The 50,122-nt window shown below is 39.5% G+C and carries 45 protein-coding genes, 3 tRNA genes, 1 rRNA gene, 3 pseudogenes and 2 riboswitches; of the genes and pseudogenes, 19 read left to right on the top strand and 33 right to left on the bottom strand.

Annotated features, from left to right (window positions below; genetic code table 11):
• A 16S ribosomal RNA gene (locus tag KHB02_RS03630) occupies positions 1–345 on the bottom strand; the annotation flags it as partial.
• A 543-nt stretch (positions 346–888) separates the two neighbouring features.
• On the opposite strand from KHB02_RS03630, the gene KHB02_RS03625 reads away from it, so the two are divergent.
• Both KHB02_RS03625 and KHB02_RS03620 read left to right on the top strand, forming a co-directional pair.
• Positions 889–1,173 (top strand): DUF3219 family protein, encoded by a 285-nt coding sequence (locus KHB02_RS03625; protein ID WP_213146025.1) that lies wholly within the window; start codon positions 889–891, stop codon positions 1,171–1,173.
• A gap of 18 nt (positions 1,174–1,191) precedes the next feature.
• Positions 1,192–2,187 (top strand): LLM class flavin-dependent oxidoreductase, encoded by a 996-nt coding sequence (locus KHB02_RS03620; protein ID WP_213146024.1) that lies wholly within the window; start codon positions 1,192–1,194, stop codon positions 2,185–2,187.
• Between the two features lie 77 nt (positions 2,188–2,264).
• On the opposite strand, the gene KHB02_RS03615 is transcribed toward KHB02_RS03620, so the two are convergent.
• The 4 genes from KHB02_RS03615 to KHB02_RS03600 all read right to left on the bottom strand — a co-directional run bounded on the left by KHB02_RS03615 (position 2,265) and on the right by KHB02_RS03600 (position 4,741).
• Complete coding sequence (locus KHB02_RS03615) at positions 2,265–2,459, bottom strand: SE1832 family protein (RefSeq protein ID WP_213146023.1); 195 nt, start codon at positions 2,457–2,459, stop codon at positions 2,265–2,267.
• A gap of 135 nt (positions 2,460–2,594) precedes the next feature.
• A complete protein-coding gene (locus KHB02_RS03610; RefSeq protein WP_213146022.1) occupies positions 2,595–3,554 on the bottom strand; it encodes an aldolase catalytic domain-containing protein in 960 nt (319 codons plus the stop codon).
• A 154-nt stretch (positions 3,555–3,708) separates the two neighbouring features.
• Positions 3,709–3,912 (bottom strand): hypothetical protein, encoded by a 204-nt coding sequence (locus tag KHB02_RS03605; RefSeq protein WP_213146021.1) that lies wholly within the window; start codon positions 3,910–3,912, stop codon positions 3,709–3,711.
• Positions 3,913–4,123: 211 nt separating this feature from the next.
• Entirely contained in the window at positions 4,124–4,741 is a 618-nt protein-coding gene (locus tag KHB02_RS03600) for a peroxiredoxin (protein ID WP_277398154.1), read from the bottom strand.
• A 212-nt stretch (positions 4,742–4,953) separates the two neighbouring features.
• A riboswitch (SAM riboswitch) is annotated at positions 4,954–5,052 on the top strand.
• An 81-nt stretch (positions 5,053–5,133) separates the two neighbouring features.
• On the opposite strand from KHB02_RS03600, the gene KHB02_RS03595 reads away from it, so the two are divergent.
• Together KHB02_RS03595 and KHB02_RS03590 are read left to right on the top strand one after the other, a co-directional pair.
• Positions 5,134–6,261, top strand: coding sequence for a 5-methyltetrahydropteroyltriglutamate--homocysteine S-methyltransferase (locus KHB02_RS03595; RefSeq protein ID WP_213146018.1), 1,128 nt, complete (start codon positions 5,134–5,136; stop codon positions 6,259–6,261).
• 449 nt (positions 6,262–6,710) lie between these two features.
• Positions 6,711–7,949 (top strand): multidrug effflux MFS transporter, encoded by a 1,239-nt coding sequence (locus KHB02_RS03590; protein WP_213146017.1) that lies wholly within the window; start codon positions 6,711–6,713, stop codon positions 7,947–7,949.
• A gap of 53 nt (positions 7,950–8,002) precedes the next feature.
• Here the strand turns inward: KHB02_RS03590 and KHB02_RS03585 are convergent.
• Positions 8,003–8,873: pseudogene (locus KHB02_RS03585) on the bottom strand (phosphotriesterase family protein).
• A gap of 442 nt (positions 8,874–9,315) precedes the next feature.
• On the opposite strand from KHB02_RS03585, the gene KHB02_RS03580 reads away from it, so the two are divergent.
• Positions 9,316–10,980, top strand: a complete 1,665-nt coding sequence (locus KHB02_RS03580) for a long-chain fatty acid--CoA ligase (protein WP_213146016.1) — start codon at positions 9,316–9,318, stop codon at positions 10,978–10,980.
• Positions 10,981–11,086: 106 nt separating this feature from the next.
• Here KHB02_RS03580 and KHB02_RS03575 read toward each other — a convergent pair.
• The 9 genes from KHB02_RS03575 to KHB02_RS03535 form a co-directional block, all read right to left on the bottom strand.
• A protein-coding gene (locus KHB02_RS03575) for an IS3 family transposase (protein WP_213146015.1) occupies positions 11,087–12,654 on the bottom strand; the annotation gives its coding sequence in 2 pieces (ribosomal slippage) (positions 11,087–12,003 and positions 12,003–12,654; 1,569 coding nt in all).
• A 98-nt stretch (positions 12,655–12,752) separates the two neighbouring features.
• Positions 12,753–13,964, bottom strand: coding sequence for an MFS transporter (locus KHB02_RS03570; RefSeq protein ID WP_213146014.1), 1,212 nt, complete (start codon positions 13,962–13,964; stop codon positions 12,753–12,755).
• A 33-nt stretch (positions 13,965–13,997) separates the two neighbouring features.
• Positions 13,998–15,032, bottom strand: coding sequence for an ROK family protein (locus KHB02_RS03565; protein WP_213146013.1), 1,035 nt, complete (start codon positions 15,030–15,032; stop codon positions 13,998–14,000).
• A gap of 214 nt (positions 15,033–15,246) precedes the next feature.
• Entirely contained in the window at positions 15,247–15,582 is a 336-nt protein-coding gene (locus KHB02_RS03560) for an IDEAL domain-containing protein (RefSeq protein WP_213146012.1), read from the bottom strand.
• 112 nt (positions 15,583–15,694) lie between these two features.
• Positions 15,695–16,120, bottom strand: coding sequence for an RrF2 family transcriptional regulator (locus KHB02_RS03555; RefSeq protein WP_213146011.1), 426 nt, complete (start codon positions 16,118–16,120; stop codon positions 15,695–15,697).
• A gap of 103 nt (positions 16,121–16,223) precedes the next feature.
• Positions 16,224–16,358: a BA3454 family stress response protein gene (locus KHB02_RS03550; protein WP_213146010.1), complete on the bottom strand. Its 135-nt coding sequence runs from the start codon at positions 16,356–16,358 to the stop codon at positions 16,224–16,226.
• Positions 16,359–16,375: 17 nt separating this feature from the next.
• Positions 16,376–16,774, bottom strand: coding sequence for a transcriptional regulator SpxA (spxA, locus tag KHB02_RS03545; RefSeq protein WP_213146009.1), 399 nt, complete (start codon positions 16,772–16,774; stop codon positions 16,376–16,378).
• Between the two features lie 197 nt (positions 16,775–16,971).
• A complete protein-coding gene (locus tag KHB02_RS03540) occupies positions 16,972–17,742 on the bottom strand; it encodes a TatD family hydrolase (RefSeq protein ID WP_213146008.1) in 771 nt (256 codons plus the stop codon).
• 34 nt (positions 17,743–17,776) lie between these two features.
• Entirely contained in the window at positions 17,777–18,541 is a 765-nt protein-coding gene (locus KHB02_RS03535) for an NAD-dependent protein deacylase (RefSeq protein WP_213146007.1), read from the bottom strand.
• Between the two features lie 490 nt (positions 18,542–19,031).
• Between KHB02_RS03535 and KHB02_RS03530 the strand changes: the two genes are divergently transcribed.
• From KHB02_RS03530 to KHB02_RS03520, 3 genes are all read left to right on the top strand, one after another.
• Positions 19,032–20,861, top strand: coding sequence for a glycosyl hydrolase family 28 protein (locus tag KHB02_RS03530; protein ID WP_213146006.1), 1,830 nt, complete (start codon positions 19,032–19,034; stop codon positions 20,859–20,861).
• A 349-nt stretch (positions 20,862–21,210) separates the two neighbouring features.
• Positions 21,211–21,897 (top strand): cell wall hydrolase, encoded by a 687-nt coding sequence (locus KHB02_RS03525; RefSeq protein WP_213146005.1) that lies wholly within the window; start codon positions 21,211–21,213, stop codon positions 21,895–21,897.
• 395 nt (positions 21,898–22,292) lie between these two features.
• Positions 22,293–22,847 (top strand): MerR family transcriptional regulator, encoded by a 555-nt coding sequence (locus KHB02_RS03520; RefSeq protein ID WP_213146004.1) that lies wholly within the window; start codon positions 22,293–22,295, stop codon positions 22,845–22,847.
• A gap of 125 nt (positions 22,848–22,972) precedes the next feature.
• On the opposite strand, the gene KHB02_RS03515 is transcribed toward KHB02_RS03520, so the two are convergent.
• From KHB02_RS03515 to KHB02_RS03490, 6 genes are all read right to left on the bottom strand, one after another.
• Positions 22,973–23,044, bottom strand: a tRNA-Asn gene (locus KHB02_RS03515).
• Between the two features lie 10 nt (positions 23,045–23,054).
• Positions 23,055–23,139: transfer RNA gene (locus KHB02_RS03510), tRNA-Leu, on the bottom strand.
• A gap of 27 nt (positions 23,140–23,166) precedes the next feature.
• Positions 23,167–23,257 (bottom strand) — tRNA-Ser (locus tag KHB02_RS03505).
• A gap of 166 nt (positions 23,258–23,423) precedes the next feature.
• Entirely contained in the window at positions 23,424–24,251 is an 828-nt protein-coding gene (locus tag KHB02_RS03500; protein ID WP_213146003.1) for an alpha/beta fold hydrolase, read from the bottom strand.
• A gap of 171 nt (positions 24,252–24,422) precedes the next feature.
• A complete protein-coding gene (locus tag KHB02_RS29720) occupies positions 24,423–25,586 on the bottom strand; it encodes a YecA family protein (protein WP_213146002.1) in 1,164 nt (387 codons plus the stop codon).
• 50 nt (positions 25,587–25,636) lie between these two features.
• Complete coding sequence (locus KHB02_RS03490) at positions 25,637–25,966, bottom strand: DUF1904 family protein (protein ID WP_213146001.1); 330 nt, start codon at positions 25,964–25,966, stop codon at positions 25,637–25,639.
• Between the two features lie 146 nt (positions 25,967–26,112).
• On the opposite strand from KHB02_RS03490, the gene KHB02_RS03485 reads away from it, so the two are divergent.
• Positions 26,113–26,733: a DUF3298 and DUF4163 domain-containing protein gene (locus KHB02_RS03485; RefSeq protein WP_213146000.1), complete on the top strand. Its 621-nt coding sequence runs from the start codon at positions 26,113–26,115 to the stop codon at positions 26,731–26,733.
• Positions 26,734–26,806: 73 nt separating this feature from the next.
• Here KHB02_RS03485 and KHB02_RS03480 read toward each other — a convergent pair whose 3' ends face one another.
• Positions 26,807–27,466: a DUF429 domain-containing protein gene (locus tag KHB02_RS03480; RefSeq protein WP_213145999.1), complete on the bottom strand. Its 660-nt coding sequence runs from the start codon at positions 27,464–27,466 to the stop codon at positions 26,807–26,809.
• 175 nt (positions 27,467–27,641) lie between these two features.
• Here KHB02_RS03480 and KHB02_RS03475 point away from each other — a divergent pair, with 175 nt between their 5' ends.
• Positions 27,642–27,899: an HPr family phosphocarrier protein gene (locus KHB02_RS03475; RefSeq protein WP_241113694.1), complete on the top strand. Its 258-nt coding sequence runs from the start codon at positions 27,642–27,644 to the stop codon at positions 27,897–27,899.
• A gap of 114 nt (positions 27,900–28,013) precedes the next feature.
• Here KHB02_RS03475 and KHB02_RS03470 read toward each other — a convergent pair whose 3' ends face one another.
• The gene (locus KHB02_RS03470; RefSeq protein ID WP_213145998.1) at positions 28,014–29,282 is read right to left on the bottom strand and encodes an MFS transporter; all 1,269 of its coding nucleotides are present in this window, start codon (positions 29,280–29,282) and stop codon (positions 28,014–28,016) included.
• 479 nt (positions 29,283–29,761) lie between these two features.
• On the opposite strand from KHB02_RS03470, the gene KHB02_RS03465 reads away from it, so the two are divergent.
• Positions 29,762–30,787 (top strand): BMP family protein, encoded by a 1,026-nt coding sequence (locus KHB02_RS03465; RefSeq protein ID WP_213145997.1) that lies wholly within the window; start codon positions 29,762–29,764, stop codon positions 30,785–30,787.
• 108 nt (positions 30,788–30,895) lie between these two features.
• Here KHB02_RS03465 and KHB02_RS03460 read toward each other — a convergent pair whose 3' ends face one another.
• Complete coding sequence (locus KHB02_RS03460) at positions 30,896–31,699, bottom strand: hypothetical protein (RefSeq protein ID WP_213145996.1); 804 nt, start codon at positions 31,697–31,699, stop codon at positions 30,896–30,898.
• A gap of 32 nt (positions 31,700–31,731) precedes the next feature.
• On the bottom strand, positions 31,732–32,913 hold the full coding sequence (locus tag KHB02_RS03455) for a methyltransferase domain-containing protein (protein ID WP_213145995.1): 1,182 nt from the start codon (positions 32,911–32,913) through the stop codon (positions 31,732–31,734).
• A 200-nt stretch (positions 32,914–33,113) separates the two neighbouring features.
• Here KHB02_RS03455 and KHB02_RS03450 point away from each other — a divergent pair, with 200 nt between their 5' ends.
• Positions 33,114–34,007, top strand: coding sequence for a permease (locus KHB02_RS03450; protein WP_420848061.1), 894 nt, complete (start codon positions 33,114–33,116; stop codon positions 34,005–34,007).
• A 13-nt stretch (positions 34,008–34,020) separates the two neighbouring features.
• Positions 34,021–34,887, top strand: coding sequence for a TIGR03943 family putative permease subunit (locus KHB02_RS03445; protein WP_213145993.1), 867 nt, complete (start codon positions 34,021–34,023; stop codon positions 34,885–34,887).
• A gap of 70 nt (positions 34,888–34,957) precedes the next feature.
• Here KHB02_RS03445 and KHB02_RS03440 read toward each other — a convergent pair whose 3' ends face one another.
• The 4 genes and pseudogenes from KHB02_RS03440 to KHB02_RS29985 all read right to left on the bottom strand — a co-directional run.
• Positions 34,958–35,173, bottom strand: coding sequence for a hypothetical protein (locus KHB02_RS03440; protein ID WP_213145992.1), 216 nt, complete (start codon positions 35,171–35,173; stop codon positions 34,958–34,960).
• A gap of 27 nt (positions 35,174–35,200) precedes the next feature.
• Positions 35,201–35,288: riboswitch (cyclic di-GMP riboswitch) on the bottom strand.
• Between the two features lie 240 nt (positions 35,289–35,528).
• Complete coding sequence (locus KHB02_RS03435) at positions 35,529–36,746, bottom strand: metallophosphoesterase family protein (protein WP_213145991.1); 1,218 nt, start codon at positions 36,744–36,746, stop codon at positions 35,529–35,531.
• A gap of 338 nt (positions 36,747–37,084) precedes the next feature.
• On the bottom strand, positions 37,085–37,960 hold the full coding sequence (locus KHB02_RS29990; protein ID WP_213146076.1) for an alpha/beta hydrolase: 876 nt from the start codon (positions 37,958–37,960) through the stop codon (positions 37,085–37,087).
• A gap of 1,092 nt (positions 37,961–39,052) precedes the next feature.
• Positions 39,053–39,688: pseudogene (locus tag KHB02_RS29985) on the bottom strand (flavin-containing monooxygenase); the annotation flags it as partial.
• A gap of 340 nt (positions 39,689–40,028) precedes the next feature.
• Here KHB02_RS29985 and KHB02_RS03425 point away from each other — a divergent pair.
• The gene (locus tag KHB02_RS03425; RefSeq protein WP_213145990.1) at positions 40,029–40,808 is read left to right on the top strand and encodes an alpha/beta fold hydrolase; all 780 of its coding nucleotides are present in this window, start codon (positions 40,029–40,031) and stop codon (positions 40,806–40,808) included.
• Positions 40,809–40,971: 163 nt separating this feature from the next.
• Here the strand turns inward: KHB02_RS03425 and KHB02_RS03420 are convergent, their stop codons facing one another.
• A complete protein-coding gene (locus tag KHB02_RS03420) occupies positions 40,972–42,675 on the bottom strand; it encodes an NAD-dependent malic enzyme (protein WP_213145989.1) in 1,704 nt (567 codons plus the stop codon).
• A 248-nt stretch (positions 42,676–42,923) separates the two neighbouring features.
• Between KHB02_RS03420 and KHB02_RS03415 the strand changes: the two genes are divergently transcribed.
• The 3 genes and pseudogenes from KHB02_RS03415 (at position 42,924) to KHB02_RS03405 (ending at position 45,138) form a co-directional block, all read left to right on the top strand.
• Positions 42,924–43,229, top strand: coding sequence for a DUF4257 domain-containing protein (locus KHB02_RS03415; protein WP_213145988.1), 306 nt, complete (start codon positions 42,924–42,926; stop codon positions 43,227–43,229).
• 174 nt (positions 43,230–43,403) lie between these two features.
• Positions 43,404–44,144 (top strand): annotated as a pseudogene (locus tag KHB02_RS03410) (alpha/beta hydrolase); the annotation flags it as partial.
• 190 nt (positions 44,145–44,334) lie between these two features.
• A complete protein-coding gene (locus KHB02_RS03405; protein ID WP_213145986.1) occupies positions 44,335–45,138 on the top strand; it encodes a metallophosphoesterase in 804 nt (267 codons plus the stop codon).
• 31 nt (positions 45,139–45,169) lie between these two features.
• Here KHB02_RS03405 and KHB02_RS03400 read toward each other — a convergent pair whose 3' ends face one another.
• The gene (locus KHB02_RS03400; RefSeq protein WP_213145985.1) at positions 45,170–45,880 is read right to left on the bottom strand and encodes a hypothetical protein; all 711 of its coding nucleotides are present in this window, start codon (positions 45,878–45,880) and stop codon (positions 45,170–45,172) included.
• A 125-nt stretch (positions 45,881–46,005) separates the two neighbouring features.
• Here KHB02_RS03400 and KHB02_RS03395 point away from each other — a divergent pair, with 125 nt between their 5' ends.
• Entirely contained in the window at positions 46,006–46,770 is a 765-nt protein-coding gene (locus KHB02_RS03395; protein ID WP_213145984.1) for a DUF3891 family protein, read from the top strand.
• Between the two features lie 110 nt (positions 46,771–46,880).
• On the opposite strand, the gene KHB02_RS03390 is transcribed toward KHB02_RS03395, so the two are convergent.
• Positions 46,881–48,425 (bottom strand): ATP-binding protein, encoded by a 1,545-nt coding sequence (locus tag KHB02_RS03390; protein ID WP_213145983.1) that lies wholly within the window; start codon positions 48,423–48,425, stop codon positions 46,881–46,883.
• A 173-nt stretch (positions 48,426–48,598) separates the two neighbouring features.
• Here KHB02_RS03390 and KHB02_RS03385 point away from each other — a divergent pair, with 173 nt between their 5' ends.
• Positions 48,599–48,778, top strand: a complete 180-nt coding sequence (locus KHB02_RS03385) for a small, acid-soluble spore protein, H family (protein ID WP_213146075.1) — start codon at positions 48,599–48,601, stop codon at positions 48,776–48,778.
• Between the two features lie 410 nt (positions 48,779–49,188).
• On the opposite strand, the gene KHB02_RS03380 is transcribed toward KHB02_RS03385, so the two are convergent.
• Entirely contained in the window at positions 49,189–49,755 is a 567-nt protein-coding gene (locus tag KHB02_RS03380) for a hypothetical protein (RefSeq protein WP_213145982.1), read from the bottom strand.
• Between the last annotated feature and the right edge of the window lie 367 nt (positions 49,756–50,122).

Below are 50,122 nucleotides of genomic sequence, written 5' to 3'. Positions count from 1 at the left end.
GTCTGGGCCGTGTCTCAGTCCCAGTGTGGCCGATCACCCTCTCAGGTCGGCTACGCATCGTCGCCTTGGTGAGCCGTTACCTCACCAACTAGCTAATGCGCCGCGGGCCCATCTGTAAGTGTCAGCCGAAACCGACTTTCAACCTTCCCTCATGCGAGGGAAGAAATTATCCGGTATTAGCTCCGGTTTCCCGAAGTTATCCCAGTCTTACAGGCAGGTTGCCCACGTGTTACTCACCCGTCCGCCGCTAACCACCGGGAGCAAGCTCCCAGTGATTCGCTCGACTTGCATGTATTAGGCACGCCGCCAGCGTTCGTCCTGAGCCAGGATCAAACTCTCCAATAAAGTTGAGTTGATTAGCTCAAAAATGTTACGTTGGCTCATGTTTTCTATATTATATAGAAGAAACATGATTATTATTGTTTGTTGACGTTTTTGTTTGTTTAGTTTTCAAAGAACTATCTTTGTCACTTGTTTAAGCGACAAGAATTAAATTATATCGCATTTCTACTAATCTATCAACCATCATTTTCTTCCAATTTACGAAGTTAATGATTTATTCCAAAAGCGACATTTATTATATTAACACATACATTTTCACATCGCAAGAAAAAGTTTTTAATTTCTTGAAACTATCTAAAAATGTATCATGTCTTCTGTCACTCGTGTAAGTGACGGATTTATAATATATCGCGATTTTCATTTATCATCAACCTGAAATTTTTACCAAATAATAAACGATGTATGTGCTAAGAAATTTAGAAATGAAATGGGCTTATGTTATATAAGAAGACTGTTGTTATTTTTAAACTGACAGTCCAATTCATTTGCTCCCCTATTGGCCCAGTGCTATTATTTTTTCATAATAACAAAAAAGGTGTGGTGTCATTGGTTAATGAAATCATCTTAAATAATACTTCCATTCGTATAGACAAATACAAACAAGAGCTTGAGAACGGTTTACATAAAATTGTTATTGAATTTAAAGTGACGAGTGAGGAGTATCACGACACTGCAGTGTTGCTGTATGAAGGGTCCTTTGATGTAAAAGTTCCTGAAACTGGTTTAGCGTTTAGAGGTACCATTCAACAATATTCCACTTCTGTCACGAACTTATATGAAAAAGGACAAGTAGGAATTTTTACATTGACTTTGCTCGAAGTGAAGAATTAAGAAAGAAGGCATGGTGCAGTGAAATTAAGCATATTAGATTTATCTCCCATCTCCTCCAACCAAACAGCAAAAGAGGCATTGGATGAATCATTGAAGCTAGCCCAAGCAGGAGATGAGTTAGGTTACACACGGTATTGGATTTCCGAACATCATGATTTGCCAGGTCTGGCCTGCTCGGCACCTGAAGTGATGATCAGTTATATTGGCGCCAACACCAAACGGATTCGCCTCGGTTCTGGGGCTGTATTATTACCGCATTATAAACCATATAAAGTGGCCGAGGTTTATAATATGCTGGCTACCCTATATCCAAATCGGATTGATATCGGCATTGGGCGTGCACCTGGCGGGTCAGCGGAGGCAACGAATGCTTTATCCGATAATTTTTTACAACAGGTTTGGAAATTGCCTGACTTAGTAAAAGAACTGCTTCACTTTTTAAAAAATGATTTTCCTGAAGATCACGAGTTTTCAAAACTAAAGGCCTCTCCCCTGCCGGAAGTGCCGCCGATGCCGTGGATTCTTGGTACAAGTAAAAAAAGTGCCCACCTTGCTGCTGAACATGGCTTGGCATATGCATTCGGCCAGTTCATGAGCGACAAAGACGGAGCAGACATCATCCAACAATATCTTGATGCCTTTCAACCTAACAAACATGGTCAATCCCCTCAGGTATTGTTAACTGTTTCAGTGGTTTGTGCGGAAACGGCCGAAAAAGCTGAAGAAATCGCATTAAGTAATCTAATCTGGGCATTACAGAAGGAAAAAGGCGAAGGGCAATTTGTGCCCTCTATCCAGGAAGCAAAGCAATACGAACTCAATGAAAAAGAACTAGAAAAATTAGCAGCGATGAAAAAGAGAATGATCATTGGCAATCCACTGGAGGTAAAAAAGAAACTTGAGCAGTTACAAGCTTCATATAATGCGGATGAAATTATGATTTTAACGATTACACATTCTCCGAAGGATCGCATTGAATCCTATAGACTTATCGCTGAAAAGGTGCTTTTATAACTATTTAATACGCATCTATTAAAACTTTGATTCAAGAAAAGAGACCATCAATTCTGTGGTCTCTTGAACTTAAGTTACTATTTTTGTGTTTGCCCTGCTATTTTTCGTAATAATTGATTAAGAGAATTCAATTCCTCTTCAATTTCAGATAGTCGTTTTTCCAACGGGGCTATGTTTCCTTTTACATACTCTAATTTTTCAAGATTATGTTGCAGCTGTAAGTATTCGTCTTTCAACTCTAGAATTTTATACTCAATCTGTTTTTTATCCATTATTGGTTTCACTCTCCATAAGTCTTAAATCTTCTTTCTATGATTACAAATCCGATGTGTTTTCGCTACTATTCTGCCCAGTTGCTTTCATCCCCAAAAAAAGAACCGCCCGCAGGCGGCTGTACATGTAATAAACTACCTAGAAGTTGTAGCTAAAGTTGCTTCAGGTGTTGTTACCTTGTCATAGAAGTCAACGAATTGGTCACGCTCGTCACTATTTCGATAAGCCATTGCCACCCGTGGATGCTCATTAAGGACACCAGAGATCATATAAGGAATGATATAGCCCCATTCCCACTTTTCTCTCATTTCTAACATATGCTTTTCGATTACACCAAGTAACGGTTTAAGTTCATAGCTTGGTTTTTTTATGTAGCTGACAAGAAGCTCTGTATTGCAGTTCCCTGCCGCCCGTCCCATGCCGTAAACAGATGAATCCAGGAAGGTAACTCCATTTTGATGTGCTGTCAAGGTATTAGCAAATGCTAACTGCAAATTGTTATGCGTATGAATACCAAGCTGCTTGTTAGGAAGCATCGCTTGAAACTTTTTCACTTGATGTGCAATATCAGCCGGATCTAAGCTTCCAAAAGAATCCACGATATACACAACATCGACTGGACTTTCTTTGACCATTTCCATTGCTTCAATAAGCTTCTGTTCAGGCACACTGGATAAAGCCATAATATTGAGAGATGTCTCATATCCTAAATCATGGAACATTTGGACAAGCTCCAGCCCCTTGTCCACTTCACGGATATAGCAGGCTACCCGGATCATATCCAACACACTTTGCTCGCGAGGCAGGATATCGTTGGGATCGACACGGCCAATATCTACTAATGCAGATAGCTTCGTAAATTTTTTCTCAGGAATGATTTCTTTCAGAAAATGATCATCTAGAAATCTCCATGGATTAGGTTCAGTTGCGTTCAGAAGCTTTGCGGAGTTTTTGTAGCCAATCTCCATATACTCAACGCCAGCCGCACTTAGTCCATTATACAAGTCCTGGACAAATTCGACACTGAAATCCCAATTGTTAACTAATCCCCCATCACGGATCGTACAATCTAAAATTTTGCTGCGATGTTCCATAATTTTAAATTCCCCCTGTGGTTATGCTCATTCGTCATAATTTGAATATATATACCATGATTCTTTTAAAGGTGTCAAACTTACATGGCAACCGTTTTGAAAATATTTGATATAATTGGTTAAAGTATTTCTATATTAATATACTATCATTTTATCACTTGGCTCCAATACTTTGACGCCGTATTTGTCTATTTCTTTGTAATTCACTTTGTTTCCAAATGTATTTTTGCATATATAACCTAAGCACGTCATTCATTGACTTTCCATTTTTTTCAACAGCATCTCTAAAACTTTGGATTATGTTTTCTGGTATTTCAAAATTTACTTCTACATTTTTGTTTCTGTGTTCCTGGCACATTTTATACCTCCTGACAGACCGATCTATCCATTTTTCCTGGGTAGTCACAAAGGGATGAATATTTAGAATATTTGTATAGAAACTATCATATCAGGTGAAAACGCGTACATTTTTATTAACTTTTCGACAAATTACGACATAATTAATGAATCAATGATGTGTGTAGACGATCTTAAAAGCCTAAACGAGGCATGAGAACCGTCCCCATGCCTCAAATTCTTCCGATATACTTTGGGTCTCTAATGATTCCTGGGTTACCGGGAACCCAGTTAGCTGGGACTCCTTCTCCGGTGCTTCTTCCGTATTGTACCCCTTGTATGATCCTTAGTATTTCGTAAACATTTCGGCCAACTTCTAATGGGTATACCAATTTGGATACAATTATTCCATCTGGATCGATAATGACGGTTGCTCTTAAGGCTGCCCCAACTTTTTCGTTTAGGACTCTGTATGCTTTACTGATTTGGTGTGTTCGGTCACTTAGAAGTGGAAATGATACCTGAGAGGCATTAGGAGATACCTCAGCGAAAACTTTATGGGCATACACACTGTCCGTGCTTATAGCAAGGACATTTGTATTAAGTGTCTTTAGTTGATCTTTAATAACAGCGACCGCTGCCAATTCTGTCGGTCAAACAAAGGTAAAATCACTTGCATAAAAAAATAAAATAACCCAGCTTCCACGATAGCTTTCTAGACGAAGCTTTTTTATTTTCTTTTCTGCATGATCATAAGCTTCTGCTTCAAATAGGGGCGCCATATCCGTTGTCTGTGCACAAAATGGCTGCAAAGACCCATCAAAATGACCCTCTCGCCAGTTAAATTCCATTTTTTCACCTCAGATCATCACTTGAATCTTAATTCCTTGCTGCAGTTCATTTTTTAATAGCGTTACCATAAATAATATATGTTTAGGTATTTGTCCCATTGAGCCTATTTTGGATAGCTTTTCCATTCCACCACAACAATAGTGTTGTAGATTTTTGTTGACAGGAAATCAGAACAGGTGTATCTTAACTGTTAATTAAATATTTTTGAATATTCTTATCAAGAGAGGTGGAGGGACTGGCCCTTTGAAGCCTCGGCAGCAGACACGTTCGTACTGTGCCAATTCCAGAAGCGAGTGCTTAAAGATAAGAAGAGATTTAGTAATGGCTATTACCCCTCTTCTTATTTTTGAGAAGAGGGTTTTTTATTACACCGAGAAAGAAGGAATAATTAATGACAGCAACTCTAGTAAAAACTCCATTCAAAGCTGACCATGTCGGCAGCTTTCTTCGAACAGAACCGGTTAAAGAAGCCAGAAAGGCTTTTGCCAATGGGGAAATTGATGCAGATGCCCTGAAGGCGGTTGAGGATCAAGAAATTGAGAAATTAGTTCAAAACCAAATTGAAGCAGGCTTAAAATCCGTTACAGATGGTGAGTTTAGACGTTCATGGTGGCATTTGGATTTCCTGGCTGGTTTGGAGGGTGTAGCATTTTTCGAAAATGAATATATCAGCAACTTCAAAGGCGCCCAAACAAGAAACAACGCCATTAAAGTAGTGGGCAAAGTTGACTTTAATGATCATTATATGCTGGAGCATTTCAAGTTTTTAAAGCAGGCAGTTGAAAAATATGGAGATGGCAGCCAAGTGGCGAAGTTCTCCATTCCAAGCCCGAATATGTTATTTACGAGAATTCAAGGCGATGAGTATTACAATGGCAACAGCGAACAACTTTATAAAGATACCGTAGCTGCCTATCAAAAAGCCATCCAGGCTTTCTATGATGCTGGCTGCCGTTACTTGCAATTAGACGACACATCTTGGATTGATTTTGTTTCAGAAGAGCGAATCAATGCAGTGGTTGAAAAAGTTGGCTTGGATGTACATGAAATCATCAAAACAAGAGTAAGTGCAATCAATGAAACCATTGCCGATAAGCCGGAAGATTTGATAATTACCATGCATATTTGCCGCGGCAACTTCAGATCCACCTACATCACAAGCGGCGGGTACGATCAAATTTCCGATGCCATTTTCGCTGAGCTAAATGTGGACGGGCTATTCCTAGAGTATGATGATCAGCGTTCTGGTGACTTCGAACCTTTAAAAGGCTTCAAGCGTCCTAACCTAACCGTTGTACTAGGATTATTCACTTCTAAATTCCCAGAACTCGAGGATCCAGAATCCATTAAGGCAAGAATTAAAGAAGCAAGTCAATTTATTCCTTTAGAAAACCTGGCAGTAAGCCCTCAATGCGGCTTTGCCAGCACAGAAGAAGGAAATATTTTAACGGAAGAAGAGCAGTGGAATAAGATTAAACATGTAGTAAATATTGCTAAGGATGTTTGGGGAACCATTTAAACCCTATCTGAAAGGCCGCCTTCCATTTCTATATGAAAGGCGGCCTTTTTTTCGAATGGCTGTTTTCGTAAAAAATGTGTCTGTAAGATTCCATCTTAATTAAGAAATTCACCTAAACACTAGGTGCCTATTGATTGCCCTTGCAAACGCATTTTGTTCGTTTCGGTCACCCATACCCTTTATTAGTCGCCTAATTATCTTATTTTTTCCAGAACAGGCGCTCATACAAACAATCAGCTATTCTATCCTTCTTGAAGCAGTCTTTAAATAAAATGCAACAATCTTCTCGGAATGAAGCTTTCGATTTTTCTGTTTTCTGAATTTATATTTACGTTCCTATTTTAAAGAAATCTTTAGCGTTCCTAAATATTGAATAATCTGTTAACATAGAATGATAAAATCTTAGGTAACTAGATTGGATTTACATAACTGGAGGAAGGACTTACTATATGGGGGATTTCATACAAAAGGCAGAGGATCATCAAGCAGTGCTTTCTCGTTCTAAACGAGTATGGATGGCGATTGTTCTCGGTTCACTTGCAGCATTTGGCCCTTTATCCATTGATATGTATTTACCGGCCCTGCCAAATATCGCAAAAGATTTCCATACAAACGCATCTTCGGTTCAACTTAGCTTGTCGCTTTTCGTGCTCGGTTTAGCATCCGGACAATTGCTAACTGGGCCTATCAGTGATGTAACTGGCCGCCGAAAACCACTTTTGGTTGGCTTAATGATTTACTTTATCGTGTCCCTTTTATGCGTATTTAGCCCTTCCATTTGGGGGTTAATTATCTTGCGGCTTATCCAGGGGTTTGCTGGATCAGCTGGAATTGTGATTTCGAGGGCGATTGTCAGAGATTTATATTCAGGAACTGAATTAACCAAGTTTTTTGCACTCCTTGCATTGGTGAACGGGCTGGCCCCTATCCTTGCTCCGATTATTGGTGCTCAGCTGCTTAAGGCGTTTCCCTGGCAAGGTGTCTTTATTGTTTTAAGTATCATTGGAATCGTTATGTTTTTTATCATTCTTTTTGGATTGCCGGAAACGCTGCCTAAAGAAAAGCGTTCCGCTGGAGGCATGAAGAATACATTTAGCCCTTTTTTAAAACTAATCGTGGATCGAAGCTTTATGGGCTATGCTTTAGCGCAGGGCTTAGTCTTTGCTGGCATGTTCGCGTACATTTCAGGTTCTCCCTTTGTCGTACAGGATATTTATGGTGCATCCCCGCAAATGTTCAGTCTGATCTTTGCGATCAACGCTATCGGGATCATGATCATGAGTCAAACGACAGGCAGGTTGGCAGGGAGAATCCCTGAAGCTAAACTGTTCAAAGTTGGATTAGGAATGTCCGCAACAGGCGGGATCATTTTATTGCTGCTTTTATTTTTACAAGCAAAGCTAGTCTTCGTTTTGATTCCATTATTTTTCGTTGTATCTAGTGTAGGAATGGTAAATACAGCAGGATTCTCCCTAGCCATGCAAACACAAGGAAAAAATGCGGGTAGTGCTTCTGCCTTACTGGGTGTTACTTCATTTACCTTTGGTGGATTTGTCGCTCCCCTAGTTGGTATAGGCGGCGGGCAGACGGCTATTCCGATGGGCGTAGTGATTGTATGTGCCGGTTGTGGGGCAGTGTTATTGTATTGGATTCTAGTAAAGAGAAACCGAGTAAGTGGTTCAATTTAAACCCTCCTGAAAAATCCACCTTCCATTTGTAACGATGGAAGGTGGATTTTTTTCTATTTCCCCTCAAACCAGCGGCGAGCGTTTTCGACCATCATCAGGTTAATTTGTTCTTCCGTTACTCCACTCGCTTTTAATTCTGGTATAATCTCTTCAAGAACAAATGTCATTGTCCATTTCGGGAGCACATGCTCAATTAGTCCTTCAGGATACCAATCCATCGAGCAGCAATGATCCTGTGATAAAAACATGCGGTCTGCATATCCTAGCTTCGCGAGTTCAATAACGATTGTGTTTCTATTTTCAGTTGTACACTCAGCGGTTAAGCCATAACGGTCCATGCCGATATATACCCCATGGTCGAGCACCTTCAATATGTACTCCATGTTATCGGTATCTCCGGTATGCCCAATCAGAATCCGCTTCGGATCCACTCCCTCTTCAAGAAGGATGTCAATTTGATTTAAGCCGGTTCCGGTTCCCGGATGTGAATGAGTCATAATCGGTACACCTGTCCGCTTTTGAGCACGAGCAACGGCGCGAATAACCTTCTCAACATCAGGGGTGACCCCTTGTGCATCCGTGGCACATTTTAAGAATCCTGCTTTAATGGATGTGTTCTGAATTCCGACTTCAATATCGCGGACAAACAAATCAGCCATATAGTCGATATCACGATTTTGGAAATGAGGTGGGATATAGTGATAGGAGTAGATTCCTGTTGCCGCGATGATTTGAACCCCCGTTTCGCGGGAGACTCTCTCAATAAAGCGGATGTCACGGCCAAGCTCCATGACGGTTGGATCACAGATGGTTGTCACCGAGTGCTTTCGCTTTGTTTACCTGTACCACTGCTCTAGCGAAGTCTTTCTCCTCATCATACAAATGGGGAAACTGCACGAATACAGACTCAGAGCGAATACGCATGTGCTCATGGATTAGTGTTAAACCCAGTTCGGCAGAATCAACTTGTCCTGTAACAGAATTAATAAGTGTCATTCCATACTCCCCTTTCATCCTCTGACCATTGAAATTTTTCTAAAAAAATAATCCATAACCTAAGTCTCGAGCACTACAAATGGTAACGCTTTCAAATCAGTCCAAAAATTTGCGTATCTGGTCCTATAATCTTTGTAAAACTTTTAAAAGATTATGAATTATCTGATAGATATAGTACCAAGCTTCTTCCTACTACGTCAATTATTTTTTGTAAAAAATTCCAGAATCGTTAATAATCTTAAGGTATTATTTTTCTACGAAAAAAATTAACCCAATTACTAGAATATTCTGTTATTAATGTATTATTATTATAATTGTAACCGATTTCAACGGAAGTTTTTAAAAAATCTATTTGGTGGTGATTTGTTTAATGTTTACACGTCATTTTGAATTTTGGCCAGAACGGCTGCCGAAAACCTTACCGATTCCTGAATCAACCATTTACGACAACCTGGAAATGACGACAAAGCGTTATCCGAATAAGACGGCAATTGTTTATTACGGAACAGAAATCACCTATAAACAACTTCACTCAGAAGTAAACAAACTAGCAGGGTATCTGCAAAAGGTACTTGGAGTCGCAAAAGGCGACCGCGTGTTGCTGTACATGCAAAATTCACCACAGTATATCATCGCCTTTTACGCGATTTTACGGGCTGACGCTGTCGTGGTGCCAATTAATCCGATGAATGTGAAGGATGAAGTGGCATTTTATTTATCAGATTGTGATTCCAAAGTGGCGATTGCCGGACAAGAATTAATTCGGGAAATTGAGCCGTGTATTGGGTTCACTCCTCTTGAGCAGATTGTTGTTGCAGCCTATTCGGACTATGCCCAAACCGATTTGGACTATACGGTCCCTCCTGTCGTGGCTGCTCCAAAAGAATCATTTGACTCATTAGCAATAATAGATTGGGATGATGCATTAACAGCAAGCTTAGAAGCGAATCCTAGCCAGGCTGGATGCGATGATTTATGCTGCCTCCCTTATACTTCGGGGACGACTGGCAAACCAAAAGGCTGTATGCACACACATAAAACCTTGCAATCTACTCTTCTCGGTGGAATTGTATGGTCGCAGTCAACTCCTGCTGATATTGGGTTGTCAACGCTTCCCCTTTTCCACGTGACCGGCCTGCAGCATAACATGAATGGACCGATCTCTCTTGGTTCCACGATGGTAATGATGACACGCTGGGACCGGGATGTTGCCTTAAAATTGATCGATCGCTATCGGTGCACAAGATGGACGAACATTTCCACAATGGTCGTTGATTTATTGGCGCACCCAAATCTCAAAGACTATTCAATCGATTCCCTGAAGATGATTAGCGGCGGCGGTGCTCCCCTTCCGGAAGCAGTCGGCCAAAAGCTTTTAGAGCTGACAGGGCTTCGCTATGTAGAAGGCTACGGGCTAACAGAGACCATTTCACAAACGCATCAAAATCCAGTTGAAAGGCCGAAGATGCAGTGCTTAGGAGTGCCACAGTTTGATGTGGATTCTAGGGTGATTGATCCGGTCTCGTTAAAGGAGCAGGGTCCAAATGTACAGGGGGAAATCATTGTCAATGGTCCCCAAGTCTTAAAAGGTTACTGGAACAGACCTGAGGAAACCAAGAATTCCTTTGTAACGATTGAAGGGAAGGAATTTTTCAGAACAGGCGACATCGGCCGCTATGATGAAGAAGGCTATTTCTTCTTGGTTGACCGGGTCAAACGCATGATTAATGCCTCCGGTTTTAAAGTTTGGCCTGCGGAAGTGGAAAATACTTTGTATAAACATCCATCCGTGCAGAACGCCTGCGTCATCGGTGTTCCCGACCCAAGGCGCGGCGAGACCGTAAAGGCGTTTATCGTGCTGAACTCACAAGGAAAAGGAACTTCGGAAGAGGAAATTATCGCATGGTCCAAAGAGCACATGGCCGCCTATAAAGTTCCGAGAATTGTTCAATTTTCAGATGAACTGCCGATGTCGGGCAGCGGGAAAATCCTGTGGAGAAAGCTGCAGGAGATGGAAGCGGAGAAGGTGAAATAAGTTTTCTTGAAGGACTAATTTGCTTAACATGTCCTTAAAATAAGAAATGACGTATGAATTTTGAAGTGCCCCCCGTCAAGTAGACAGCGGAAATAATAAAACGACACTAAGCGGCGTTAGCCCTGTATTCTAAGGGGCTAAGGCCGTTTAATCTTTTTTGTAATCGGTCATTATTATAAAATTGTATGTACTCCTCAATGTCCTTCTTCAACTCTTCAAAGGTACTGTACTTGTTAAGATAATATTTTTCACTTTTCAATGTTCCCCAAAAAGCCTCCATGGGTCCATTATCAATGCACCTTCCGACTCTCGACATACTTTGAACCATTTCTGCTTTCTCTATTTTCCTTTTAAATGAAGGGGAGGTGTATTGAAATCCTCGATCACTATGGAATAGAGGTTTTGCTGCCGGGTTAGCATCCAAAGCCAAATCCAGGGTTCTAAACACCAATGGATTATTGTTGTGATTGCCTAATACATAGCCTACAATGGACCCATCGTACAAATCTAAAATCGCACTCAAATAAGCCTTATTTGAGGCTCCATACTTCATTTCTGTCACATCAGTTAACCATTTTTCATTTGGCTTCTCTGCGTTAAATTCTCTGTTCAAAATGTTCTCAGCTACATGTTTTGGTGTACTTGGCTTATATTTTTTGCCCTTACGTCGAATGACCGATTGGATACCAGCGATTCTCATCAGTCGATACACTCGTTTATGATTAATAGTCTTCGTTAAGATACGGTTCAGGTTCATCGTCATACGGCGATACCCATATATACCGTCCACCTTATCATATAGACGTCTTATCTCCTCCAGAATTTCCTCATTTAACTTTTCATTCTCAGAGATGGTACGATTAAGCCATTTATAATAAGAAGAACGTTGAATTCTAGCAATCTCGCATAATAGCACAAGGGAAAATTTCTCTTTCTCATGGAGTTCCTGAATGGCTATATATTTATCGGTTAATCGAATTTGGCTTATGGACGTTTCTTTAAACGCCTCCTTTCGAGTTCCTCCAACTTTTTTAAGAATGCATTCTCCGCACGAAGTCGCTCATTTTCCTGCTCCAATCGCTTCATTTCTCGTTGGATCTTCTCTTCAGGGGTTAACTCCGGCTCCGCTTTACGCTTGCCTCGATTATCCTGAAGACCGTCTTCTCCTTCTTTTTCATACTTCTTAACCCATTGATATACCTGTTGATAGGAAACATTGAAGTGTTCCGATGCCTGATGATAATTTTTCTCGTTCTGCAAGCAGTACATAACGATTTCCAAACGTTCTTCTGGTGTGGTGGACCGACCTTTAATCATAGAGTTATTCATCCTTTTCGTATCTTTTAATTCTCTATGATCATTATAATTCCTTATCCATTGTTTCAAAAGGGAACGACTGGACATTTCATACTTCCGAACAACTTCATTCATTGAGTAGCTCCCCGATAGATAATCAAGGACTGCAGCTATTTTGACATTTTTGGAATACCGTTTCCATCCATTAGATCCCTGAAGCCCATCCATTCCATATGTCTGATATAGATAAATCCATTTATTTAATGTATCTTCAGTTATTTTGTGTTGTTGACAGAAAACTTGAACTGATGTTTTTCTGTCTTGATAAGTGATAATTAAATCTAATTTTTCTTGTGCAGAATAAGCACTTTTCGCCATAAAAAAACCCCCAATAAAAGTAAACAGATTTTTTATTATTTCATCTGTCTACTTTATCGGGAGCATATCATTTTTGCATACGTCATTTTCTTGTTATATTAAACTGGTTTCTTCCTTTTTTTAAAATCCTTCTTTTTCAATAAGGCATTTAATTTTTCTGAACTAAAAAGCATGACTGCCACAAAAATAACAATGCAAATTGGGAAGATCCCTATTGTTGATTGAGATGCTATGAAACCAAGAAACGGCGGCACAAAGGTACTGCCTGTATAAGCAACTGCCATTTGATATCCCATAATCGTCTGGGAATGCGTCTTCCCAAAACGTGTTGGTGTTTCATGTAACATACACGGAAAGATTGGCGCCAATCCCAATCCAATCAATATAAAACCCACAAGCGAAAAAATCGTTGGCAATGGCAGGAAAAGAAATGCAGCACCGACTAATGCGATGATTTGTCCCATCCGAATAAGAGTAAGATTACTAATCTTAAAGGTAATAAAGCCTGTTATCAATCTACCAATCGTTATTCCTGCGTAATAGAGGGAAACCCACCCGGCAGCAGTGGCCGCACTTATCCCTTTGACATTTACCAAGTAACTGCTTCCCCAAAGACCCACTGATGCTTCAACCCCACAATAAAACAAGAAGGATGCAAGAGCCAGTTTCACGCCTTTAATTTGTAAAGGTTTTATATCATTACCATCTTCATCAAAAGATGCATCTTCGTAATCTTCATTTACTGCAATATTGCTGTTTTTTGTCACTCTATTCCATAAAGGCAGTGTTAGGAAAAGGATGATCACTAACGCAAACTGAATAGCAGAAATTGTGAAATATCCGTTTCTCCAAGAATTTTGCCCCGAAATAGACTGAGCCATTATGATTGGGCCAAGAGTGGCTCCGACTCCCCAAAAACAATGGAGCCAACTCATATGGTGTGCTTTATAATGTGTTGCCACATAATCGTTTAATCCTGCATCAACAGCTCCTGCCCCTAATCCTAGTGGAATCGCACATACCACTAACCAGACAACCGATGGAGCAAAATTAAATCCAAGCAAAGCACAAGCTGTCATGAAAACACTGACAAATGTGACCTTGCCAGTCCCAAACCGTTTCAGTACCTTTCCACTTACTAAACTGGAAATAATCGTACCGCCTGCAATCGTCATAAAAAGAAATCCGGCTGTATCAAGACGTGCCCCTAAATCTGATTGCATGACCGGCCACGCTGCCCCTAACAATGAGTCAGGTAAACCTAAGCTAATAAATGCCAAATAAATGATAATTAAAAGGAATGTTGTCATTTTTAAACCTCTTTTATTGTGTTCAACTGAACTTTAATTGCTTGTCCCATTCAACATGAGATCAAGTCCAAGACTTTGTAATCCAAATAAGTAATCCTGCTTCCAATCACCTATGGTCAGCTCCGGGAGATGTTCTGAAGGGAAATATTTTAAGCTACCGATGGCGATTTTGTTTATTATTTCTTTTTGCATTTCATCACCGCAAAAAATGACGGTATGGGGGTTAATAATAGCTACAAATGATGCCATTAATCTGCAAATCGCATCTATCTTATCATCCTCATAGAATGCTAGTTTCTTAGCCCCACTACCACTTGCCAGTGCTTGTCCGAAATTTCGCTCATCATACAGCGGGACGAATGAAACCTCTCCTGTAAAAAATGTACTTCCCCGCACCACATCTCCATTGATCATAATTCCTGCCCCTGGGCCATTTTGGCCAGAATACAAATAAATAAGCGATTGCTTGGACTTCATTCCTCTAGTATTGTGATAACCGAGAACAGCAGCATTCATATCATTCTCTACTACAACAGGTATAGAAAAATGTTCTTCATAGTATCCTTTTAAATCAAAATTTTGAAACTGCTCGTATCCTGGAATATAAAAGATTCGTCCACGATCAACCGAACCAGGAACGCCAATTGCAAGAGAACTGATTTTGGGATATTTCGTAATAATGTTTTCAATGCACTCAGTTAATAAATTTAAACCATCGTCTATTAATACACTAGGAGCTTTTCCTTGTTCCTTTACTTCTCCTAAGCAATTAAAAATTGTATAATTCGTTTCTGTTCTCTCTAAAAAGATGGCAACGCCTAATGTGTACTCAGGATTGTATGTAAATCGCTTTGCCCTTCTCCCGCCGCTAGAATCATCCAAACCGACGGAGAAGATTTCCCCATCCTTCTCCATCTGCGTTAGAAACTTAGCGATTGTCGGAAGGCTAATTTCTAATTTTTGGCTAAGCTCAAGTTTTGTTGCACTTCCAAGCTCTAAAAGAGTTGAACGAATGCCCCGAAAGATAATCTTCTTCATAGATTTCGGAGTAGCTAATAATTCATTCATTGAATTCACCACCTAAGATTACTTCTTAAAATACTTTTTAAAGTTGTTTAATAAGGTATGGATACTATATCATATAAGATTTTTGAAAACAATGGAATTTATAAATGCAGGTTTTGCTACTATCGTCCCTTAACAAAATAAAAAACCTTCTCGGAATATGAGAAGGTTTTATTAATAAACGGTTGTTATTTTATTATGAGAATCTAGTTTTGTATTATGATTCACTGCTTACAAGCTGTTTCATTTCGTTTAACTTGGCGGACAGCTCCATAAACCACTCTTCATCGCCTGTAGACAATGCCAGGTCTATGAGGAATCGAGTTTGTTCCTTATTTGTGGCTGTAGAGACAGGCAGTTTCTTCACCTGCTTGCTTAAAATAGGAATGGTTTTCCCAATGGTCTCCGTATTGTCACTTCTAATGACCGTTACTTTAACCACTCCTTCTAGAATATCCATTGATTCTATAAAACCAAGGATTAATTCACCATCCCATGAAGTTCCCTTAATCCAATCACCTGTTTTTAAACTAGAACGATCGTTCGGCACCATAACTGGTCACCTCCAAATTATTTAGTGTTATTGTATGAAGCTGCACCCATTTAGGATACGTAATCTGTAATATTTTTTATTACATTTAAAACAAAAAGAAGACTTGAGAAAATCAGCAATCGCAGCCTTTGCATTGATTAATTAGATCGACGATTTCCTTTATAGTATAGTCCTTTAAATACTCCCCAAGATGTTCTTCAGCACCTAAAAATATTTTAAAAAGGACGGTATGCATATTCGCACCAACAATACACTTTTCATTGGAATCAGGACACTTTGGCTGCAATGCACCTTCAGAGGTGATCTTATAGATATCCCAGAGAGTAACTTCACTTAATTCCAATGCAAAAATAAATCCGCCGCCGATTCCTTCTTTTGATTTTATAAATCCATTTTTTTTCAACAAACTTAGGACTTTACGAATCCGAACCGGGTGGACACCGGCACTTTCTGAAATGGCTTCACTTGTTGACATTCGGTCAGGCTGTAGTGCGAGATATGTTAGACTGTGTATGGCAAGTGTGAAATCGCTGTTCATAACCTGGCCTCCTCAAAAAAATGCAAATCTTTCTATTTCTATGTCTTATTGTAAATAAATTATTGTACTGTAATAGTAAACGTTACAGATTTGCTTGTCAAATTTAAACTTTCCACTGTTTTTTAACTTGTTCTTCTGCTAACTGTTTAATTCTGTCCCATTTCATTTCTTTTTCCACAATAACATTGGTATGATAATTTCTATCTTTATAATGAACTGTTACGAAAACTTCAATCATCTTATTCTTCCTCCATTCTATTGATTTGCCGCTTTTTGCAATTCCATGCTCAAAAATGAACGAACCCTGCGCGGCAGAAAGCTGCGAATTTCTTCCTCGTTATATCCAACCTGTAATCGTTTTTCATCCAATATAATTGGCCGACGCAGCATTTTCGGGTTTTCAATTATTAATTTATAGAATTCATTGAGCGGAAGCGTATCAAGATCTATATTTAACTCCTGGAATGTCTTTGAATTAGTTGAAATGATTTCGCTGGTCCCCTCTTCAGTTAAACGAAGAATCGACTTAATTTCATCTACGGAAAGCGGCTGAGCCAATACGTTTCTTTCTTTGTATTCAATCTGATGCTCATCAAACCAAGCCTTTGCTTTACGGCAAGAAGTACAACTCGGTGTCGTAAACAATGTCACCATACCACTAATCACTCCTTTAATAAAAAATGTAATAAAAATCCTTACAGTTTATACTGTAATATTAATATTTACAGTTGATTTTGTCAACCATATTATGATGCATGGGGACGGTTCTTATGCATCATTTTTTTTAAGATGCAGGGATAAGCTTCTTATGCATCAGTCATTTTTGAGGCACGAGAACCGTCCCCATGCCTCTAAATACTATAAAATTCTTTTGTGTTTTCCAAAACTCGTTCCGATACTTCTGTTTCCGTGAGTTTTTTGATTTTTGCCAGCATGGAGATTGATTCCTTCATCATGACGGGGTGTGTTATTTTGCCTGAAAAAGGACCTTCGAATGGCCATGGACCGTCTGTTTCGACCATCATTTGCTCTATCGGGTAAACCTGGGCTATCCTTTGAATTTTTTCTTTATAGACGATTTCCGGTGTAACGGAAATAAAATAACCATTTTCAATCATTCTCTCTATTGTTTTATCGTCCCCTTTGAACCAATGAAAATGTGCCTTTTCGACTGAATGTTTTTCTAAAAGATCGCAAACAATTGGAGCATCGCCATAAACAGCATGCAAAACAATCGGTTTTTCCCAATTTTTGGCCAGCTCCACGAAGATTTCAAGGAGCTCAATATATTGACCAAACTGTACACTGGACACCCTTTGCTCCTGCCTTAAATAGTACGGCAACCCCACCTCGCCGACAGCAATCATTTCCGCCCGATGCAGTGTCATCCAGTCAATCAGGCTGCTAAATTCAGCTTCGCTTGGCAGTCCTTGCTCCGGATGAAATCCAAATACAGGCTTCACTTTTTGATATTTTCTTGATAATTGTAGGTTTCTCTTGCATGATTCAAGATCATATGACACGGCTAGGACGGCTTCAAGCCATTCCGCGCCAGCGAGAATAGAGTCAATTTCATTATTTTTATATTTATCTAAATGGATGTGGGCATCAATCAATTTCATTCGTTATCACACTTCCTGGAAAGGATTTGGCTCATCATAAACTTTCGTCAATTAGGAACAATGTTTTTCCAATCGAATCATGAATGACATATGCTCCCGCTCCACGATCATAAGGTGTACCGCCTTTATTAATAATAATCAGCGGTACGCCCTTTCTCCTGTACTGTGGAAAGGTTGAAAAAGGCGTCACTTGAAGACTTGTGCCCAATACCAAAATGCAATCCGCCTGTTCAATAAATTGGAGGATAGCATTAAATCCTTCTACTGAAAACCATTCACCTGTATCTCCGAATAAAACAACATCAGGCTTGATATAGCGGTCTTTTTCACTCTTTGTTTCGCAATCGCTGCATACAAAAAAATCCTCCGATGTTTCAAAACGATTAACCATTTCCGAAGAAGGATAGATTTTTCCACAATTCAAACAAGATGCGGTTTTCATCGTACCGTGAAACTCGATGACGTTTTCGCTGCCTGCTTTCTGATGAAGGCCATCGATGTTCTGCGTAATAATGTACTGTACTTTGCCTTGTCCCTCCCATTTTGCCAGTATTTCGTGGCCTTTGTTTGGGATGGCATCCGGATGATATAGATTTTTAAATGCAAACTGATAAAAATCTCTCGGTTTTTTATAAAAATAATCAAGTGAAAGGATATATTCGGGAGCCAGTTGGTAAACGCCTGTTTTGGAGCGAAAATCCTTAATCCCCGATTCCGTGCTGATACCCGCGCCGCTCAGAACGACAATGTTTCGGGCTTCCCTAAGGAGGTTAGTACAGGTTTCTACGGTGCTTTCCATTTCAGTTAAACCTCACTTTCAGTAATTGAGAAAAGTGTTCTTGTAATTATTATCATTATAATACAAAGTTTTCATCTCTTCCTTTCTAATTATCTGAAAATAAACACAATAACCCGTCATATTTTCTATAAAACAAACTTACAAAGAAGAAAAGTGAGACTATTTTTCTATTTTCAACACTGTTCACAGATAGTAATTTAGTCACTTTTTTAAATCTAATCTGAATAGTAAAATAAATACCAGAAATAAATGTTAACGTTAACATTTATTGCAATAGAAATTTTAAAAACTATTATTATTACCTCTTGTTATGAAATGTTAACGTTAAAATAATAAAAAGGATGGTGCAGCGAGACTAAAAAAATTAGGATACCAAGGAATGAAAACGTTTTTATCCATCGAACAGTAATACCCAACAATGCAAGTATTTGTGACAGCAAAAAATGTAAGCAGTTTCAATTTAATCTACTAAAAATCAGGAGGGTATTCTATGAAATTTGGTAAAAAAACCTATCTAACTGGCGCACTGGGCCTTGCTCTAGGGTGTTCCGTGATTGCCCCATTTGGTGCATTTGCAGCAACAACTCCAGCAAAATCAAATGCTCAAGTTTCTGTTGACAAACAAGCACCAACAGCTCCTATTAATGTTTATGCGTATGCAACAACCTATAAGTCTGTTAGCCTAATCTGGGATAGATCTACCGACAATACTGGAATAGCAGCTTATGATGTCTATGTAAATGGTAAATTGGCCGGAAGTTCAACACCAAATGAATATGGAATTGCCATGTCAAACTTTACCGTTAAAGACTTGAAACCAGATACAATGTATAGTTTCAAAGTTGTAGCGAGAGATGCTGCAGGTAATCATTCAAACGAAAGCGCTCACGTTAATATTAGAACGGATGTGTTAGGTAAAGTATTCAATGTGAAAGATTTCGGGGCTGTTGGAGACGGTGAAACAAAAGATACCGCAGCCATTCAAGCAGCCATTGATGCAGCTTCCGCAAGACCTAACAGCGTGGTTATCCTTCCTGCAGGAACCTATTATTCTGCTCCGCTAAGTTTAAAAAGCAATATGACATTTGAAATTCAAAAAGATGCAACGCTTCTTGGAAGTCGTGACAAAGATGACTATCCAGTGATCCAAGACCGCTGGGAAGGGACTACATTCAATTCTTATCAAAGCTTGATTGCATCCCAAGGTGCTAAAAATTTGAAAGTCATCGGTGAAGGAACAGTTGATGGAAATGCAGGTCCTATCAAAGCAATGCCTGCGAACGGAATCGATGAGTTCGGTTTTCCATACAAAAAAGTAACCCTTGATGGAAAATATGACTATAACAACGGGAAATATGACCCGAACGCGGAAGGTAAGGAAACTGTATACTTTAATATGGGATTGTGGTGGGATAATCCAAAAGCGACTAATCCAGCAACGCAAACTGCTCGCCCAAGATTGGTTCAATTCAAAGACTCGGAGAATGTACTTCTTCAAGGTCTAAAGATTACAAATTCCCCATCTTGGACAATCCAGCCTTTATACAGCAACAATGTGGTTATTGATAGTGTATACGTTGAAAATCCAGCTGTCCCAGTTGATGCACCAAACACAGACGGTGTCGACCCAGACTCTGTTGATGGGTTAAAGATTTATGGTTCGACCTTTAATGTTGGTGATGATGCGATTGCGATTAAATCTGGTAAAGATGCTGAAGGCCGACAAATTGGCAGACCAAGTCAAAACATCGAAATCCGTAACAACATCATGAAGCATGGGCATGGCGGCGTTACAATCGGCAGTGAAATGTCCGGCGGCATTAAAAATGTTGTAGCAAGAGATGATATTTTTGACGGAACTGACATTGGTATTCGCATGAAAACTCTTCGCGGACGTGGCGGTACCATTGAAAATCTAACATTTGATAACATCATGATGAAAGATATTGCAGGTGATGTATTTAATATTAACTCTAACTATACATCTAACGGTACTCCACTGCCATTTACTGGTGTAATTGATGAAACAACACCTTACATTAAAAATATTACAATCAAAAATATTATCGCTGAAGGTGCCCAAGAAGCTTCCTTCTTCCAAGGACTATATGAAAGCCCTGTTGATGGCCTAACATTGGAGAACGTCACAGTGCATGCTGACAAACCATTGTATTTCCAATATGTTAGAAATATTACAATGAAAAATGTCAACATCAATGACGGTAATACGTTCCAGGCTGGCAGCATCTATCAAAATCTTATAGTTGATGGGAAGTCACTTCCAGATACTGATTGGCCAGTAGATCCATCAAAAAAATAAGAATTATGTAAAAAACTAGCATCTGTAGCAACTACTGATGCTAGTTTTTTATTTTAAATTTTTTGATGATATATCTCCCTCTTCTCCCCTACTATCTTTTTCGAATAATTCATTCCACCTGTTAAGAACCACTTGTATATGCAAAGAATCCTAAACATTTTTGGATAGATATTCCTATGTTTCGTAATATTGGTTCGATTGTGACACTAAAATAGGTATCATGTCATAATTGATTATTTTCTGAAATTTTGTTCATCAAACTAAAAAGAAATGTAACGCTATCGTTCTGTAAATTAAATACCATCCAATGGTAGAGTAATATAAAGCAAAAATTCAGGAGGTAGCACACATGAAAAAAACATACATAAAAACATTAATTGTAGCTTGTGTAGCTACAAGTTCTTTCATAGGAATAAGTAAAAGTGCCGAGGCTATTACCCAAGACCGAGTCGCAACAGAAAATATACCTATAAGCCTTGAGCAAAAATATGGTGGTATTACCGAGAATGATCAGCAAGACAATACTAGCAATTACAATCGGATTGATACAGAAGAAATCATGCAACAGCCAGAGAAAACAAAGGAAGTAGCCCTCCACTCTACAAAACCCGAAATAGGAATCACTAGGCAAATGCCTGAAAACCAACCAGAATCACCGGCTATTTCCATTTCAAATAATGAGAAAGACCTTTTTGCCAGATTAGTAGAAGCAGAAGCAAAAGGCGAATCCTATCGAGGAAAAGTAGCCGTTGCGACTGTCGTATTAAACCGAGTAGAATCACCTCATTTCCCGAAAACGGTGACAGGCGTTATTAATCAAGTAGTTGGACATGCCTATGCCTTTTCACCCGTTCAAAATGGTGAGATTAAGAAGCCAGCATCAGATGAGTCCAGACAAGCAGTCGAAGAGGCATTGACCAGAAAAGATCGGTTAAACGATTCTGTTTATTTTTATAATCCTGCTATTGCCACGGATAAATGGATTCGTACTCGTCCAGTAGTAATGACAATTGGCCATCACGTATTTGCTAAATAATTTAAAATCGTTAGTCGTTGGAATCCACCAAATCGGTAAACTTTTGGTGGGTTTTCACTATCATGAATACTTGTTACATTCCCACCTTTTATTAAGGGAAGTTAACAGTCTTTTTACAAATTGATTAACCTTCCTAGTTTCGACAAATTTTAAAAAATCACCTGCTATAATGACATTGTATTGAAGAGATTTGAAACCAAAGCCCGAATTAAAGGAGTAGAGTAGGAATCATGGCAGAGATTTTAGTTGGTTTAGGTACATATCTATCAGTTTTTCTTGCACTGGGTTGGCTTATTTCAATCGCTTTTAACCTATTTATTAAATAACAACGGGCTAATAACAGTAATGAATTCTCCAGCTACTGATTTAAAATGTATTTAATAGAGGTGAAATGAATGACGGAAATATATTCACCTAGTGATGTACAGAAATTGCTTGAAATAGATGCTAGTACCTTAAGGAAATACGCCACTCTCCTCGAAGGTAATGGGTATCTTGTTCATCGTAATAATAGAGGTCATCGAATCTATTTTGATAAGGATGTTCATACATTCCGTAAATTAATGGAATTCAGCAAACAAGAGGGTATGACAATGGAACATTCAGCAGAAGCTGTGATGAAATGGGTTTCTGAAGAAAAAAATACAGACATTGTTACGGAAATAGAACCCATACAGAATACTAGCGGCCAAGTTGTTGAGCACAATTGCAACCATGAAGAATTAATGGAACGTATTGAACATTTAGAGCAAATAAACTTGGATTTAATCAAACTCTTGAAGGAAAAGGCTGTACGGGAAGCCTGCCAAGAAGAAAAAATTAATCAAATTTTACGGCATGTAGAATATTTAAATAAACTAGAAGTTGAACGCATTAGAAGCATAGAAAAGGAAATTGCTGCTGCCACTCAGAAGAAATGGTGGAATTGGTTTACATGGAAAAAAAGCTAAACCCAATTAATGTTAGGGTTTAGCTTTTTTTGATGTGTCCGTATGTAATAGCCCACACAATTTCACTAATTATGGCTGCTGCGTTCCCGCCCTGACCCTTTCTTAGTTGCCTTGTTGGACTATGACTCCACAGGTAGGACTCGAACCTACGACCGATCGGTTAACAGCCGATAGCTCTACCACTGAGCTACTGCGGAATAATATTTCTGGTGCGGGTGAAGGGAGTCGAACCCCCACGCCCGAAGGCGCCAGATCCTAAGTCTGGTGCGTCTGCCAATTCCGCCACACCCGCATGATGTTTTAAATAATCTTATTTGAATGGCAGAGAAGAAGGGATTTGAACCCTCGCGCCGGTTACCCGACCTACACCCTTAGCAGGGGCGCCTCTTCAGCCGCTTGAGTACTTCTCTGTAGTAATAACTTACAAAACAAATATATCATCTTTTAAAATTGGGAGCCAGCTGTAAATTTTGGTAATCTAAAACAACTAACTCCCCTGCGATGAAGACATTCTCAAGTAATATTCAATCTGGCTGTCCTCATGACTCCGCTAAAAGGAGACTCCAAAAAAATTAGTTATTTTAAAATCGCTAAAAAATGTTCTTTTACAAATGGTATGACCTTTTCAGGAACCTGAACATGAATAAAATGCCCTGCGTCAGGAATGATATGTACCCCTGCGTGCGGGAATTGTTGGTCATGGGTCTGATAAGCAAAATCAGTTGAAATGTAAGGATCATTTTCACCCCATAGAATCGTAACAGGATTCTTTATGGCAGCAAGATTCAAATACGGTTCCGTTAATTGTGGATTGGCAGAGCGATATAATTCTAAAATTACGTTCCTTTTCTCAGCCGATTCAAAAATTGCAAAGAAGTCTTCCAATATCCCTTCTTCTACAGACGGAATCTCCTTTTTCATCCCTGCCATCCATGATTCCTTATTGGCCATGGCTTCCATTACTTTTTCACCATAACCAGGCGTTCTCCATTTTTGGGCGAGTGGGTGCCACGTATATCCAGGCAACAAAACTGTGTCGGTTATAATCAAGCTTTCCACTTTATCCGGATTGTCACATGCCCATCTTAATCCAATCATTCCACCCCAGTCATGGACGATAAGATGGATTTTTTCTAATTCTAGTGCTTGCATGAAATCATTGATAAACGTAACATAGTTTTCCCAAGTAGACTCGTATGGAAAACGGTCACTCTGACCAAATCCCGGAAGGTCCGGTGCAATCGTCCGAAATCCTAATGCAGCAATTTCAGGGATAATATGTTTCCAGAGCATGCTGGATTCTGGAACGCCGTGAATTAGCAAAACGGGCGGGGCAGTTTTGCCGCCCTCATCAATATAAGAAATCTTTTGATCATTTATGGTTAGTGTCTTTTTCGTAATCATTCTGTACCTCCGATTGTTTCTAATGTAAGGATTTTACATTCTCACAGTAATTCGACAAAAAAAGGTAAAATCCTTTCCTTTTCCGTTAAAAAGAAAAGGATGCCTCAGCTTTATGAGACATCCTTCTCTTCAATGATATAATTGGTCTTTTTCCATGTGATTCCAAAAAATCTATTTCCCACAGCATTTTTTATATTTTTTCCCGCTTCCACAAGGACATGGATCGTTGCGCCCTACCTTCGTTTCGTTCCGAATTGGTTCATGTTTACCCAACGTTCTTTGCTTACTGGCATTTCTAAAGTCCATTTCCCTTTCAAGGGCAACTTTTTTCCAGACTTCTAATTCAGGATGCTTCTCGCCTAAAATAGAATAGTAACTATAAACTGTCTGCTCTATATCCACTAAGTTTGAGGTATACTCGTTTTTCATATGGCGGCTGATTTCAGGAAGTGCCTCTCTAGAGAAATGATGACTAATGGATTCAATAAGAATATCTTGGTCACCGATTTCTTCTGCAGCATCGTAGGCCTCTCGTAAAACCTGAAGGGCGAAGCCAGTTTTAATATTTTCAACAACGGAAGCTGCAAAAATAATCGAATCCTCTCTATATAAATATGGCGCGACTTCCTTCACCACGTCATCCGATTGAAACTGAATTAACGCAGCAGCGACCTCTTCAAGCAACATATCTTCATCGCGTCCCAACAAGCCTGTCAGCAGAGGTATATATTTTTCTATTTTTAACAAGCCAATCATATAAATCGTTAGAATTCCATGAAAAGAAAACCATTGTTCTTCCATTTCCTCGCGAAGTATAATGTCGATTTCCCGTTCCGTCACCCAGCCGTTTTCCACTATACAGGCAGCTAATATTTTGCCCTTTATGTATAAATTGTTCTGATATGGATTTGCTTGGTCAAGATCACTTAAGATGCCTCCATATTCCATATAAACTTCTTCTTCCGTCCCATTTGCAGTTAACTCATAAATGGCCCACATATCCTTGGGGATATATTTTTCCAAGGATTCCCTATATGTAAGAGCAAGTTCAGGTTCAATTTTCAAAAGCAGGTTAATTGCTAAATGAACCTTGGACTTGTCCATGCTGGGAATATTTTCAATCAAGACCTTGACTGCTTCCTCATTAATCGTCTGATTATCTAGATAGATTAAAATCGAGGATTGCTTTTCTTTGTTTCTAAAAGCTTCTTGCAGTAATTGCACCGTCCACTCTTCAGGGACATATGGATAATCGTGCAACGCGTAAACGACCGTTTCCTGAATTAAAATATCGTCACTAGTTAAATGTGGTTTTATTTTTTCTAAAAATGTCATGCTAAACTCCCTCTGAGTTTGTTTTTTTCTAACAACTTGGTAAATGAAAATTACGAAAAGCTTTTCCCATTTAAATAATAATCTGACTCAGAAAACACACTAAAGGCGATTTCTACATCTGGAATTCCCAGACTATGTACATGCCTGGTTGTGATGGTTGCAAATTCATCTTGAACTTTTTGGCCCCGATCGAACCACTTCACTTCAATAAACGGAAAACCTGGTACTTCTTCTCCATTAAATACAAAAATCGAATCCACAATTTCAAAAGTGAAATTATCAGTTTCACACTCGCAGAGTTCAGCCAATTCCTTTACCAAAGGTGAACTAATTTTTTTGACTTGCTCTACACTTACTCCTTTAAAAATTAATTGTGGCACTTTTAATTCCCTCCTCAAAAAGTTAATATCCGGAAGATCTTTCCGATATTTTACCATAAAAAAATCCTCGACGAACCTATTTGATTTTTTCTAAGCGCACCTGCCATCCGCTCGCGAATAAGATAAGTGAAAAAGGGCGGAGAGAAATGCCAATCATATTACCCTTAGATGTCAAACCGTATATATATAGGAGCGGTCCCAAAAAGGAAGTTATTTATCCACAAGTGGTTAACCACCGCAACCAACAGCTGGAAAGATCCATCAATCAGGCCATTGTGCAACAAACCCAAAAGCTGGTTGACACTCAGGTTGGGGATATGCCCTCCACTGTCTGTGAAATGCTAGGAACTTTTGAAATGAAAAACAACCAGCGCAATGTATTGAGCTTAAACCTCACGAATTATACGTATCATGAACATGCTGCACACGGAATGACCTATATCAAATCCCTCACCTTCGACCTTCAAAAAGAAACACTGGTACAACTCAAAGACCTGTTCAAACCTGGAAGTAATTATATCAAAAGGCTCACAACCCTTATTCAGGAGCAAATCAAAAAACGGGATATTTTCCTTCTTGGCGATTTCACCAGCATAAAGCCTGATCAGGACTTTTACATCGCTGACAAAGCACTCGTCATCTACTTCCAGCTTTATGACATTACCCCATATGCTTTTGGATTTCCATTGTTTCCAATATCGGTATATGAGCTTCAGGATATTTTAGATGAAAGCGGCCCGCTTGGACGGATGGCAGAAAATAATTAATACCAATAAAGAAGCCGATTACAGTTGAAGCTGGTGTAATCGGCCAGTGCTGTAACAATACCTGTTTTGTTTATCAACAACAATAATCATACGGATGCAGGGGTAGATTTGCAGGTAAACTCCACTTAGGACGAAACTGCTTATCCCGCCAATGCCAAGCCCCTAATGCCGCGGCGCAGGCATCAATGGAATGACTTTCTTCCTCTATACCAACCGGCAGATCGGTCAATTTTTGCTCCTTAAACCATTTTCTTATGAATGTCCTCGCAGCCAAATCCTGCTTATAGCTCAAAACATACTCAAGATTACTCCGAGAAATTCTTGAACCGATAACGGCACCCGGGTGCACTTCCACCATCGAAATAGGATTCTCAGTTTTCAAATTTCCGATTTCCCTGCTAAGCTTAATCCCTCTTAAGGTAAGATAAACCATTCGATTAAAAGTCGGTGGCATAATGGAACCGGATTTCATCCCTAAGGACACGATGTACTGCCTTAGCTCCTTATCACCCGGCCGGTCCCCGCCGCCATCCTGATATGATAAAGGAGCGTCGATTCCGATTACCACTTCATCATTCTGACTTTGATGCATAACTTCATTTAATATTTCCAGATCACCAATATTACTTAATTGTTTGATAAATTTTAAAGCACCAGCTTGTTTTTCAAATACAGCCAAGACAGTATCTTTACGATTGCTCGGTCCTGATAAATCAATCCCAATGATTTTCATTAAATGCTCCATCACTTTCTATAAATATTATGGAAAATCTTCTTACAAATTTTATGACAATAAGGCCAGTATTCAATTAAAATCCTTAATAATAAGGGGTAAATCACCATAGTTTTATAAAGAAGCGATTATTCTTTTGAAAAGAATAATTAAGTTTAGAAAGGAGAGTTTTTTTATGATGCAACAAACTGTTGAACTTAATAACAAAGATGTTCTGGGCTTAAAACCTATTACTCAATTAGTTCAGGAAGCTTCACGATTTCATTCTGAAATTTCTCTAACGCAGAAAGGCCGAAAAGTGAACTTGAAATCATTGCTTGGTGTAACGACACTCATGTTAGGAAACAAACAACAAGTAACCATAGAAACCTCTGGTCATGATGAAAAGGAAGCACTAGAACACTTATTGAAAAAGCTTGAATCGTTTAGCTGACACATGGGGACTATTCTTCTTCCCCCATGCCTCCGCTTCAACTCACGTTTTTAAAAACAAAAAGACAACCTTATTAGGTCGTCTATGTGTTTAGTTAACTCCAGTTAACCACTCTCATTGTCCAGTTGTTACGTTATGCTTTTCTCCAAGTTTAATCGGCTTGGAAAAGGATAGACTTTGAGGTAAAGTTATCGATGCTAAGCTGGCTAGAAGCGCAAGGATACCCGCAGCACTGAACGAAAATAGATGCGTTCCAAACACTTCGTACCCCCATCCGCCTAAGAAGGAACCAATTGCTGCTCCAATTTGATGCCCTACAAAAAAGGCTAATCCATTTAAAATTCCTAGTAACTTTACACCATATAAATCACCTAAGATTGCTGTAGCCATAGCGACTGAACCGGCCCATACCAATCCCCCGATAATGGAAACAAGAAAGAGCTGCCAAGTGTGGGCTGATAAAACAAGACCAAAAAATCCAAGTCCACGGACAAAAAATACTAAAAATAAAATATTTCTTCTCGGAAAACGGTCGGCGAGCTGTCCCAAAAACAATGTTCCGAAGATCGCGACAATTCCAATCAAACCTACCCCAAAGGAAGCAGTCATTGGCCCAAAATGATGATCCATCAACATAGGAACCCCGTGCGATCCTAATAGATTCATCCCAAATCCACAAGCAAATAACACAAAAACAATTTTCCAATAGGTTGGAGTCTTTAAAGCATCCTTCAATGTGATATTTGTCGGAGCTTCCTGTCTAGTTAATCCGCTGACATTACCCGGACCATCAGCCTCTTCTGGAACATCTTCCCTCATGATAAAGATCGCAGAAGGCAAAATAATACATACAAAGATTCCTCCAAAAAATAAAAGAGTATTCCTCCAGCCAACAAGACCAATCATCCATGTTTCAACGGGTGTCATAATCGCAATACCCGCCATTCCTCCGGTAGTCAAATAAAAAAGTACCTTCCCTCTTTGGCGGACAAACCATTTGCTAACAATCGGCGATAAAGTGATATTGCTTAAAAAGGAAAGCCCAATCGACAGGAACACACCAAAAGAAAGCAAAAAGGAAAGCATTCCATCGGAATAAACCGTCCATATAGTAGAAATACATACAATTGCCAGCCCAATCAACAAAACAACACGGGTATTAAAAGTTTTTAAAAGAATACCTGCAAGTACCATTCCAATTCCGTAAACAATCATTCCTACAGAAACAACGAGCGAAATTTCAGTTCGCGACATTTTTAAATCTTCCATTACCGGATTTATAAAAGGTCCGATTCCCATCCTCATTCCTGTAGTTAGCAAAACGATAATGGATGCGGTAAGGACAATATACCAGCCAAAATAGAGCTGTTTAGATTTATTCATGTTGTACACCTACTTCGATTTTACAAGAGAAACCTTTACAAACACACTTTAACATCATTCAGCATCCTTCCCTCGATAGCAAAAAGACTACAGTGATTCCTCATCACGCTCCATTCTGCTACTGTTTCGATCAATATTTTTCCAGTTCATACTTCCCTTTAAGTAAATATTATAGTTAATTATTTTGAAAATTACAAAATCAAAAATTATCCTCAAACACTAAAGGCTTATTAAAGCAAGGTAGCAAAATTCAAATCAGGCCACTTAAATCAAAATCAATCTCTTTCATAATTTCAAAAATAATATAATTGTCCCATTTCCCAACACACCAGTAGGCATTAATATCTGTATTTAATAATTTCATTTATTTTCAATTGTTATTTATTTTGAATAGTGTTATTATTCAGATAATATAACTTAAAGATGAAACACGGTTGCTTATAACGAAACAAATTAGAATCAAGGGGGAATGTCGAGATATGAAAAAGATTTTTTTGATTCTTGCTTTAGCTGTACTGGTTCTTAGTGGGTTCGAAAGCAGTTCAAATTCTCCGGGAGGAGCAAACAAGATGTCACATAAGAAATTGAGAGTTGCTATGCTGATTCCTGGAAAGATTGATGACCGTGGATTTATGGAGTCGGGGTATAACGGTTTAGTTCGAATTGAGAAGGAATTAGATGCGCAAACCACCTACATTGACCAGATTAAACCGGAATTGAGTGCAATGTCCGAAGCATTAAGAACGTTAGCGAAGAAACAACCGGATCTCATCATTATGCATGGAGGACAAGGTTCGGAAGCTGCCAAAATCGTTTCACAAGAATTTCCTAAGATCCAATTTATCGTAACACAAGGAAATGTTTCGGGGCCCAACCTTTCAAGTTATGAGGTTTTACAAGAAGAATCTGCCTGGCTAGCAGGTGCTGCAGCCGGGTTGTTAACAAAAACAGGAACCGTCGGGCATATGTCCGGAATTAGAGTTGTACCCGGTCTGAAAGGAAGAGCTGCCTACGTTGATGGCGTAAAGTATACAAACCCAGAAGCTAGAATTTTAACGAGTTTCATAGGCGATCAAGATAATAATGAGTTATCGAGAAAATATGCGGAAGCTCAGATCAATGAAGGTGCCGACATCATTTTTACGATGCTGAATTCAGGCCGGAACGGGGTAACGGAAACTCTTAAAGAACACGGCCTGCACCATATTGGAAATGTAAGAGATTATGTGGCAGAACAGCCTGATGTTTTTATTGCCTCCGCTGTCGCAGATTCTGGAATGGCCGGGTTTTTAGCAGCAAAAAGCCTCAAAGAAGGAACATATACGCCAAATGTTATCAAAAAAATTGGCTTGGAAAATCTCGAGGCCATTAGGTTAACCCTATCCTCTTCTGTCCCGCAGGAGGTAAAGGATACAATTGCAAATTTATCAGCTAAAATTCAAAATGGGCAAATTGAGGTGGCTACAACTTATGATGGGCCGGAATTTAATTTGGAGGAAAACTAGTTATAAAGTAGTCGCTTCTGCATGATTACCGCAAGATGAAGAGGATATCTCTATCTGAGACATCCTCTTTTTTCATTATAATAGCCGCTACCGTTACTGGATGCACATCTACCATTTATCAGCTTCCACCAACCCATCTGCACGCAGAACTCGTTCTATTTGTAAAAGAATCTGGATAAATTCCTTATAGTCATGATAGATTTTTTCCTGAGAATGGGCTGTATTGTTTCGTAATTCCTCAATTTTTCTGAAAAATTCCTTGCATTGACTATTTGATTCAAAGCCTAGCAGCTCGACTAATTTTGGCGTTTTCCGAATGATCGTGCCTTTATCGGATAACTGTAAATTGTCCACCAAAGTCAGGGCTTCATTTTTTGCTAACCGCTCTTCCAAAAGCTCTTTTGCTTTGGTTAATCTTGATTCTGTTAACTTATCAGCCCAGCTGCCATCCGGATAAAATTCTTTAATCACTGAAATGATGTACATTTCCAGAAGTGAAACGAAACTAAAAGCCAACATCCTTATTGGCTGCTTTTGCAAATCGGCCACCGTGACGATCCTGGTAACTTTGTTCTTTTCAAGGATAAAGGTGAATTCTCTCTCCTGAAAAATATCCAGCAAATCAATCAAAGAAGTGGAATCTGAGATAAGGTTATCGGCATGAAAATCCTCAACAAACTCACTTATGATTCCTTCTTTTTTTATATCTTCCCTTTTTACGTATCCAATAAGTTTTCCGCCCTGTTTAACCCCATAAATATCAAAATCGCGATCAAACATTTCCTTTTTAACAGCGGCAGCATCATCTTCCGCTTCACATGTCTTGATCTCTTCTGAAAGCAATTCTACTGTCAGATTATTTTCATAGATATCTCTTAATTTCCGATAACCTTTTAGGGCATTGGATTTCAACCGTGACTCCCCCTTCCTTATAAATCAATCTTTTATTCTGGACGGTCTTTCAGGCTATCGTACTTTACAATCGGTCCAAGGTGACTGAACTGCCTTACTGCCTCCTCCATTAGCAACTCTGCCTCCCCGTATGTCCCAGCAAGAAGAATGTCCAAATGTCTATGCCCCATATTACCATAGCTATAAACAAGCAGAAAATCATTCGTTTCCCAAAGTTCAAATCGATACATAAACCAGTGGTTGGGTACAGCCAAATACTGTCCAGATTGAAATGTTTTCTCTCCTAGTCGGTGGAAGGCAAACTCTGCATTCACCGTGGTATAGGATTGGCCAGCCTCTATTATGAGCGGCTGATTTTTCGTATATAGGCGTTCCATCCCTTCCAAAGTGGAAAGTCCTGTTTCCTTTTTTGTCGCTACGATGATAGGAGATTCCTTTTTTGTTCTAAAATCATAATAGTCGAGGATCTCACTGTCGCTCCATTGGACATGGAGATTGGCTTCTTTTAGCAAATTGGCCCACTTCCCGACATCTGCCGGGCTTTCCAATCGCTCACAAGAGAGATAGGTTCCGTTCGGGGTTAAAAAGAAGTCAACGATTTGTAAATACCAGCTGTCACCAAACGTTGGTTTTTCCTTCAGGTGATCTGGCAGCGACCAATATTTTTGAATGAAAATGGGCCCCATAATCTCATGAAAGCTGCGTACCGAAATAATCATATCAAAAGAATGCTTGGAAAAATGGTCGAGGAGCTCCATAAAGCCGATTTGATAAAAACGCACGTTTGAGAGCCCTAGCTGCTTGGCCAACTGCCGGGCACACTGGATTCCGTTTTCCGACTGGTCGACACCGACGATTTCCGCATCAGGAAAAAGCTGTGCATACCAGCATGCCGACAATCCATTATCACACCCGATTTCCAAAATTCTCTTTGGCTTTAATTGCTTTTGCTGGCTTACCCAGGTGAGCAATGATTTGTGAAAGGACACCGTCCACGATTCTGCCGCTAAACTAAATGGCAGGGTTTGATTCTTCACATCATATATGTTCCCTTTTCTTTTGCGGGAAATAAGCGGTTCCAGTTCCTCTGCCAAGACGGAATCTACAGCAGTGACGTGCTTCCAAAAGGCGAGCTTGCTTTTGCATTCTTTGATTCCGAGTGAATTAAAATAGTCGTCAATATTGGGTTTCTTTTGTTTCGTCTCAATTGACATACAATAATCTCCAATTTATCTAAATTATTACTTAATATTAAGACCAGGTTATAAATGTTTAGTTTTATGATAATCGGTTTTTACGATTTTTTCAAAAGATTTATTAATTCGGTAAGACTTTTCCCACTTCTGGAAACGAAAAACATTATCATTCGCTATTATTTCTGTTATAATTTTGTATGTTTTTTAATTGAGGCTTCATTACAGGAGGATCTCCTATGAATCAATTGTTACAATTAAACACGATATTTATTAGTATAATAATAGAAGCAATTCCTTTTATTGTGATCGGCGCGTTTGTGGCGGCACTGATCGAAGTGTTTGTTTCGGAGAATATGATTGTCCGGATCATGCCGAAAAATAAGATTCTTTCGGTGATAACTGCTAGTTTCGTAGGCGCAATATTTCCAGGATGTGAATGCGGGATTGTTCCAATTACGAAAAGGTTAGTCGAAAAAGGTGTGGCCCTTCCTGCCGCGATTTCGTTTATGCTCACGGGACCGATTATCAATCCGATCGTTCTTTTTTCAACGTATATCGCATTTGGTAATAGCTGGACGATGGTTTGGTACCGTGCCGGGTTTGCCATCGTGGTTTCTATTTTAGTCGGAATTGTTCTTTCTTTCGTGATTAAGACGAACCAGTTAAGAACCAACGCTGATGAACATGTTCATGTCCATGACCATTCGAAACAAAATACGAAGCAAAAATTGGTCAGCGTGATTACTCATACCATCGATGAATTTTTCCACGTCGGAAAGTACTTGGTGATGGGTTCGTTAATCGCTTCAGCGATGCAAACCTTTATCCCGACTTCTACGTTAGCAGCACTTGGACATTCCAAAGTAGCGGGTGTTCTTGTCATGATGGCGCTGGCGTTCATTTTATCAATTTGTTCTGAAGCGGATGCGTTTGTTGCTTCGTCATTCAGAAACACGTTTTCACAAAGTTCCATCGTGACGTTCTTAGTATTCGGTGCGATGGTTGACATCAAGAACCTGCTGATGATGTTTGGTACGTTTAAGCCAAAATTCGTCATCCTGCTTGTTTCGTTAATTTCCGCATTCGTATTTATCGGTTCACTATTACTGTAAAGGAGTGAAGAAAATGTTTCGCGTCGTGATTTTATTATTGTTTACCAACTTGTTTTTCTATTTGCATTTATCAGGAAACATTTCGAAGTATATTAATATGAAGTATTCCTTTCTTTCCTACAGTATGATTTATGCCCTATTCTTCCTGACTATTGTAGAAGGAATCAGATGGTACCTTAAAGAGAAAAAATCAGAGATAGAATTGGAATGTCATGAATGCCATCACGATCATTCACATGACCATAAAAAGCTTTCTTTTGGAAAAAAGCTAAAAAGAACGGTTTCGTATACGATGATTGTTCTTCCCGCTTTGACAGGTGTGTTTTTGCCGGTAGCGACCCTAGATTCACAATTAGTTAATGCCAAAGGATTTAGTTTTCCTACTTTAGAGGACGGGGCCGACCGTTATGGCATGCATCAAATATTAAATCCCGACATGAGTAAATTTATGGGCCAGGATGCGTTTACGGATTTAGTCAAAAAGGAATTCAAATCGTATAAAGGAAATGACCATATTACCTTAACAGATGAGGACTATTTAAAAGGTCTGGAAGTCATCTACAACTTTTCCGGGGAATTTGTTGGTAAAACCATGACGATGAAGGGTTTTTCATATAACGGTCCTGGGTTAAACGGCAACCAAATCTTTTTATTCCGATTTGGGATTATTCACTGTATTGCTGACTCTGGTGTGTTCGGAATGATGATTCAATTTCCTGAAAATGTCCACATCCCAAATGATCAGTGGTACGAAGTAACGGGAACGATGGACACGATGTATTATCAACCTTTTAAAATGAAAATCCCTATTTTAAAAGTGACGGATTATAAAATCATCGAGCAGCCGAAAGATGCTTATGTTTATAGGAATAGTTTTTAAAATAAAAAAGAAAGCTCCAAGCACTTTAAAAAGTCCTTGGAGCTTTCTTTTTCGAGTGGCTTCTGCGCCTCTAATCAGAAATGCCAGACTGGAAAAACGTCTTTTTTCTATCGTAGCGTTCTAAGGCAACCAAAAATAACCTTCTTTTCAACAATTCTTTTTCTAACAATTTATAATTTTTGTCGGCCATTTTTAGTAAAGCTGTTATGTACCTCTCTATAATATTTTCATCACTAAGTTCCACCACATCCATTTCAAGTTCGTTGTCATAAGCAAGTGTAGTCAAATGAAATCCCCCAAAATATCTACTATTTTAGGCAGCTCAGCCATCCTAGTTTCATCCAACCCTTAGACCTGTAGCTTTGCGTCCCAACCTTTCGATTGGTTTGCCTTTATCTAAATAAACTAATTATTTATATTATATTACAATTTTTTCAAATATTACATAAAAATATTTTTTATGGTAAACATAAACTAAGAAAAGTGACAATTATAAATTTGATTCCATTGTTAACATCCCTGCCAGCTTTCTTGTTGGCAGGGATGTTAAATAAAAACTTTTAATTTTTTAAGCGTCCTGTTTGGGTTTGAATTGATTATGTTATGAAAAAAATAATCAAATTGAATTCAATTCCCAAGATTTAATTTCTTACCACTTTTTCATTCTTTTTGCCTTCATCTATTGGCCCAGGTGCAATACTTTGGTCATTGGCTGTCAAATCAATGCCATAATCTTTAGCAAACACCATATGAGTTTCCACTAGTACGTCCTTTGAGTTTTCGTCTAAATTGAAAACCCTGGCACCGCGCAATCTGTTTCGATCAGCCCCCGAAAGGCCGTATGCACCAAAACCAGTGCTGCCGGAATAGCCGAGCAGGATTCCATAATAGTTACCCATATAAGTATTTACGTGGTCATGTCCGCAGAAGACCCCCTTGACATCTCCTCTTTCCAGCATAGCTGAAAACATTCCGCTGTTGATTGGCCCTGGGCATTCCTCTTCATTTCTTTCTCCAACAATATTATGTTTGTTTACAGCATTTGCGTGATCAGCTTCTGTTCTTCCGTCCACACTTCCGAACCACATAAATCTATGTTCCCAAAGCGGGATATGAATAAATACAAGCGATGGAACCTTATGCCCCCACTGCTGCTCAAGTTTTTTCGATGTCTCATAATACCAGCTTACCTGGTTCATACGAAGCCAGTCCCATGTCGGGTATCCTTTGAAATCTTGTCCCGCAATCGTTTGAGGGGCATATCTTCCACTGTCAAGCAACCAAAGGTTGAATGCCGAATCTGTACCTTTTGCATTTTTGATAAGAAGATTCATGTTTCCAGTACCCGTTATGTCTTTTACCCCAGGTGTGTTCATATTGTATCGGTAAGACATATAAATGCCCAGCATGTCCTCCTCATTTAGGCCGCTTTTTGGAGTGGAATCCTCATCATGATTTCCGTATGTAATGGCCCACTTAATCCCTCTTTGCTCCATCGGCTGCGCCACATTGTTTATGGCTTGTTTCATTTCGGTAGGAGTGTCACAGCCACCAGTGATGTTGTCTCCGTTTAGGACCACAAAATCCGGTTTCTCTGTATCGAGGACTTTTTCCATCAGCTGTATGGTACGGCGGTCAATATTTTCATCATCCTGTGTATCATTAAACTGCACGATCTTGAATTTGCCGTCTGGATTAAATTGAAGCTTCATATCATTATTTAATTCGGCATATGCTGTCCCAGAAAACAAATCTTTTGGAAGGCCAGCTGCTCCCAATGTTAAGGCAAGTGTACCTATTCCCCCTATTTTGATAAATTTTCTTCTGTCCATCTCTTTTTGTGAATCTAGATTACTCATAACAAAACCTCCACTAGTTTTTTAAGTTCACAGTTTAAAAAATATATCTATTAATAACATAGCAAGGAGATTTTAATTCTCTGTATAGGTTATGTAAATTATTGATTATAAATTGGTAAAGAATGCAAGACAAAGATAATCCAGCTAATGATTTGAAAATTCCATTAAAAAGAATCGTAAAAAATCACACCAAAATTCAGGTGCTTATAGAAAAACAGAGTAGCCACTTAAAGGACCACCCTGTTTTCATTTGATTATTTTAAGGTCAATTTACAATGGTTTAAATGAATATATGTCCTTCCTGTTTTGATTTAGCCTCCTAAAAATCTGCAATATATCTATCTAGTTTTTATAGCATTAAATGCATCCTTCAAGGCATTGGCTGCCTGGTTGATGGCGTTATGTGCTTCCGTCAGCACTCCCGGCATCCAGAAGAAACCGTGAATCATTCCGTCATAGCGTGTCGCTTCCACCGGTACGCCTGCTGCTTTCAGACGTTCCGCATATGCTTCCCCTTCATCGCGCAACGGATCAAAGCCTGCCGTAATCACCAGCGCAGGCGGAAGTCCGCTTAAATCCTCTGCCAATAATGGGGATGCATACGGATTTTGGCCATCCTCGTCATTTCGAAGATAATGATTCCAGAACCAGACCATCGTATTCTTGGTTAAGAAATAACCTTCTGCATTATCACTATATGAGTCCGTGTCATAAGCGTGATTTGTGACAGGATAAATGAGCATTTGATAGGCAAACGAAGGGCCTCCCTGTTCACGAGCCATTAAGGCCACAACTGCTGCAAGGTTTCCGCCAGCACTATCACCTCCTACTGCAATACGCTCAGGGTCTACTTGGATGGATGCAGCATTTTCCGATAACCACTTTGCTGCGGCATACGAATCCTCAGCGGCAGTCGGGAATTTGTGCTCAGGGGCCAATCGGTAATCGACAGATACGACGACGCAGCCTGCTCTGTTTGCCAACATACGGCAAGGCACGTCAACCGTATCCAGGTTGCCGATAACCCAGCCCCCTCCATGGTAGTAAACCAATGCTGGGAATGGTCCTTCACCCTCCGGCGTGTAAATACGAACAGGGATTTCTCCACCCGGAACCGGAATGGTGCTGTTTTCTACTTTGGCTACCTCTTCAGGCGCGCCCGCTAATAGACTAAAATCACCCATCCTGGCTAGTTCAGGGGTAAGCTGCTCCATAGGCGGAGCACCGGCGGACTCTAATTGTTTTAAAATAAACCATGCTTGAGGATCAATATTTGACACGAAAAATCCCTCCTTCACTTTGCTATCATCTTGGTTATCATGTGCTAGCAGAGAGGCAAACCCTTCATAGCCCCTTGCTGCAATATCATCACAAATTAATCGATATAGCCCAACTCCTCCGGCAAAGGCAAGGAATCCGCGCGGCTTACCGTCGATATTCGCACCCATGTACCAGGAATCTGTTTTAGTTAGCAGAGACATGTCGGCAATAGCGCGGCATTGATGGCTCCAAAATGCTTCCGCCTCTTCAGTGGCCTCAAATGCTTCCAAATGATGCTCACGAAGATAATCAATGCAATCGGCAACCCAATCCACATGCTGCTCAATCGAAACCATCATGTTGCTTAGTACCGATGGGCTTTGCGGACCTGTCAGCATAAACATGTTCGGGAATCCGGAAGTGGCTAGTCCAAGATAGGTCTTCAACTCGGCGCCGTCTGCCCACTTATCCTTGAGCGAGACATCGTTTTTTCCACGAATATCAATTTTAAATAAAGGTCCTGTCATGGCATCAAAACCAGTCGCAAACACAAGGACATCTAGTTCATACTCGTTGTCTGTCGTCTTGATTCCATCAGGTGTAATTTCCATAATTGGCGCTGTCTTAATATCGACAAGTGAGACATTTTCTCGGTTGTAGGTTTCAAAATAGTTGGTATCTATGATAGGTCGTTTAGTAGCGTAGTAGTAGGTCGGCATTAACTTTTGTGCTACTTCGGGGTCATGAACAATTTGCTTAATCTTGGAGCGGATAAAGGATGCGGCGGTTTCATTCGACTCTGGCACCATGGCTATATCATTGTAGTTGTAGGTAAGTGAAAATAGTCCGCCCTCTTGCCAGGCTTTTTCATATAAACGTTCCCGTTCTTCTGGGCTATCCTCGAGAGCAGACCGCATCCGAGGTCCATATGGTACACCGTGCTGCGAGTATCGCATTTGCTGTTTAGTCTCATCATAATTTTCCCAAGTCTTGCGGATTTCTTCTGCCTCAAGTGGATGATTTTGCGCTGGACAGCTATACTGCGGTGTCCGTTGAAAAACAGTGAGGTGTCCCGCCTCTTTTGCTATAACCGGGATTGCTTGAATGCCACTTGAACCAGTTCCGATCACCCCGACACGCTTGCCGCTAAAGTCCACCTTCTTATGCGGCCATCTTCCCGTGTGGTACATCTCTCCTTTGAAGCTGTCCAAACCCTTAATTTTCGGGATGTTAGAAGAAGAAAGACAGCCTAATGCGGTGATAAAGTATTCAGCTGCGACTAAAGTGCCATCTTCCATGCGAATCTCCCAGTTACGCGATTCTTCATTGTAGCGGGCGGCTGTAATCCTTGTGTTGAACTGAATGTCGCGCCTTAGGTCCAGTTTATCTGCCACAAAATTTATGTAGCTTAAGATTTCCGGCTGCTCGGCATATCTGGATGACCACGTCCACTCGTCCAAAATCTCCTTTGAAAAAGTATAATTGTAGTAAATACTTTCGATGTCACATCGCGCACCCGGGTAACGATTCCAATACCAGGTGCCCCCAACATCATCCGCTGCCTCATAAACGCGAACCGAATACCCGGCCTCCCGCAGCCGATGAAGCATATACAACCCAGAAAACCCAGCCCCAACCACCACAGCATCAAACACCTGACAACTTTGTTGATTCAATGCCATTTGCAAATTCCTCCTTTGGGAAATGGGGACGATTCTCATGCTTTACTATGTATTTTCCCATGACCACCTGAATAAAACGGCATGATGCAACAGAACGTCCCCGCGCCATCTGTAAGCGCTATCAAATATATTCTTTCTGGATGATTAAAAGTCCTTTTAACAGAATAAATTTTTTGGGGATAGGTTCATGGGGTGGTCCATAAATTAAATATTTTTAAAATTTTAACCTAAAGACAGTAAAAAAAACGCTATAATTATAACAACATTCATATTTATCACTATTTAATTAGGATTCTTTCTCTATAAAAATAGAATAATACATTAATAGGAGGAGATTACCTTGCTTTGCGCGTCGGTAAACGGAGTCAATCTCTACTATGATCGATTAGGCAGCGGCGATCCGCTAGTACTCATTCATGGGTTGGGGGAACGAAAAGAAGGATGGAGATTTCAACATGAGCTGGCAGAACATTTCGATTTAATTACCCCTGATTTACGGGGCTTTGGAAAAACCAGGTGTTCAGAAAGTCAAGAAATAACCATCAACGCGTTTGCCAGAGACATTGTTGAGTTATTGGATCAATTAGGCTTGAAAGAAGCGCATATCCTTGGCTTTTCAATGGGCGGAATGGTTGCTCAGGAAATTTATAAGATACGTCCGGAAAAAATAAAATCTCTCATCCTTGCAAACACTCTTTTTTATGTGCCGAAGTGGTTAAAAAAACTATTGCTGCGGACAAACAAAAAATTTACAAGTAACTTGACGATTGAAAAATTCCACACAGGAGCGACTTCGAGATGTTTGCATGATAAAAACGAAGAGAACGTTCAAAAAGTCATGCCTATCTGGTCCGAACATCTTGACGGATTGCTTCCTGGAGTAAGCGAATGTTTGGAAATTGATTATCGGCAAACATTGAAAAAAATGAACGTTCCCACTTTAATCATTTCCTGTCAGAATGATAGAATCTGTCCCCCCTTCAATCAAAAAAGAATGCATAAATTAATAGCAAACTCCAAGTTTTATATGATCAAAAAAGCTGGCCATGTGGGGAAAATTGAAAAAACTGATGAATTCAACCATGTGGTATTACACTTTTTAACATCTGTTTCTGCCTGAAGGAATAAATGGATGTGGCCAATCTGCTATAGAAAAAAATCAAAATCAAATTTGAAAGACCGAACATGCAGCCACAATGTCCGGTCTGATTTCATCTTAGTGGTTAACTTAAAAGCATCGCACCAAGAATGATGCACGAGAACCGTCCCCATGCATCACCCTTTTAAATACTTGTCCAAATTCCCACGCTTTTTATTTCTTTATATTCAGGTTCCCACATGGCTTCGGTAACTGCTTGCTCCACATTCTGAATGTCTGCCCTCGCTATTCCTTCGTTTATGGCCGCTTTGGCTACTTCAACGGCCACGTATTCTGATACTTCGTGCAGTTTTTCAACGGATGGCAGGAGCGACGCACCTGGTTTACTAGTGTCTGTCATTTCGGCAACGGCATTCGCTGCGGCTGCGAACATTCCTTTTGAGATGATTTCAGCTTTTGACACAATAGCTCCAAGGCCAAGCCCTGGGAATACAAATGCATTGTTTGCCTGCCCGATTTCGTAGGAAACTCCATTGTATTCTACATGATCAAATGGGCTGCCAGTTGCAATTAATGCCTTGCCATCAGTCCATTTGATCAGGTTTTCTGGGACTGCTTCCGCCAGTGCAGTCGGGTTGGACATTGGGATGATAATCGGCCGTTCAACATGTTTGGCCATTTCTTTTACAATTTCTTCAGTAAATGCGCCCGCTTGTCCGGAAGTACCGATCAAGATGGTTGGTTTTACCCTCCCGACTACTTCGATTAATGAAATGATGCCGTCCTCATTCCGATCCCAGTCCTTCACTTCTTCCGCTTTCCGCAAATATGGTTTCTGGAAATTCAAGACGTCCCCAGATTCGTCAGTCAACAACCCACGGTAATCAATTGCCCAGAAACGATCATAGGCCTCTTCCCTCGTTAATCCTTCAAGAATCATAGCATCTACCAGTTGATCAGCGTTTCCAATGCCGGCCGACCCTGGTCCAAAGATTACAATCCGCTGATCCTTCAGGGATGTGCCGGTAACTTTCAAGGCAGACATAATTGCAGCAAGGGTAACGGCACCTGTTCCCTGGATGTCATCGTTGAAGGTAAGGATTTTGTCACCATATTTGGCCATGATGTTGCGTGCGTTCACATTTCCAAGATCCTCCCAGTGAAGAAGCACCTCAGGAAAAAACTTTGTGGCAGTCTGGATGAATATATCAATGAAATCCTCATAACGTTTTCCTCTAACACGCGCAAATTTGTTACCGATATAGATTGGATCAGAAATCAACGTCTGGTTGTTTGTACCAACATCTAGGACAACTGGCAGAACGCGGCTTGGATCAATACCAGCAGCTGCTGTATAGACCGCAAGTTTACCGATTGCGATATTAATGCCGCCTACCCCTTGGTCCCCTATCCCTAGAATGCTTTCCGAGTCAGTAACTACAATTAAATCAATCCCATTTCTAGGAAGATCGAGATTATGAAAGGCTGTTTCAATGCCGTCTGGGTCATCAATCGAAAGATACAAACCACCCGGTCGACGGTAAGTATGGGAGTATGTCTCTATCGCTTCACCCACAGTCGGAGTGTAGATAATCGGAAGCATTTCTGCTAAATGCTCCTTCAAAAGACGGTAAAACAAAACAACATTGCGGTTATACAAATCATAAAGCACGCCGTTTTTGAACAAATTGGTGGTCCGCATCGAATATTGCTCATAGACCTTTTTCACCTGTTCCTCAAGCGTGAGCACCCGAGGCGGCAGCAAACCATCGAGTCCAAGATCCTCCCTCTCTTCTTTCGTAAAAGCCGTTCCTTTATTCAAAAAAGGATTAGAAAGAACTTCTTTACCTCTAAGCGATGTAATAATCACATTTTCCGGAACATTCATGAATTCTCCCCCTTTCTTTTTACTCATAATAATTATCTTTGTTCTTTTTCGATAAGTTGATGCATGGGGACGGTTCTCGTGCATCATTTACGATTGAAAATGATGCAAAAGAACCGTCCCCATGCCTCATTTCACCAAAAATTTGGAATTTTTCCCAATTTTATTGTGTTTCCAAGTTTAGTATAATGGTAATACACCAAGATTTACCTTAGGTCAAAAAAAATAGGCTTAAGGAGAGTGAGAAACAAGTGTTGGATGACATTATTTTCTCTTTAGTAATTGGTGGGACAGTCGGAATTCTTGGACATGTTCGGAAGCATGGCAAAATTGTCATGCCGCGCCGAACAAAAAAATTTCTTTATCTCGGGTTTCTTGAGGAAATGCTTCTAGGTGCCATTGCTGCGCTCCTTCTCGTTTTTTATACCGCTCCTAATTCCTTTATAGAAAATATCTTCTTCTCGCTAATTGCCGGAATTTCAGGTGATGCAGCTCTTACAAGTTATAAAATTATCAGACAGCACAATGAGGAGAAAGCAAAGTCCAACAATCAATAACCGAAAAAGATTAGTTTCAACCCCACAGCATCAGTCTTAACTGATGCTGTTTTTTGTAATTCAATCCATTATAAACACTGGCTTTATCTAAAATTAAAATGAGTAATTTTGTAATGAATTGCTCAAGGGAGACAAAAACTAACCAAAAAATATCTCAGTTAAAGGAGTTTGGACATGCAATTAAAAGCACCCGAACCTTTTACATTTGAAGGCGGCGACCGCGCAGTGTTGCTTCTTCATGGTTTTACCGGCAACACAGCAGATGTACGTATGTTAGGCCGTTTTTTAGAAGAAAAAGGCTACTCCTCCCATGCACCCCTATATAAAGGACATGGCAGCGCCCCGCCCGAAGAGCTTATGAACTCCACTCCGGAAGATTGGTGGAAAAGTGTATTGGAGGGTTACCAGCTATTAAAGAAAAAAGGTTACGAAAAAATCGCAGTAATTGGAATCTCCCTTGGGGGAGTTTTTTCCTTAAAGCTGGCAACCGAGGTTCCATTGGCAGGAGTTGTCCCAATGTGTGCACCGATGGGATTTAAAAATAAAGAAACGCTGCCAAAAATGGTACGGGCCTATGCCAAACAGTACAAGGAGTTAGAAGGAAAAACGGAAGAACAAATCACAAGTGATTTGAGTGCATTTCAGGATAACAGTATGCCAGCGGTCGAAGGTTTAAAGAGGCTAGTGTCGGATGTTTCCACTCAGTTACATAAAATAACAGTTCCAACCTGCATCGTTCAAGGACGACTTGATGATGTTATTGATATGGAAAGCCCGCAAATCATATATAACGGAATTAAAACTGCCAATAAAGAAATCAAGTGGTACGAGAACTCAGGTCATATTATTACCCTCGAGGACGAACGAAATCGTGTGGAGGAAGATGTTTTTCAATTTTTGGACCAACTAAATTGGGAAAATGTTGAACAAACAATACCCCCTCTTCAGGAAACTAAAAGCACCGCAGATATGGTGGTAATTTTTAAAAGGTGCCGGGCACTACTCTAAAATGGGTGGTGCCCGGCACTTTTTTGCTTTAATAAAGGAAAATGGATTGGGTTTAAAGAAATTGTAGGAAGGACTATTTTTGCAGGGAGGACTGTAGATGAAAATCGCAATTTTGTCAGATATTCATGAAGGCTTGAATCGAAAACGGACTCAGAATGAAATTATGGCGGTGTTAAATAAATGGATGGAAACCAATCGGCCCGATGTGTTTATGATCAGCGGTGATATGACAGCGGGTCCGGATAAAAGCCTTGCTCTTTTGAATAAGCTACAAAATGATTTTGCCAAGACAAAGATCCTATTTGTGCACGGCAACCATGATGTCTATTATGAAGATTCTAAGGTCGCTAATGAAAAATTGCTTCAGTTCCCCGGGAATCTTGGAAATGGCCCGGTTGAATTAAATGAGGACTGGGTCGTAATTGGTGATGGCGGTTGGTATGATTATAGTTTTCAAATCGAAGGTTACACGGAAGAACAATTTAGGATCGGCACGTTCAACGACTTTACATGGCCGGATAAGCAATATGCCCATTGGCCGGGTTCGGATGGCGAAGAAACGGACCGTTACGTTGAAAAGCTCGAGAACTGGTTAAAGGAGTATCACGGTAAAAATATCATCATGGTTACACATGTCGTTCCCTTTAAAAAATATTTACAATTAAAGGGCGATCCATCTTGGGATTTTTTCAATGCCATGATGGGCAGCGAACGTTTTGGTGAATTGGCATTGAAATATGGCGTAAAAAAGTATATTTTCGGTCATATCCATACCAGATACCATGAGCACTATAACGGAATCGAAATCATCTGCAACCCATTAGGATACTATCCACATGAATGGCATCACCAAACAGCGGAAGAAGAGATTTTTTCTGCGATTAAAGTTATTGAGATTTGATGTCCCCTTTAGGTAGAAAAAACGGCTTATATTAATTATCGATTCGGCCCTTATCCACCGGCCTTTTAAATTTGTAATCTGTCCTAAAAAAACTATAAATAGGCCCTGAGGACTTTGAATGCACAACGGTTGTTGCGGACGCGGGATTTTCAATATTTAAGGAGATCGTGACATGATCATCGTTTGGGTAATTAGGATCATATATATTAATGGACAGATCGTTCTTATTCAAGTGATATCCGTATGCAAGAACTTGATGATTTTTTCCAAACTGAAAAGGATTGAGGGATTTTACTCTTACTAAACCAAGCGGCGATAGCTTTCCATGATCAAGATCATTTTTAATTCGTGGCCATTCATTTATTATCATTCTCCAGGACCTTCCGTGCGGTGCAGCCCCTATTTTACTAGCCATTGTTTCATCGTCCGGTAGTACAGGATTCATCAAATACAAATATTTAATAAAACCTAAGGGCAAATTTAAACTATTAATTTGCCGGTTAACGATAAAGTCAAATAACGGACCAGCGGAAGGGGCTGCCTGATTTGACGGGAGTGGCATGTTTGCTTCAAAGTAGTCCATGACTGCAAAAACCATTCCGCCGCAAAGGCCGTAAGATGCATTACCTATTGTAATCTGCCGACCCATGATATCAAATTTCTTTAATGGAACATGTGGAAAGCTGTTTCCGAATTTAAATCCAGCTGTGCTTGGTCGAAACTCTGATAAGTTTGGCATCATGACTTCCCCCTATTGCATGTAAATAAATAAAAACATATAGCCGAATCGTTTACAAAATTATGCATTTCTCCTAATCCCATAAATATTTATTAAGAAAGAGCATTTCTAGAAAGGAGTGAGGGAAAATGATTATTTTTGAGCGGGAAGACAGCTTTATTATGATAAAACAGGATGACCATGCCAGGATATCAGGCATATTTGTACAGTCCTGGAAAAATGATTATTTTTACGGAATGGAATTGAAAGATGAAGTGGTTCTAGCAATTAGTGAACACGATCGTGGCTGGATTGAAGCTGATGAATGGCCTTTATGGAATAACGAAAAAGACAAACCATACTCATTTATCGATCACCCCATGAAGTTAAAGACTGCTATTTATAAAAAAGGAATTGATGAAGTAGAATGTATGAGCAAGTATGCCAGTCTTCTTTGTAGTTTGCATTTTGTTTCATTTCTGCAGAACGAGGTAGATCCACTTGCTAAGGAATTTGTTGCCGATGAACGAAAGAGGCTCCACTACCTATTTGATAATTTGGGAATCAAGGGAAATATAGACATGGAAAACCTGTTCATGTATCACCTCAAGATTCTTAAGTTTTGTGATAACCTCTCCCTCTATATCTGCCTGAACGAACCTGGGGTAGAAAAAGCAGATGAGCACCCCTTTTTCCGAAACGGATTTCCGGAAGCGTTTCCATTCGCAAATAACCAGCCCATCCACGCACATTGGACTGATCTGGAAACAGTTGAACTTTCACATTCTCCCCTCTCCAAGCAATTACAGGTTTATTTACCTTTTAAAGAAGTTAACAAAGAAGAAATAATGATAAAGGGTTTGTTGAAAGCCTATGCTGATACACCAGAAACCATTAGAAAAGTTACGTTCTGATGCATAGGGACGGTTCTCATGCCTCATTTGCGCTAGAATGTGAGGCAAAAGAACCGTCCCCATGTTTCATCCGGATGGTGAGGAAAGCAACCTTTTTTCAGAAAAAGATTTTAGCTTTCTTTAACAATTTTGTCTTTTTGAGGACTTCCAAATGAAATAGTAAAAGTGGTGCCTTGGTTCAAGTTACTATTCACATGAATGGATCCCTTATGGTTTTGAATGATCTTATAGCTCACCATTAGCCCTAAGCCATTCCCATCTTGCTTTGTCGTAAAAAAAGGCTCCCCGAGTTTTTTAATCTGTTCTGTCTCCATTCCTATACCTTCATCCTTTATGGTGATTACTATATTTTGCGTTGACCTTTCAAGCAAAATATATATCTTACCTCCTGAAGGCATAGCCTCGATAGAATTCTTTAGTAAATTTAAAAACACTTGTTTTAATTGATTTCTTTCGCCAGAAATGATGACATCCTCTGTGGGAAGTTCGTATTCAATCTCCACATTTTTAAGATTTGCCTCCGGTTCAAGAAATTTAATCACACTGGTTAAAATACTATTAATATTACATTCATTATATTGAACCTGGTGTGGCTTAGCAAAAATCATCAATTCACTAACAATGTAATTAATACGATCAATTTCATCAATAATGGTGTCCGTATAGTAGTAAGGTTCTATTCCATTTTGATTCATTAGTTGTACAAATCCCCTAATGGTTGTTAACGGATTTCGAATTTCGTGGGCTATGCCAGCAGCCAATTCTCCAATCATCGAAAGTTTCTCGGTATTGCGTAGCGTTTCTTCTGAATTCCTTTTTTCAGTAATATCATATTGAATGGAGATATGTTTATAACGCTCTCCATTTGAATCAACAAACGGAATGATCGTTGTATCTAGCCAATATTTTGTCCCATCCTTCGCTTGATTAAGAATTTCGCCCTTCCATACCTTGCCGCTTTGAATGGTCTCCCATATCTCATTGAAGAAATCTGGAGGATGAAAGTTAGAAGAGAATATATCGTGTGTTTTCCCTATTAATTCTTCTTTAGTATATTGATATAAATTACAAAATTTATCATTTGCGTATAAGATATTATCTTCTTGGTCGGATATAGCAAATATGGTCGCTTCATTTAAGGCTCGCTCTAAATCTGCATGCTCTCGAAGTGTCATTTTTAAATCCTCTTTCGACTCATCCAAGGCTATTTTAATGACTGACATCTCCTCAGAGTAAATATTCAAAAGAGTTTTGGAAATTAGCTGGTATAAATATTCAATTATTTTCATCACTTCAAAGTAGTTTTTTATCGGAATCCTCTCTTGAAGTAATTCTTGTTCTAGCAAATCGATAATTGAACAACGAGTTAAGTACAAGAAATGGATCGATTGATCCAAAGAAGCTCTAGATTTTATTAATTGAAGACCAAAGACTTCCACAAATTTAACTAAGTTCATTTTATGTTCTTCTGTCTGGCTAATTAAGAACTCCCCTATATGAATGAATAAGTCTTCTGCTGAATGCCTCGGAAATACCAATTCCTCATATATAGGGTTGAAGAATTCATCTTTTCCAATAGGTGAATCGGTTCTTTGAAAAATATCCACACTCAATTCCTTTATCTTTGAACCAATATACTCGTAATGTTTGCTCATCTTATCCCTCATAAAAAAATAGTATTTATTACCTAATATTAGACAAGATTTTACTAAATTCCTCTTTTTCGAAAAAATTTCGACGGGTGATGGCATTGCTTTTTTAATTTGTGTTTGGTTTATTTTCTTATAATGTTATGACTTTTTGGAAAAATAACATTGAGGTGATGGAAATGGATCTAAATAGGGTCAAGGAAATATTGGCAGCAGAAAATGAAATAGCAGTTCAGTACCATGGTATTCCAGTTTGGATTGAAAGCATTGAAGACACTTCGAGTATGGCGTTAGTCACTCAAAGAGGGACACATGATGAAAAGCGGCTTGTTTCAATTGATGGTTTGGCGGAAAAATAAAAAGACTGATAAGGAAAAGGCTGAATCGTAATGGCGATACAGCCTTTTTATTAGAGGACGGTTTAACTACTTTCGCAGGCCCACGAATTTTTCATGCTCTTCTTTTACAAGAAGAATGAATTGCTCCCGTTCTGAATCCATACTTGTAATCTTTTTAACATTTGTTTCGTTACTTAAAAAGCGCTTTACTTTTCGGTTGTTATAAATAATATATTGGAATCGATAATCTTTCTCTAGCTCTGAAAACCAAGCCTCGTCTTTTAACCGGATGATGTTCTTTTCAAACTTAGCGGTAGGATTGGGGATTAAATGTTCAATAATTTCGCCTGCAATATCTATTAGAAAGTCAATAACGAGAATAACTCACACCCCCATAGATGTTAAAATGGACCTAGATGACATACAAAAAATTAATCTTCCCAATAAAATAAGGCATCGAAAATCTTATACGGTGGATCGCCTAGGAGCGTAGGGATATCCGCTTCAAAAGGCAGCGGTTGGCTAACATAATTACTGTCTAGATCCTTGAAATGGTACCTTGCTAACACACCCCTGATTCCTGCTGCCATCTCTTCCCAGTCTCCTGATGGTAATACATCGACATTTTGACTTGGCAGGAAATCACTGCTTCCTCCTTTGTCGTGTTTAGTAACTCTCCCCTTCCCAATTACAGCAACTGGAGTAAGGCGGCATATATAAATTCTAATTCCATCAATCTCTAATACACCATTTCGTTCTTCAGAAGAGCTTCCATCTTTTTTATAGCAAAAAACCTCTACATAGGAAGCATATCCGCTCCCATAGTGTTCAAATTCAGCTTTATAATCAAGATTTTTGATTGCTGCCAACGATCCAACAACTTTTGAGATATATTCGTCCGCAGCATCATCATCGTATTCTTTGAGGTTATAAGGATAGAAATCGCCTACTGGCTTTGTTTCAATGATTCTTTTTAACTCTTCATTTGAAAAATACACAGTATCCCCTCCGAATAACCCGACTACTTCCATCCTTCAATATTTTACCATACAAACCAAAAGACCGTACATGCAGCAACATGTCGGTCTAATATTAGGCAGACTCCCTAAAGGACCTTAAAATGATGCATGAGAACCGTCCGAGACCACTGAGAAATATAACTTATTTCTGTTTATCATAGACAAAATCGCCTTTGTGTATGGTAAAAACAGTCTTATAAAAGATTCATAAATCGAAATTGTAGGGTAGCAATGGCAAAAATGGTTTTATAAAAGGTTTATAAGACCGTTATTGTTATGAGTAATGGTGAAAATGGTCTTATAAGAGGTTCATAGGACCGTTATTGCTATGGAGCAATGGTGAAAA

The organism is Neobacillus citreus (assembly GCF_018343545.2).
GTDB classification, from domain to species: domain Bacteria; phylum Bacillota; class Bacilli; order Bacillales; family Cytobacillaceae; genus Neobacillus; species Neobacillus citreus.
The sequence above is the reverse complement of the archived record's forward strand: the minus strand, read 5'-3'. Positions and strand labels throughout refer to the sequence as shown.

What these genes read in the sequence shown, in the direction of transcription:
- KHB02_RS03615 (WP_213146023.1), bottom strand. Translation starts at nt 2,459, where the DNA reads ATGGATAAAAAACAGATTGAGTATAAAATTCTAGAGTTGAAAGACGAA.
- KHB02_RS03610 (WP_213146022.1), bottom strand. Translation starts at nt 3,554, where the DNA reads ATGGAACATCGCAGCAAAATTTTAGATTGTACGATCCGTGATGGGGGA.
- KHB02_RS03605 (WP_213146021.1), bottom strand. Translation starts at nt 3,912, where the DNA reads ATGTGCCAGGAACACAGAAACAAAAATGTAGAAGTAAATTTTGAAATA.
- KHB02_RS03595 (WP_213146018.1), top strand. Translation starts at nt 5,134, where the DNA reads ATGACAGCAACTCTAGTAAAAACTCCATTCAAAGCTGACCATGTCGGC.
- KHB02_RS03590 (WP_213146017.1), top strand. Translation starts at nt 6,711, where the DNA reads ATGGGGGATTTCATACAAAAGGCAGAGGATCATCAAGCAGTGCTTTCT.
- KHB02_RS03580 (WP_213146016.1), top strand. Translation starts at nt 9,316, where the DNA reads ATGTTTACACGTCATTTTGAATTTTGGCCAGAACGGCTGCCGAAAACC.
- KHB02_RS03570 (WP_213146014.1), bottom strand. Translation starts at nt 13,964, where the DNA reads ATGACAACATTCCTTTTAATTATCATTTATTTGGCATTTATTAGCTTA.
- KHB02_RS03565 (WP_213146013.1), bottom strand. Translation starts at nt 15,032, where the DNA reads ATGAATGAATTATTAGCTACTCCGAAATCTATGAAGAAGATTATCTTT.
- KHB02_RS03560 (WP_213146012.1), bottom strand. Translation starts at nt 15,582, where the DNA reads ATGGTGCCGAACGATCGTTCTAGTTTAAAAACAGGTGATTGGATTAAG.
- KHB02_RS03555 (WP_213146011.1), bottom strand. Translation starts at nt 16,120, where the DNA reads ATGAACAGCGATTTCACACTTGCCATACACAGTCTAACATATCTCGCA.
- KHB02_RS03550 (WP_213146010.1), bottom strand. Translation starts at nt 16,358, where the DNA reads ATGATTGAAGTTTTCGTAACAGTTCATTATAAAGATAGAAATTATCAT.
- spxA (WP_213146009.1), bottom strand. Translation starts at nt 16,774, where the DNA reads ATGGTGACATTGTTTACGACACCGAGTTGTACTTCTTGCCGTAAAGCA.
- KHB02_RS03540 (WP_213146008.1), bottom strand. Translation starts at nt 17,742, where the DNA reads ATGAAATTGATTGATGCCCACATCCATTTAGATAAATATAAAAATAAT.
- KHB02_RS03535 (WP_213146007.1), bottom strand. Translation starts at nt 18,541, where the DNA reads ATGGAAAGCACCGTAGAAACCTGTACTAACCTCCTTAGGGAAGCCCGA.
- KHB02_RS03530 (WP_213146006.1), top strand. Translation starts at nt 19,032, where the DNA reads ATGAAATTTGGTAAAAAAACCTATCTAACTGGCGCACTGGGCCTTGCT.
- KHB02_RS03525 (WP_213146005.1), top strand. Translation starts at nt 21,211, where the DNA reads ATGAAAAAAACATACATAAAAACATTAATTGTAGCTTGTGTAGCTACA.
- KHB02_RS03520 (WP_213146004.1), top strand. Translation starts at nt 22,293, where the DNA reads ATGACGGAAATATATTCACCTAGTGATGTACAGAAATTGCTTGAAATA.
- KHB02_RS03500 (WP_213146003.1), bottom strand. Translation starts at nt 24,251, where the DNA reads ATGATTACGAAAAAGACACTAACCATAAATGATCAAAAGATTTCTTAT.
- KHB02_RS29720 (WP_213146002.1), bottom strand. Translation starts at nt 25,586, where the DNA reads ATGACATTTTTAGAAAAAATAAAACCACATTTAACTAGTGACGATATT.
- KHB02_RS03485 (WP_213146000.1), top strand. Translation starts at nt 26,113, where the DNA reads ATGCCAATCATATTACCCTTAGATGTCAAACCGTATATATATAGGAGC.
- KHB02_RS03480 (WP_213145999.1), bottom strand. Translation starts at nt 27,466, where the DNA reads ATGAAAATCATTGGGATTGATTTATCAGGACCGAGCAATCGTAAAGAT.
- KHB02_RS03475 (WP_241113694.1), top strand. Translation starts at nt 27,642, where the DNA reads ATGATGCAACAAACTGTTGAACTTAATAACAAAGATGTTCTGGGCTTA.
- KHB02_RS03470 (WP_213145998.1), bottom strand. Translation starts at nt 29,282, where the DNA reads ATGAATAAATCTAAACAGCTCTATTTTGGCTGGTATATTGTCCTTACC.
- KHB02_RS03465 (WP_213145997.1), top strand. Translation starts at nt 29,762, where the DNA reads ATGAAAAAGATTTTTTTGATTCTTGCTTTAGCTGTACTGGTTCTTAGT.
- KHB02_RS03455 (WP_213145995.1), bottom strand. Translation starts at nt 32,913, where the DNA reads ATGTCAATTGAGACGAAACAAAAGAAACCCAATATTGACGACTATTTT.
- KHB02_RS03445 (WP_213145993.1), top strand. Translation starts at nt 34,021, where the DNA reads ATGTTTCGCGTCGTGATTTTATTATTGTTTACCAACTTGTTTTTCTAT.
- KHB02_RS03435 (WP_213145991.1), bottom strand. Translation starts at nt 36,746, where the DNA reads ATGAGTAATCTAGATTCACAAAAAGAGATGGACAGAAGAAAATTTATC.
- KHB02_RS29990 (WP_213146076.1), bottom strand. Translation starts at nt 37,960, where the DNA reads ATGGAGCAGCTTACCCCTGAACTAGCCAGGATGGGTGATTTTAGTCTA.
- KHB02_RS03420 (WP_213145989.1), bottom strand. Translation starts at nt 42,675, where the DNA reads ATGAATGTTCCGGAAAATGTGATTATTACATCGCTTAGAGGTAAAGAA.
- KHB02_RS03405 (WP_213145986.1), top strand. Translation starts at nt 44,335, where the DNA reads ATGAAAATCGCAATTTTGTCAGATATTCATGAAGGCTTGAATCGAAAA.
- KHB02_RS03400 (WP_213145985.1), bottom strand. Translation starts at nt 45,880, where the DNA reads ATGATGCCAAACTTATCAGAGTTTCGACCAAGCACAGCTGGATTTAAA.
- KHB02_RS03395 (WP_213145984.1), top strand. Translation starts at nt 46,006, where the DNA reads ATGATTATTTTTGAGCGGGAAGACAGCTTTATTATGATAAAACAGGAT.
- KHB02_RS03390 (WP_213145983.1), bottom strand. Translation starts at nt 48,425, where the DNA reads ATGAGCAAACATTACGAGTATATTGGTTCAAAGATAAAGGAATTGAGT.
- KHB02_RS03385 (WP_213146075.1), top strand. Translation starts at nt 48,599, where the DNA reads ATGGATCTAAATAGGGTCAAGGAAATATTGGCAGCAGAAAATGAAATA.